The sequence below is a fragment of the Methylobacterium nodulans ORS 2060 genome (assembly GCF_000022085.1).
Taxonomy (GTDB): Bacteria; Pseudomonadota; Alphaproteobacteria; order Rhizobiales; family Beijerinckiaceae; genus Methylobacterium; species Methylobacterium nodulans.
The window spans coordinates 4,920,001-4,975,155 of sequence record NC_011894.1 but is presented as its reverse complement, the minus strand read 5'-3'; the positions used below and the strand labels follow the sequence as shown (position 1 = coordinate 4,975,155).

The 55,155-nt window shown below is 66.2% G+C and carries 54 protein-coding genes and 1 pseudogene (2 of these 55 cut by a window edge); 32 read left to right on the top strand and 23 right to left on the bottom strand.

Annotation, left to right across the window (positions count from 1 at the left end; genetic code table 11):
- Together MNOD_RS23050 and MNOD_RS23045 are read right to left on the bottom strand one after the other, a co-directional pair.
- Positions 1–228, bottom strand: the 5' portion of a protein-coding gene (locus tag MNOD_RS23050) for an ABC transporter permease (RefSeq protein WP_015931374.1). The gene continues 618 nt to the left of window position 1, outside the view; 228 of the gene's 846 nt are visible here — the first part of the coding sequence; the start codon lies at positions 226–228; the stop codon falls past the left edge of the window.
- Between the two features lie 80 nt (positions 229–308).
- The gene (locus MNOD_RS23045) at positions 309–1,382 is read right to left on the bottom strand and encodes an ABC transporter substrate-binding protein (RefSeq protein WP_015931373.1); all 1,074 of its coding nucleotides are present in this window, start codon (positions 1,380–1,382) and stop codon (positions 309–311) included.
- 156 nt (positions 1,383–1,538) lie between these two features.
- On the opposite strand from MNOD_RS23045, the gene MNOD_RS23040 reads away from it, so the two are divergent.
- The 3 genes from MNOD_RS23040 (at position 1,539) to MNOD_RS23030 (ending at position 4,436) form a co-directional block, all read left to right on the top strand.
- Positions 1,539–2,339, top strand: a complete 801-nt coding sequence (locus tag MNOD_RS23040) for a type 2 periplasmic-binding domain-containing protein (RefSeq protein WP_015931372.1) — start codon at positions 1,539–1,541, stop codon at positions 2,337–2,339.
- Positions 2,336–3,439: a cytochrome-c peroxidase gene (locus MNOD_RS23035; protein WP_015931371.1), complete on the top strand. Its 1,104-nt coding sequence runs from the start codon at positions 2,336–2,338 to the stop codon at positions 3,437–3,439. Before MNOD_RS23040 ends, MNOD_RS23035 begins: the two co-directional genes overlap by 4 nt.
- Before the next feature lie 289 nt (positions 3,440–3,728).
- Positions 3,729–4,436 (top strand): hypothetical protein, encoded by a 708-nt coding sequence (locus MNOD_RS23030; RefSeq protein WP_015931370.1) that lies wholly within the window; start codon positions 3,729–3,731, stop codon positions 4,434–4,436.
- On the opposite strand, the gene MNOD_RS49315 is transcribed toward MNOD_RS23030, so the two are convergent.
- Positions 4,356–5,111, bottom strand: coding sequence for a Hint domain-containing protein (locus tag MNOD_RS49315; RefSeq protein WP_244424553.1), 756 nt, complete (start codon positions 5,109–5,111; stop codon positions 4,356–4,358). The genes MNOD_RS23030 and MNOD_RS49315 overlap by 81 nt on opposite strands.
- A 1,895-nt stretch (positions 5,112–7,006) precedes the next feature.
- Here MNOD_RS49315 and MNOD_RS23020 point away from each other — a divergent pair.
- From MNOD_RS23020 to MNOD_RS22980, 9 genes are all read left to right on the top strand, one after another.
- Positions 7,007–7,552 carry a phage tail protein gene (locus MNOD_RS23020; RefSeq protein ID WP_015931368.1) on the top strand — a complete coding sequence of 182 codons (546 nt, stop codon included), beginning with the start codon at positions 7,007–7,009 and terminating at the stop codon, positions 7,550–7,552.
- Positions 7,553–7,565: 13 nt separating this feature from the next.
- Complete coding sequence (locus MNOD_RS23015) at positions 7,566–8,057, top strand: GNAT family N-acetyltransferase (protein ID WP_015931367.1); 492 nt, start codon at positions 7,566–7,568, stop codon at positions 8,055–8,057.
- A complete protein-coding gene (locus MNOD_RS23010) occupies positions 8,039–8,641 on the top strand; it encodes an aspartyl/asparaginyl beta-hydroxylase domain-containing protein (protein ID WP_015931366.1) in 603 nt (200 codons plus the stop codon). Before MNOD_RS23015 ends, MNOD_RS23010 begins: the two co-directional genes overlap by 19 nt.
- Positions 8,641–9,885, top strand: coding sequence for a sulfotransferase family protein (locus tag MNOD_RS23005; RefSeq protein WP_015931365.1), 1,245 nt, complete (start codon positions 8,641–8,643; stop codon positions 9,883–9,885). Before MNOD_RS23010 ends, MNOD_RS23005 begins: the two co-directional genes overlap by 1 nt.
- Complete coding sequence (locus tag MNOD_RS42405) at positions 9,882–12,677, top strand: FkbM family methyltransferase (RefSeq protein ID WP_015931364.1); 2,796 nt, start codon at positions 9,882–9,884, stop codon at positions 12,675–12,677. Before MNOD_RS23005 ends, MNOD_RS42405 begins: the two co-directional genes overlap by 4 nt.
- Before the next feature lie 330 nt (positions 12,678–13,007).
- On the top strand, positions 13,008–14,033 hold the full coding sequence (locus MNOD_RS22995; protein ID WP_015931363.1) for an NAD-dependent epimerase/dehydratase family protein: 1,026 nt from the start codon (positions 13,008–13,010) through the stop codon (positions 14,031–14,033).
- 109 nt (positions 14,034–14,142) lie between these two features.
- Positions 14,143–14,355, top strand: a complete 213-nt coding sequence (locus tag MNOD_RS22990) for a hypothetical protein (protein ID WP_015931362.1) — start codon at positions 14,143–14,145, stop codon at positions 14,353–14,355.
- Positions 14,356–14,893: 538 nt separating this feature from the next.
- A complete protein-coding gene (locus MNOD_RS22985) occupies positions 14,894–15,631 on the top strand; it encodes a 5-formyltetrahydrofolate cyclo-ligase (RefSeq protein ID WP_015931361.1) in 738 nt (245 codons plus the stop codon).
- 371 nt (positions 15,632–16,002) lie between these two features.
- On the top strand, positions 16,003–16,689 hold the full coding sequence (locus MNOD_RS22980; protein ID WP_015931360.1) for a helix-turn-helix domain-containing protein: 687 nt from the start codon (positions 16,003–16,005) through the stop codon (positions 16,687–16,689).
- A gap of 256 nt (positions 16,690–16,945) precedes the next feature.
- Here the strand turns inward: MNOD_RS22980 and atpC are convergent, their stop codons facing one another.
- From atpC to MNOD_RS22970, 3 genes and pseudogenes are all read right to left on the bottom strand, one after another.
- Entirely contained in the window at positions 16,946–17,347 is a 402-nt protein-coding gene (gene atpC / locus MNOD_RS22975) for an ATP synthase F1 subunit epsilon (RefSeq protein WP_015931358.1), read from the bottom strand.
- Positions 17,348–17,441: 94 nt separating this feature from the next.
- A pseudogene (locus MNOD_RS50330) lies at positions 17,442–17,546 on the bottom strand (enoyl-ACP reductase FabI); the annotation flags it as partial.
- Positions 17,547–17,715: 169 nt separating this feature from the next.
- Positions 17,716–18,813, bottom strand: coding sequence for an AraC family transcriptional regulator (locus MNOD_RS22970; RefSeq protein ID WP_015931357.1), 1,098 nt, complete (start codon positions 18,811–18,813; stop codon positions 17,716–17,718).
- 636 nt (positions 18,814–19,449) lie between these two features.
- Between MNOD_RS22970 and MNOD_RS22965 the strand changes: the two genes are divergently transcribed.
- The 3 genes from MNOD_RS22965 (at position 19,450) to MNOD_RS43845 (ending at position 21,598) form a co-directional block, all read left to right on the top strand.
- Positions 19,450–19,842 carry a hypothetical protein gene (locus tag MNOD_RS22965; RefSeq protein ID WP_157091537.1) on the top strand — a complete coding sequence of 131 codons (393 nt, stop codon included), beginning with the start codon at positions 19,450–19,452 and terminating at the stop codon, positions 19,840–19,842.
- Between the two features lie 543 nt (positions 19,843–20,385).
- Positions 20,386–21,243: an IS5-like element ISMno12 family transposase gene (locus MNOD_RS22960; protein WP_015927380.1), complete on the top strand. Its 858-nt coding sequence runs from the start codon at positions 20,386–20,388 to the stop codon at positions 21,241–21,243.
- 55 nt (positions 21,244–21,298) lie between these two features.
- Entirely contained in the window at positions 21,299–21,598 is a 300-nt protein-coding gene (locus MNOD_RS43845; RefSeq protein WP_015931355.1) for a hypothetical protein, read from the top strand.
- 242 nt (positions 21,599–21,840) lie between these two features.
- Here the strand turns inward: MNOD_RS43845 and MNOD_RS22955 are convergent, their stop codons facing one another.
- The 4 genes from MNOD_RS22955 to MNOD_RS47030 form a co-directional block, all read right to left on the bottom strand.
- The gene (locus tag MNOD_RS22955; RefSeq protein ID WP_015931354.1) at positions 21,841–23,055 is read right to left on the bottom strand and encodes an extracellular catalytic domain type 2 short-chain-length polyhydroxyalkanoate depolymerase; all 1,215 of its coding nucleotides are present in this window, start codon (positions 23,053–23,055) and stop codon (positions 21,841–21,843) included.
- Between the two features lie 522 nt (positions 23,056–23,577).
- Positions 23,578–24,189: a 5-formyltetrahydrofolate cyclo-ligase gene (locus tag MNOD_RS22950; RefSeq protein ID WP_015931353.1), complete on the bottom strand. Its 612-nt coding sequence runs from the start codon at positions 24,187–24,189 to the stop codon at positions 23,578–23,580.
- 74 nt (positions 24,190–24,263) lie between these two features.
- Positions 24,264–24,707, bottom strand: a complete 444-nt coding sequence (locus MNOD_RS22945; RefSeq protein WP_244424552.1) for a hypothetical protein — start codon at positions 24,705–24,707, stop codon at positions 24,264–24,266.
- Between the two features lie 82 nt (positions 24,708–24,789).
- The gene (locus MNOD_RS47030) at positions 24,790–24,966 is read right to left on the bottom strand and encodes a hypothetical protein (RefSeq protein WP_157091536.1); all 177 of its coding nucleotides are present in this window, start codon (positions 24,964–24,966) and stop codon (positions 24,790–24,792) included.
- A 48-nt stretch (positions 24,967–25,014) separates the two neighbouring features.
- On the opposite strand from MNOD_RS47030, the gene MNOD_RS22940 reads away from it, so the two are divergent.
- Together MNOD_RS22940 and MNOD_RS47025 are read left to right on the top strand one after the other, a co-directional pair.
- Positions 25,015–26,433: a phosphatase PAP2 family protein gene (locus tag MNOD_RS22940; RefSeq protein ID WP_015931351.1), complete on the top strand. Its 1,419-nt coding sequence runs from the start codon at positions 25,015–25,017 to the stop codon at positions 26,431–26,433.
- A 360-nt stretch (positions 26,434–26,793) separates the two neighbouring features.
- Entirely contained in the window at positions 26,794–27,066 is a 273-nt protein-coding gene (locus MNOD_RS47025; RefSeq protein WP_157091535.1) for a hypothetical protein, read from the top strand.
- 87 nt (positions 27,067–27,153) lie between these two features.
- Here MNOD_RS47025 and MNOD_RS41680 read toward each other — a convergent pair whose 3' ends face one another.
- Positions 27,154–27,438: an Hsp20/alpha crystallin family protein gene (locus MNOD_RS41680; RefSeq protein WP_050783384.1), complete on the bottom strand. Its 285-nt coding sequence runs from the start codon at positions 27,436–27,438 to the stop codon at positions 27,154–27,156.
- A 710-nt stretch (positions 27,439–28,148) separates the two neighbouring features.
- Between MNOD_RS41680 and MNOD_RS22930 the strand changes: the two genes are divergently transcribed.
- Together MNOD_RS22930 and MNOD_RS48215 are read left to right on the top strand one after the other, a co-directional pair.
- Positions 28,149–28,763, top strand: coding sequence for an Hsp20/alpha crystallin family protein (locus tag MNOD_RS22930; protein WP_015931350.1), 615 nt, complete (start codon positions 28,149–28,151; stop codon positions 28,761–28,763).
- A gap of 552 nt (positions 28,764–29,315) precedes the next feature.
- Entirely contained in the window at positions 29,316–29,483 is a 168-nt protein-coding gene (locus tag MNOD_RS48215; protein WP_015931349.1) for a hypothetical protein, read from the top strand.
- A gap of 977 nt (positions 29,484–30,460) precedes the next feature.
- On the opposite strand, the gene MNOD_RS50055 is transcribed toward MNOD_RS48215, so the two are convergent.
- Positions 30,461–30,595, bottom strand: a complete 135-nt coding sequence (locus tag MNOD_RS50055) for a hypothetical protein (RefSeq protein WP_015931348.1) — start codon at positions 30,593–30,595, stop codon at positions 30,461–30,463.
- Between the two features lie 279 nt (positions 30,596–30,874).
- Here MNOD_RS50055 and MNOD_RS22925 point away from each other — a divergent pair, with 279 nt between their 5' ends.
- Positions 30,875–31,093 (top strand): DUF6894 family protein, encoded by a 219-nt coding sequence (locus MNOD_RS22925; protein WP_043751894.1) that lies wholly within the window; start codon positions 30,875–30,877, stop codon positions 31,091–31,093.
- Positions 31,094–31,677: 584 nt separating this feature from the next.
- A complete protein-coding gene (locus MNOD_RS22920) occupies positions 31,678–31,974 on the top strand; it encodes a hypothetical protein (protein ID WP_157091534.1) in 297 nt (98 codons plus the stop codon).
- A 50-nt stretch (positions 31,975–32,024) separates the two neighbouring features.
- On the opposite strand, the gene MNOD_RS22915 is transcribed toward MNOD_RS22920, so the two are convergent.
- The gene (locus tag MNOD_RS22915; RefSeq protein ID WP_050783383.1) at positions 32,025–32,249 is read right to left on the bottom strand and encodes a hypothetical protein; all 225 of its coding nucleotides are present in this window, start codon (positions 32,247–32,249) and stop codon (positions 32,025–32,027) included.
- 1,280 nt (positions 32,250–33,529) lie between these two features.
- Between MNOD_RS22915 and MNOD_RS22905 the strand changes: the two genes are divergently transcribed.
- Both MNOD_RS22905 and MNOD_RS22895 read left to right on the top strand, forming a co-directional pair.
- Positions 33,530–33,742, top strand: a complete 213-nt coding sequence (locus MNOD_RS22905) for a hypothetical protein (RefSeq protein ID WP_015931342.1) — start codon at positions 33,530–33,532, stop codon at positions 33,740–33,742.
- A gap of 1,504 nt (positions 33,743–35,246) precedes the next feature.
- Positions 35,247–35,492 carry a DUF6894 family protein gene (locus tag MNOD_RS22895; RefSeq protein ID WP_015931340.1) on the top strand — a complete coding sequence of 82 codons (246 nt, stop codon included), beginning with the start codon at positions 35,247–35,249 and terminating at the stop codon, positions 35,490–35,492.
- Between the two features lie 45 nt (positions 35,493–35,537).
- Here MNOD_RS22895 and MNOD_RS22890 read toward each other — a convergent pair whose 3' ends face one another.
- The 3 genes from MNOD_RS22890 to MNOD_RS22880 all read right to left on the bottom strand — a co-directional run bounded on the left by MNOD_RS22890 (position 35,538) and on the right by MNOD_RS22880 (position 37,856).
- A complete protein-coding gene (locus tag MNOD_RS22890; protein ID WP_015931339.1) occupies positions 35,538–35,909 on the bottom strand; it encodes a hypothetical protein in 372 nt (123 codons plus the stop codon).
- A 77-nt stretch (positions 35,910–35,986) separates the two neighbouring features.
- A complete protein-coding gene (locus MNOD_RS22885) occupies positions 35,987–37,042 on the bottom strand; it encodes an AI-2E family transporter (protein WP_015931338.1) in 1,056 nt (351 codons plus the stop codon).
- Positions 37,043–37,352: 310 nt separating this feature from the next.
- On the bottom strand, positions 37,353–37,856 hold the full coding sequence (locus tag MNOD_RS22880; RefSeq protein ID WP_015931337.1) for a YciE/YciF ferroxidase family protein: 504 nt from the start codon (positions 37,854–37,856) through the stop codon (positions 37,353–37,355).
- Between the two features lie 166 nt (positions 37,857–38,022).
- On the opposite strand from MNOD_RS22880, the gene MNOD_RS22875 reads away from it, so the two are divergent.
- The gene (locus tag MNOD_RS22875) at positions 38,023–39,312 is read left to right on the top strand and encodes a lytic murein transglycosylase (RefSeq protein WP_015931336.1); all 1,290 of its coding nucleotides are present in this window, start codon (positions 38,023–38,025) and stop codon (positions 39,310–39,312) included.
- Between the two features lie 31 nt (positions 39,313–39,343).
- Here MNOD_RS22875 and MNOD_RS22870 read toward each other — a convergent pair whose 3' ends face one another.
- Together MNOD_RS22870 and MNOD_RS22865 are read right to left on the bottom strand one after the other, a co-directional pair.
- Positions 39,344–40,816 carry a protein adenylyltransferase SelO gene (locus MNOD_RS22870; protein WP_043751885.1) on the bottom strand — a complete coding sequence of 491 codons (1,473 nt, stop codon included), beginning with the start codon at positions 40,814–40,816 and terminating at the stop codon, positions 39,344–39,346.
- A 282-nt stretch (positions 40,817–41,098) separates the two neighbouring features.
- On the bottom strand, positions 41,099–41,791 hold the full coding sequence (locus MNOD_RS22865) for a GntR family transcriptional regulator (protein WP_015931334.1): 693 nt from the start codon (positions 41,789–41,791) through the stop codon (positions 41,099–41,101).
- A gap of 408 nt (positions 41,792–42,199) precedes the next feature.
- Here MNOD_RS22865 and MNOD_RS22860 point away from each other — a divergent pair, with 408 nt between their 5' ends.
- Both MNOD_RS22860 and frc read left to right on the top strand, forming a co-directional pair.
- Positions 42,200–42,631, top strand: coding sequence for a PAS domain-containing protein (locus MNOD_RS22860; protein ID WP_015931333.1), 432 nt, complete (start codon positions 42,200–42,202; stop codon positions 42,629–42,631).
- Between the two features lie 94 nt (positions 42,632–42,725).
- Complete coding sequence (frc, locus tag MNOD_RS22855) at positions 42,726–43,976, top strand: formyl-CoA transferase (RefSeq protein WP_015931332.1); 1,251 nt, start codon at positions 42,726–42,728, stop codon at positions 43,974–43,976.
- Positions 43,977–44,607: 631 nt separating this feature from the next.
- Here frc and MNOD_RS22850 read toward each other — a convergent pair.
- Positions 44,608–45,306, bottom strand: coding sequence for an alpha/beta hydrolase (locus tag MNOD_RS22850; RefSeq protein ID WP_015931331.1), 699 nt, complete (start codon positions 45,304–45,306; stop codon positions 44,608–44,610).
- A 226-nt stretch (positions 45,307–45,532) separates the two neighbouring features.
- Complete coding sequence (oxc, locus tag MNOD_RS22845; RefSeq protein ID WP_015931330.1) at positions 45,533–47,329, bottom strand: oxalyl-CoA decarboxylase; 1,797 nt, start codon at positions 47,327–47,329, stop codon at positions 45,533–45,535.
- 632 nt (positions 47,330–47,961) lie between these two features.
- On the opposite strand from oxc, the gene cysC reads away from it, so the two are divergent.
- From cysC to MNOD_RS22830, 3 genes are all read left to right on the top strand, one after another.
- On the top strand, positions 47,962–48,642 hold the full coding sequence (gene cysC, locus MNOD_RS22840; protein ID WP_015931329.1) for an adenylyl-sulfate kinase: 681 nt from the start codon (positions 47,962–47,964) through the stop codon (positions 48,640–48,642).
- A gap of 284 nt (positions 48,643–48,926) precedes the next feature.
- The gene (locus tag MNOD_RS22835; protein WP_015931328.1) at positions 48,927–49,253 is read left to right on the top strand and encodes a hypothetical protein; all 327 of its coding nucleotides are present in this window, start codon (positions 48,927–48,929) and stop codon (positions 49,251–49,253) included.
- Between the two features lie 199 nt (positions 49,254–49,452).
- Positions 49,453–49,692: a hypothetical protein gene (locus tag MNOD_RS22830; protein WP_244424551.1), complete on the top strand. Its 240-nt coding sequence runs from the start codon at positions 49,453–49,455 to the stop codon at positions 49,690–49,692.
- 307 nt (positions 49,693–49,999) lie between these two features.
- On the opposite strand, the gene MNOD_RS22825 is transcribed toward MNOD_RS22830, so the two are convergent.
- A complete protein-coding gene (locus MNOD_RS22825) occupies positions 50,000–50,434 on the bottom strand; it encodes a MerR family transcriptional regulator (protein WP_015931326.1) in 435 nt (144 codons plus the stop codon).
- 490 nt (positions 50,435–50,924) lie between these two features.
- Between MNOD_RS22825 and MNOD_RS22820 the strand changes: the two genes are divergently transcribed.
- Positions 50,925–51,647, top strand: a complete 723-nt coding sequence (locus MNOD_RS22820; RefSeq protein WP_043749258.1) for a sigma-70 family RNA polymerase sigma factor — start codon at positions 50,925–50,927, stop codon at positions 51,645–51,647.
- A 93-nt stretch (positions 51,648–51,740) separates the two neighbouring features.
- Here the strand turns inward: MNOD_RS22820 and MNOD_RS48210 are convergent, their stop codons facing one another.
- On the bottom strand, positions 51,741–51,908 hold the full coding sequence (locus MNOD_RS48210; protein WP_015931324.1) for a hypothetical protein: 168 nt from the start codon (positions 51,906–51,908) through the stop codon (positions 51,741–51,743).
- A 716-nt stretch (positions 51,909–52,624) separates the two neighbouring features.
- Complete coding sequence (locus MNOD_RS48205; RefSeq protein ID WP_015931323.1) at positions 52,625–52,801, bottom strand: hypothetical protein; 177 nt, start codon at positions 52,799–52,801, stop codon at positions 52,625–52,627.
- A 392-nt stretch (positions 52,802–53,193) separates the two neighbouring features.
- Between MNOD_RS48205 and MNOD_RS22815 the strand changes: the two genes are divergently transcribed.
- Together MNOD_RS22815 and MNOD_RS22810 are read left to right on the top strand one after the other, a co-directional pair.
- Entirely contained in the window at positions 53,194–53,688 is a 495-nt protein-coding gene (locus MNOD_RS22815; RefSeq protein WP_015931322.1) for a hypothetical protein, read from the top strand.
- A gap of 216 nt (positions 53,689–53,904) precedes the next feature.
- A protein-coding gene (locus MNOD_RS22810; RefSeq protein WP_015931321.1) for a cytochrome P450 crosses the window boundary here: on the top strand, positions 53,905–55,155 show its 5' portion. The gene runs 57 nt beyond the window's last position; only the first 1,251 of its 1,308 coding nucleotides appear in the window; its start codon is at positions 53,905–53,907; its stop codon lies off the right edge, out of view.

Sequence of the window (55,155 nt, the reverse complement as noted above, 5' to 3'; positions counted from 1 at the left end):
CAGCATCTTCCAGAAGGCGGCCGCGACCAGCTGCGGCGCCGGCAGGAAGACGGGATCGATCCAGCGGAAGGTGGCGGATGCCTCCCACAGCACCAGGATCGTGAGCGGCAGGACGAGGCCCGTGAGGCCGAAGCCGCGGCGCCGGACCTTCGGAGCCCGGACGGCCCGCACCGCCGAGGCCGTGTCCGCAAAGCCCGCGCCGGCAATCGTATTCGCGGTGTCGCTCATGATGGAAGTCGGGTCCCGTTGGATTCGGAGACGACGGCAAGGCTCCGGCCATCGACGAGGCGACGCCGGAGCCGATGCGCTCAGTTGTAGATCGAGTATTGACCGCCGGCGAAGAAGCGTCCGTCGATGAAGGCATTGATCTGCTCGTCGGAGAGCTTGCGCTCCGACAGGATGTCGTCGCCGTGGGCGATGTACCAGGCCTGGAAGATCTTGATGGCGTTGCGGGCGCGCTCGGCATTCGGCTCGCCGGCCATGAACTCCCACTCGCCGACATGCGTGATCTGGAACTTGGCGACCTCGACGGGCACGCGGGTCTCGCGGGCGATGATCTCGGCCGCCTCGTCCACGTTGTCGGCGGTCCATTCGCGGGTGCGCTCGCGGGCGGCGAGGAACGCCTTCACCACCTCGGGATACTTGTTCACGAAGTCGCGGCGGGCGAAGTAGGTCACCCGACCGGCATTGTTGACGTAGATGCCGTCGTCCGGCGAGCGGCCGACCACCTTCAGCTTGCCCGAGAGCCAAGCGCCAGCGAAGGCGCCGGCCGCGAGATGGGCGGTGGTGGCGTCGGTTGCGCCCGACAGCACCGAGGAGATCGCGACGGCGGGGTTGTCGATCGACGTGTAGCGCACGCGCCCCTGCTTCTCGCGGGAGTCGAAGGGCAGCCCGGCCTTCTCCAGGATCTCGAAGGGCGACGACCAGTAGCAGCTGATGCGGCTCGACCCGAATTTCTTGCCGTCGAGATCCGCCACCGTCTTGATGGCGTCGTTGTTCGCGCGGGCGAGGATCGGTGCGCGGTAGCGGTTCGAGGGTTCGGACGCCCAGATCACCACGCCGTCGAGCCCGTTCGCGCGGTGCACCGTCGCCGGATAGATCATGCGCTGGGCGATCGCGATCGCGCCGCCGCCGACCGCCGCGGCCTCGGCGCCGAGCAGCTCGGCCGCGCCGGAGGCGATCAGGTTCACCTGCGTCGTGCCGATCTTGTCGAATTCGTCTTTGAAAAAGCCCTTCTTGCGCGCCACCACGGTCCATGGCGTGAGCTGAAGATTGATCGAGGGCAGCGTCTCTGCGCGTGAGGGTGTCGCAACGCCGAGAACACTGAACGCGATGGCGCCGAGCGCAGCGAGCGCCGACACGACGTGGTGATGGTGGCCCATGGGGTTGTCTCCTGAGAGCGCTGCCGCGAACGCCCTATTCGAGATCAGACTATAAATTCCATATTTTTAGTATACTACTGCCAAGGCGGCTGCAAGCGCCTTCTGCCAGATGGCGATGTAGGCCGCTCCAGCCGGAGAGGAGGCGCGAGAAACCCCATGACGAGCATCGCCCGTTGCCTGATCGGCACCCTCCTGGCGTGTCTGACGCCGAGCGCCGTGTCGGCGGCAGGGCCGGCGGGAGCCCAGGCCAGTGCCGACGGGAAACGCCTCACCCTCGGCGCCGCCTATGTTCCGCCACCGGACGCGCCGGACGGGCGGATCTACTACGAGGAGGGGTTCGAGCCCGACCTCGCCCGTCTTCTCGGCGAGACGCTCGGCATACCGGTGCGTCTCGTCGTGGTCCTGGACGGCGCCGCGGCATCCGAGACCGGCTCGGTCGACGGCGTCTTCGTTCGCCTGAAGCCGGACGATTCGCGCCTTGCCTCCGGCGACGCCGTGCCGCTCGGCTATCGCTCGGGCCTCAGCGTCGCCATGCGTTCCGACACCACGATCCGGCGCTGGGAGGACCTCGCAGGCCGCACGGTCTGCGCCTCGGAGGCGAATGTCTCCGGCCAGCGCATCGCCCGCAGCTTCGGCGCCAAGGTCGCCGTCGTGCGGGCACCTGCCCCTGCCCTGATGCGGGTGCGTTCCGGCGAATGCGACGCCGCCATTCACGACAGGGTGCTCCTCGACGAGCTGTTCACCTCCCGCGCCTGGACCAAGTTCTCGGCCACCCTGCCGCCGGTCGAGCCGACGGTGCTTGCGATCGTTCCGGCGCCCACCGGCACCGGTGCGGCCTTGCGACGGGCAGCTTCAGCCGTGTCGGGCTCAGGAGCCTGGCGCGAGCGCCGGGTGCGCTGGGCGTCGACCGTCGCGTTCGAGGTCTACCGCGATCAGGTCGCCGGAGATTGCCATTGAGGTGCACCTGCAGCCTCCGGTGGGCCGCATTCAGCCTCGCCGCTGCGATCATGGTCGGCGTGCTGCCATCCGGCGGGCAGGGGCCGGAGGTCGCCGCCGACCTGCGCCGGGCCTATTCCGGACCTCCGGAGAACTGGCCCGCGCCCTGGATCGAGGCCGGGGTGGCGTTCGTGGAACTCGGTGCGCGGGTCCTGCCCCCGGTGCCCGACCGCACCGGGCAGCGGCGCGCCGCGCTCGGCGCGCGGCTGTTTCATGATCCGGTCCTCTCCGCCGACCAGCACCTCGCCTGCGCCGGCTGTCACGACCCGGCGCATGGCTGGAGCATTCCGGCGCCGAAGGCGCGAGGCCATCGGGATCGGCTCGGCCGCCGCAATCCGCCCGGCCTTCAAACCGCTGCGGCGCGCAGCCAATGGGGCTGGGACGGCCGGCGACAATCCCTCGTCTGGCAGGTGCTGGCGCCGCTCACCGATCCGGACGAGATGGGGAATCCCTCGCTCGAACCGATCCTCGGGCGGCTCGCGGCCGATGCCGGCTATGCGGCGAGGTTCACCGATGCCTTCCCGGCCGCAGGCCTCTCGGCGGACACGCTCTCGGCCGCGCTTCTCGCCTACCTGGCCGGGCTCGACAGGCCGACCCGCTTCGACCGCTTCGCCGCCGGGGACCTTGCGGCCTTGTCCGACCGGGCAATCGCGGGCCTCCACCTGTTCCGCACCAAGGCGCGTTGCGCCAACTGCCATTTCGGCCCGCTGCTCACGGATGAGCGCTTCCACAACCTGAAGCTCTCGTCCTTCGGCGAGCCCGCGCAGGATCTCGGCCGTTTCGAGGTCACTGGCCGGCCGGAGGATGCCGGCCGCTTCCGCACGCCGAGCCTGCGCCACCTGCGCGACACCGCGCCTTACGGCCATGCCGGGCTGTTCGCGACGCTGGCGGGAGTCGTCAATCTCTACGACCGGGGCGGTGGCGAGGTCTGGGCCCGCAACGCCGCCGAGGCCGCCCGCCCGCTCCACGCGGACGCCGCGCGGCTCTCGCCGCTGATACGGCCGCTCGGTCTGACCCGCGACGAGAAGGCGGCCTTGGTCGCCTTCCTCAGGACGCTCTGACCAGCGTGAGCCATCTCGCACCGGAGAAGGGCGCCTGAACGCCCGGCACCTGCGCGAGCCGCGAACGTCAGGGCAAATTCCTGGCGCGTAAGCCATCCCACGGCTGTGGGAGGTTGGCTCTCGTCGTCCTGCCGCCGTCACGCCTCGATCTTGTTCGGACGTCCGCCAGCGACGGGCATCATAAGACGTTCGGGCTGTCTAACCCAAAGAAACCGAATTGACCTATTCGGTGCGAGACCGTACTATGCCGCACGAAAGATATATGGCGCATGCATAATCCCTTCTAAAAATGCGAACTCATCGTATTTACGAAATAAAAAAAAATCTATATTTTAAATATGAGAACTGGCTCAAAACACATTACAACGAGATAAACATTGAGTTTGATCTAATAAGGGAATCAGGACTTGTCGACGTCAATTACTATTTTATGGAGGGGCAGGACGTCCTGAAGGCGGGGGTCGATCCTGTCGAGCATTTCTGCCGGTACGGCTGGCGCGAAGGACGCCGTCCTAACCTGTGCTTCGACCCATGCTGGTATCGTGGCCGCTATCTTGCGGGCAGGCCCGACGTCAACCCCCTTGCCCACTACATCGCTATTGGCGAAGCGGCTGGCTTCCGACCGATCGCCTATTTCAATCCGGCCTGGTATCGGCAGATCTACGCGATCCCGCCCGATTGCGGTTGCCTGAAACATTATCTCGATCATCGCCGCTCGCAGCGATTCGCGCCGAACGCACTGTTTGACATCCGGTTCTATCTTGATCGGCACGGGCATGAGATCGGGGCCAACCGCGATCCTTTCGCGCATCTTCTTCGGCTCGGCGCCACCCGCGACCTCGATCCCTCGCGGGTCTTCGACTCGGCAGCCTACCGCGCCCAGTTCATGGGCGCGGTGGACGCCGAGCCGATCGACCTATCGGGCCACGAGCGGAAGGTTCCGCTCGTGCACTTCCTCGACGCGCTGGTCCGCCCGCTCCCCGTCGCGTGCTGGTAGGGCCTCCGCTTCCGCCTCGCAGGCGACGGCGCGTGCCTCGATCTGCGCCCGGGCGGCGTCCAGGGCAGGACCTGCGATGGCGAAGGGCGCGCACGCCGCCTCGTAATTCAGCGGCATGAACGTCGGATGCAGGGTCGTCACCCCGCCCTGATCGGCGAAGTCGGACCGGCGACCGGACTCCAGGTAGCTCTCGCAGGGGAGACCTTCGGCCAGCACGATGTCATGCAGGTCGAGCTCGACATGCATGTACTCCACCTCCGCGCAGGGCACGGTGCGGATCGTCTGCCCGTTCACGAGGCAGCCGATCGGGATCAGGTGACCGTCGAAGAACACGCCGTGGCCCGGCGACAGCACCATGTCGCGCTGCGGGATCCCGGGCGCCACGGCTTCGGCCTGGATCCAGACCGGCCGCACCAGATCGGCTTGCGGATGGGTGTCGATCCGGACACGGCGGCGCCCGATCCAGATGATCGGCCGCGGCGCGCCGTCCGCCGTGGTGACGAGATCGCCGACCGCGAGATCCTCGATGAGCCGCTCGCCCTGCGGGGTAAGCAGACGGGTCCCGACAACGAAGCAATCGACGGTTCCGGTGGCTCCGGTGGCGCCCGTTGGACCAATCGGTCCGGTGGCGCCGGTCGCGCCCGTGGCGCCAGCCGGACCGGTCGCCCCGGTCACACCCGCAGCACCGGTCGGGCCTGTAGCACCAGTCGCACCCGCGGCGCCTGTCGCGCCAGCCGGACCGGTCGCTCCGGTTGCTCCCTCTGCGCCGGCCGGGCCCGTCGCCCCAGTAGCACCCACAGCGCCGGTCGCACCTGTAGCGCCAGCCGCGCCGGTCGCACCTGTAGCGCCAGCTGAACCGGTTGCCCCGGTCGCACCCGCAGCACCGGTCGGGCCGGTCACACCCGCAGCGCCCGTCGGGCCTGTAGCACCAGTCGCACCCGCGGCGCCTGTCGCGCCAGCCGGACCGGTCGCTCCGGTTGCTCCCTCTGCACCGGTCGCGCCGGTTGCTCCATCTGCGCCGGTCGCACCTGTGGCGCCAGCCGAACCGGTTGCCCCGGTCGCACCCGCAGCACCGGTCGGGCCGGTCACACCCGCAGCGCCCGTCGGGCCTGTAGCACCAGTCGCACCCGCGGCGCCTGTCGCACCAGCCGGACCGGTCGCTCCGGTTGCTCCATCTGCCCCGGCCGGGCCCGTCGCGCCGGTTGCACCCGCAGCGCCCGTTGCCCCGGTCGCGCCAGCCGGACCGGTCGCTCCGGTTGCTCCATCTGCCCCGGCCGGGCCCGTCGCCCCAGTAGCACCCACAGCGCCGGTCGCACCTGTAGCGCCAGCCGCGCCGGTCGCACCTGTAGCGCCAGCTGAACCGGTTGCCCCGGTCGCACCCGCAGCACCGGTCGGGCCGGTCACACCCGCAGCGCCCGTCGGGCCTGTAGCACCAGTCGCACCCGCGGCGCCTGTCGCGCCAGCCGGACCCGTGACGCCGGTTGCACCGGTCGCTCCGGTTGCTCCATCTGCACCGGTCGCGCCGGTTGCTCCGTCTGCGCCGGTCGCACCCGTGGCGCCAGCCGGACCCGTCGCCCCGGTCGCGCCGGCAGCACCGGTTGCACCCGTGGCGCCGGTCGCCCCGGCCGCTCCGTCTGCGCCAGTCGCACCCGTAGCGCCAGCTGGACCGGTTGCCCCGGTAGCACCCGCAGCACCGGTCGCCCCAGCCGGGCCAGCCGGACCTGTCGGGCCAGGGGATCCCGTCACGTCCACGCCATTGTACAGAATGGTGGAGTACTTGTTTGCGACGGCATTGGCGATGTCGGTGCCCGCGTTCTGGGTGAACGCCGTCGTAATGGCGTCCGTCCCGTTCGAGTTATTGACGCTCGCACTCGTCAAAGCGGTCGCTGGTGGAGATCCACTCACCGCTTCCAGAACCGCCGTTAACTGGTAGCTAGAGCCGACGGGCAACGTCGTCGTGAGCGAGAAAAAGGCGGTTGTGGCGTTATCCGGATCCGTTGGACGGTAAACATATTGTGTAGTTCCGAGATAATTACCTGCCGAAAACCCGCCGCTGGTCGTATTGTAGAGATAAACAACTCCTGGCGCGGTATATCCGCTGACGAGTGGAACAGAAAATGAACCTGTGACGGTAATCGTTCCGTTGGCCACGGCATGACTCCTGGACGCAGAGTTGCGCAGTCGACGGGCCGACAGGCACAAGGTGTAGCGGCAGCGAGATCAATTCGCGCGCAATGCCCGTCCAGGCTGCCCGTAGGGTACCTGCAGTACTACCGACTTGACTTTGCTTTGAGAACCCGTCGCCTCTCCTTGCGGATCGAGAATTTTGAATCGATGCAAAAAAGTCACATCATTCCGTGCACATGAGTTTCAGGCTCTCATCTCGGCAGGATTTGGCGTTGGATTCATGCTGCACCGCGCTACGCCTTGGTCAGGCGCGGCAGCGATTTCCGGTGGACAGGATGCAGCAATTTGGCTAAATGAAGGCGGCGCATCGTTGTTTGGCAGAATCATCAAATATATTTGTCATGGCTGAACTCGTGACAAGTACATGAGTCGAGGGGGTCCATATGTCTGAGCCGTTCATTGGTGAAATCATCCTCTTCGCCGGAAACTTCGCACCGCGGGGATGGGCGTTCTGCAACGGACAAATCCTCAGCATCGCACAGAACACCGCGCTGTTTTCGATTCTCGGGACGACCTATGGCGGCAACGGACAAACAACCTTTGCCCTGCCGGATCTGCGCGGGCGCGTGCCGGTCAGCGCCGGCCAAGGACCCGGCCTGTCGCCCTATTCGCTTGGCCAGATCACGGGTTCGGAGACTGTCACGCTGATCGCGTCGCAGATGCCGGCCCACACGCATTCCGTTGCGGCGGACGCTGCTGCCGGGACCGTCGACTCGCCGAATGGCGCGAACCTGGCAAAGCCTATCACAGCCGTACGGCCGGCCACTGCCGTGAACGGATACACCTCCGGCAATCCGACCGAGCCCGTGACGCTTGCTCCTGCGACGATCGGAGTCGCCGGCGGCTCGCAGCCGCACAACAACCTCCAGCCAACACTGGCGCTGAACTACATCATCGCGCTCGAGGGTATCTACCCGTCCCGGAATTGACGGCTGCCCCGCAATGGATCGGCCGGACGGGCCGGCGGATATTCTGCTCCGGCGGTCCGAGGGTCCCGACGACGCGCCGTTCCTGCTTACGCTGTTCGCCGTGGCGCAGGGCGGGCCGCTCGCCGCGCTCGACCCGCCGTTGCGCGACCTGCTGCTGCGCCAGAGCTTCGCGGGGCAGACCGCGACCTACCGGGCGCGGCACCCGCAGGGGCGGTTCGAGATCGTGGAGTGCAGCGGCAGGCCGGTCGGGCGGATCGTCACCGACCGGGATGTCGCAGCGCTCACGATCGTCGATCTCGCGCTCCTGCCGGAATGGCGCGGGCGCGGGCTCGGCACCCGCCTTCTCGAAGACATTCTGGCAGAGGCCCGCGCCGCCGGCCTGCCGGTCCGCTTGAGCGTGGCGGCGCAGAATGCGGGAGCGCGCCGCCTCTATGCCCGCCTCGGCTTTCGGGCCGTGGCCTCCTCCGACCTCGCCCTCGACCTCGCATGGACGCCCGCTCCCTGACCCCCTTTCCCGACCGGATGCGTCTGCCCCTGCGCTTCGACGCCGAGGCCATGGCGGCCGAGTGCGCAGCGTTGGGCCGGGAGCCCTGGATCCGCCACTTCGTCACGCGGAACTACGACGGCGACTGGGACGTGATCCCGCTGCGCGCGCCAGCCCACGCCACCCACCCGGCGATGATGATCCACGCCGATCCCGCCTGCCGGGACTTCGCCGACACGCCCTTCCTCGCCGCCTGCCCGGCAATTCGGGCGGCTCTCTCGCGCCTCCCTTGCCCGCTCGAAGCCGTGCGGCTGATGCGGCTGGGGCCGGGCTCGGTGATCCGGGAACACAGGGACCACGACCTCTCCTTCGAGGATGGGGCGGTGCGCCTCCATGTGCCGCTCGTCACCAACCCGGGCGTGGATTTCCGGCTCAACGGGCTCCGGGTGGTGATGGAGCCGGGCTCTGCGTGGTACCTGCGCCTGTCCGACCCGCACAGCGTGCGCAACGAGGGAAGCGAGGCCCGTGTGCACCTCGTCATCGACGCGCGGGTCGATTCCTGGCTTGCGGCACTCTTTGCCGCCGCCCGGGCCGAGGCGGCGTGATGGCCGGAGGCGATTTCGCGGATTTCGTCCGCCATGTGGGGGAGGCTTCCGCCCTCGCGGCCGAGCTGCGGCCGATCCTCGACCGCGACGCCTTCGTGGCAGCGGCAGTCGCCGCGGCCGCACGCCATGGCTTCACTGTGGCGCCCTCCGAGGTCGAGGCGGCGATGGCGGGCAACCGCCACGGCTGGCTGATGCAGACCGCGCCGCTCGCGCGGTCGGGCGAGCCCGGCCCGATCGAGGCCCTCTCTCCGCGCGCGCTCGCCGGCTGGACGCCGTTCCGCACCGGCTGGGCGGACGGGACGCTCACCCTCGACTGGTGTCACCTGGGCGAGCGCCGCTTCACCGATCCCTTCTTCTTCCAGACCATTGCGATGGCGATCGGCCATCCCTTCAACGCCGCCTTCCAGCAGCGCACCCGCGCCGATGCCCTCGCGGACCGCCCGCCCGGCCTGCCGGTCGCGGGCTTCATCTTCCACATGGCCCGCTGCGGCTCGACGCTCTGCGCCCAGACCCTGGCGGCGGATGCGGGTTCGCGCGTGCTCTCGGAGCCGGGGCCCCTGCGGGGCGCCCTTGAGGCGGAAAGCTTCGGGAGGGTGGAGCCGGCGCGGGCCGATGCATGGCTCGCGGGCATTCTCAACGCGCTCGCCGGGCCGCGCTGTCCCGAGGAGAGGCGGGTCGTCGTCAAGTTCATGGCGGCCGACGTGCTGGCGCTCGACCGCATCCAGCGCGTCTTTCCTGCCGTGCCCTGGCTCTTCCTCTATCGGGACCCATTGGAGATCCTGGCCTCGCAGCGCCGCCGGGGCGGCGCCGACACCCAGCCGGGCCAGATCCCGCCCGAGGCGCTCGGGCTCACCCCCGCGGAGGTCCACACCCTGCCGCCCGAACTCTACCAGCTGCACGTGATGGCAGCCCTCGGCCGAGCCGCCCTCGACGGCCTCTCCCGCGCACCCGGCCGCGGCCTCGTGCTGCGCTACGACGACCTGCCGGAGGCGCTCTTCGACCGGGTGCCCGCGCATTTCGGCCTCCGTCCCGGCCCGGCGATCCTTGCCGCGATGCGGGCGGCGGCGGGCCGGGACGCCAAGGCACCGGACACCGCGTTCCGGCCGGACGGCGACGCCAAGCGCCGGGAGGCGGCACCCTGGCGCGAGGCGGTGGAGACGATCGCCGGGCCAGTCATCGCAGCTCTCGACGCCGCGCGGGCCGCCGCTGCAGAAGGGGAAGCAACGCAAGGCAATTCTCCGTGACCCCGGCCGGACAGACCATCTGCCTCTCCATGATCGTGCGGAACGAGGCGCCGGTGATCCGGCGCAGCCTCGCCTCCGTGCGGCCGCTGATCGATCACTGGATCGTCGTCGATACGGGCTCGACCGACGGCACGCAGGACCTCGTGCGCGAGGCGATGGCGGGCCTGCCCGGCAGGCTGATCGAGCGCCCCTGGCGGGATTTCGGGCACAACCGGAGCGAGGCGCTCGCCTTCGCGCGCCCGCACGGCGACTATACGCTGATCATCGACGCCGACGACGAGATCCTGCCTGCGCCCGGCTTTGCGATGCCGGCGCTCGATGCGGATTCCTACGCCCTCGACATCCAGGATGGGCCGATCGCCTATCAGCGCACGCAAGTCGTGCGCGCCGCCTTGCCCTGGCGCTATGCCGGGGTGCTGCACGAGTTCCTGACCTGCCCGGAGGCGTCGAGCAGCGGCCACCTGCCCCTCGTCATGCGCCGCAACCACGACGGCGCACGTCGCCGCGACCCCGGCACCTACCGGCGCGACGCGGAAATCCTCGAACGGGCGCTCGCCACCGAGGCGGATCCGTTTCTGATCGCCCGCTACACCTTCTACCTCGCTCAGAGCTACCGCGATTGCGGCGCGCGGGAGGAGGCCGTCGTGGCCTATCTGCGGCGGGCGGAGCTCGGGTTCTGGGACCAGGAGGTGTTTTTCAGCCTCTATCAGGCCGGCCAGCTGATGGAGGCGCTCGGCCGCGATCCCGAGACGATCCTTGAGACATATCGGCGGGCGAGCGCGGCCTGCCCGTCCCGCGCCGAGGCGGCGCATGCGGCGAGCCGGTTCTGCCGGCTGCGCGAGCGCTTCGCGCAGGGTTGCGCCTTGGCTGAACCGGCGCTCGGCATCGAGCCCCCGCCCGGCGGCCTCTTCGTCGAGGGGTGGATCTACGCCTATGGCCTGCTCGACGAATATGCCGTCAACGCCTATTGGGCCGGCCGCTACCGTGACTGTCTGGATGCCTGCCTCAAGCTCCTGGCTGAAGAGCGACTGCCCGAAGGCTACCGTGCCCGGATTACCGCCAATGCGCGTTTCGCCTTCGACAAGCTCGCGGGCGCGTCGCCTCGTCCGGCCGAGCCCGCCCCGCTCGCGCCGCTGACCATCGGGCGCGCGAGCGTCCGCTCGGACTGGACTCCAGCGCGCCCACAGGCCGGCACCGAACTGATGGTGGAGGGCCTGCGCAGCCGCATGGGCGACGCCCTCGACGCGGTGCAGCTCTGCATCAACCTCTTCGACGAGGCGCGGCTCGACGGCCGCCCGCTGGTGCTGTGGATTCATCACGATATCGACCAGCAGGCCGTGCAGTGGCTGCGTGACCGCGCGAAGATGGGGCGGGTCGATCGGTTCGTCTTCGTGTCCGAGTGGCAGCAGGCGCGGTTCGTCGCGGCCTTCGCGCTGCCGCCGGAGCGCTGCATCGTCCTGCGCAACGCCACCGAGATGCCCGCCGCGGATCGGGTCTGGACGATGCGCAGACCGCTGCGGCTCGCCTATACCAGCACGCCCTTCCGCGGCCTCTCGGTCCTCCTCGATGCCTGGGACAGGCTGCGGCCGGCGGATGCCGAGCTGCACATCTGGTCATCCCATCGGCTCTACGGCCCCGCCTTCGACGACGCGCCCTATCAGGCCCTGTTCGCCCGGGCGACAGCGCTGCCGAATGTCCATTACCACGGCATCGTGCCGAATCCGGACCTGCGGGCGGCGCTGCGCGGGATCGACATGCTCGCCTATCCGAGCACCTTCGCCGAGACCTCCTGCCTCTCGGCCATCGAGGCGCTGGCGGCAGGCTGCCGGGTGGTCTGCCCGGATCTCGGGGCGCTCCCGGAGACCGTCGGCCGGTTCGGAAGAATCTATCCTTTCGAGCCGGATCCGGACGCGCATGCGGACCGGTTCGCGGCCGTGCTGCGTGACGAGATCGCGAATCCGTGGGGCGGACAGCCGTCCCTCGCCGCCGCGCAGCAGCAGGAAGCGCGGATGGCCTATGACTGGCCCGTCCGCACGGCCGAGTGGCGGCGTCTCCTCGACGACATCGCCCGCGAACGGGCTCTCGTCCCGGGCAGCCTGGCGCCTACCCCGCGCGCCGGCGTGTTCGAGGCGCTCGCGCGCCTGCGGGATCGCGGCTTTTCGCCCTCCGGCATCATCGATGCGGGCGCCTATGATGGTCACTTCGCGCGGGGCCTGCGCCGGATTTTTTCCGAGGCCCACATCCTGATGGTGGATGCCCTTGCCGAGAAGGGACCGGTCCTCGAAGCGGTCTGCCGCGAGATCGGCAATGCCAGCCACGCGATCGCTCTTCTGGGCGACCGGGAGACGGAGGCGGCCTCGTTCTTCGTCGTCGACACGGAGGCCCGTCCGGACCTCGTCAAGACCGGGTCCTCGAAGTTCCGGGAGAACGCCGACTTCCCCATGGAGGAGCGGCGCGTGCCTCAGCGCCGGCTCGCGGACGTCCTGGCAGATCACGGCCGCCCTTTCGGCTTGATCAAGCTCGATGTGCAGGGGGCCGAGGTCGAGGTGCTGCGCGGGCTGGGCGACCGGCTCGCGGAGGTGGAGGTCATCCTGATGGAGCTTTCGCTCCTGGACTACAACCGGGGCGCCCCGCTGGTTGCCGCGGTGCTGAGCGATCTCACCGCCATGGGATTCGTGCTCTTCGACATCGTTGAGGAGCACCGCTACCGGGACGGATCGCTGTTGCAGATCGACGGCCTTCTCGTGCGTGCGGAGTCCCGGTTCCGTCCTGGCCCGCCCTTCTGGACGTGATGCCGGACACAGGGGGCGCCGGGTGGTCGGCCCGGTGCCTCCCAAGGCCAATGCCGATCGGGACGTCTAAAGGCGATCTGGACCTTCATCGCCTGAGCCCGGTCGCTCGCCACGAGGAACGCCGTTTCGGCTTCGTTCAACGGCATCGTGTGAGACGAGCGCTCAACCGGGCCGACGGGCGGCGATAGCGCTGTGCAACTCTCCGGGGATTGCCCCGGTTGTGGGTTCGGCGTCGGCTGACTACCCGGCACGGCGGACAGGCCCCTTAATCACGGTCAATGTCCAATCGCGCGGAGGTGCTAGAGTAGCATCGATCTGCCGAGGCTGCCGATGACCTCCATCGATCTGGTCACGGGCGGATGCGGCTTCATCGGCCGCCATCTCGTCGAAAGGCTGCTCGCCGCCGGGCGCGCCGTGCGCGTGCTCGATTGCGGCGATCCTCGCGGGCTTCCGGCCTCTGTCGACTACCGCCGCGGCTCCATTCTGGACGAAACCTGCCTTTCGGCTGCGATGCGCGGTATCGACCGCATCTATCATCTGGCCGGCATCGCGCATCTGTGGGCCGCTGACAGGGATGCCTTCGCCCGCGTCAACGCGCTGGGCACGGAGCGCGTCGTGGCTGCTGCTCCCGACGCCTCCCGGGTGGTCCATTGCTCGACCGAGGCCGTGCTGCTCACCGATTCTCGGGAGGACGGCCCGGTGCGCGGCGACGACCTCCCGCCTCTCGAGCGGATGTCTGGTCCCTACACGCGGTCGAAATGCCTGGCCGAGCGGGCCGCGCTCGCCGCAGCGCAGGCGGGACGCAGCATCGTCATCGCGAGCCCCACCGTCCCCATCGGCCCGTGCGACTGGAACATGACGCCACCCGCGGCGATGCTGTCTCTGTTCCTGAGCGGGCAGGCGCCTGTTTTCCTCGACTGCACGCTCAACCTCGTCGACGTCCGCGATGTCGCGGAGGGGATCCGCCTCGCGGGCGAGCACGGTCGTCCCGGACAGCGATATGTCCTTGGTGGCGAGAACGTACGGCTGCGGCTGCTCCTGTCCAGGCTGGAGCGCCTGTCGGGCCGGCCGATGCCGTCCTTCGCGCTGCCGGGGGGCGTCGCGATGATGCTCGCGACCGTCTCCGAGTGGATCGCCGACCACCTCTCGCGAAACAGCCCGCCGGCGACGCGAGAGGGCGTGCGCCTCGCGCTGCGATCCGCCCCGATCGACGATGGCAAGGCTCGGACGGAACTCGGATACAGGTCGAGGCCGATCGACGAGGCCCTGTCCCTGGCAGTGGCTTGGCTCACCGGCGGGACGGCCCAGCGCCCCGATCCGATCCTGGTCGGACGCAAGACCGGCTCTGCTTCTTGATCGGCACCGACGAGCCGTGCATGTCCGTCAATTGATACCTCGTATGCGCCATTCAACAGCATCACGATTTCTGCTAGATTAAGGGTAAGCGATCGGATGGAGATCAGTCATGGTCGAGAGGTCCTCGCTGCCTGCAGACACCCCTCCGCTCGCACCGGGCAAAGGCGCGCTCCTCACGCTCGCCGGCATGGCCGTGGGTGGTCCGGGATATTACTGGTCTTACACCCACCACTCGGCTGTCGGGACGCTGGTGGGGGTGATTGGGATTTCGCTCTGCATCCTGGGCACCGCCAAGTCGGAAGGTCCGGTGCATCCATGGTGACAGCGGTCAGGTCAGGCCCGATCATTCGCGGAGACCGAGATATCCCGGCGTTGATCTCCGGGACCGCGGCGCAATCCTGAACGCAGGACAGGTTCCGCCCATCCACAGGACAATTGCGGGAGAGGGCAGCAGGCGGCTCGGAGGGTAGCCACCCGGACCGGCCGTCCTTCAGGGCGCGGCATCGCGCAGTCCTCCTCCGCCATGGGTGAGTTCATGGGCAGCGGCTGGCCGAGTTGCTGCTCACTGGCCGCTACAGACCGTCGACCTCACCCGGCTCGGGTGGCAACGGCTCGTCGACGGTCAGCCGCTCCCGGAAACCGGGATCATCTGATCCCCCCTTGCCCCGCCATCGAGGGCGAATGGCAGGGACCGGGATTCCAGCGCTTCAACCCGTTTTCGTCGCAGCGCAGGATGCGATGAGATAGTCTGCCGGTCGCGCACGGGCGGCACCCTTGCCGGCGGCCGTCTGATCGATGCCAGGGCGCTGTTCACGCTCGACGACCGCGTGTGCGGCCTCTGAACAGGGGAGAGTCGAGCGATGGGTGGTTCCGGCTGCGAATCGGACAAGAGGTTGGAGTCAGCCGCGGGGGAGCACTCCGAATTCGGCGAGTACAGCTCACCACCCTGCTTCATGCATGAACTTGACCAGAATTATCTTGGCCTGTCCGGTGAAGGGAAATCGTCGAGTCCTGCAGCACCTCCGAGCCCGGGACTCGATTGGCCGAGTGTGCGGCAGTGGCGGAAGGAGACACGTGTCCGTCTCATCGATCAGCGCATGCGCATCCCATCCCAGATGCGTGCGGACTGGAGCGAAAGAATCAGCCAGGGTTTGAAGACGGCGCTCGCCGCCAGCCGGGACAAGCTGATCGGCTTCTATTGGCCGTTCAAGGGTGAATACGATGCAAGGCCGCTCCTGATGTCTCTGCGCGATCAGGGGACCCGGCTCGCCCTGCCGGTCGTGGTCGAAAAGGCGCATCCACTCCAGTTTCGGGAGTGGTGGCCCGGAATGCCCATGAGCCGCGGAGTGTGGAACATTCCCATCCCCTCGGAGGGTGAGGCTGTGATCCCCGAGGTGCTGATTGCGCCATTGGTCGGCTTTGATCCAGCCGGTTATCGGCTCGGCTATGGCGGCGGGTTCTATGACCGGACCATTGCGGCCATGCCGACGAAACCGCTGGCCATCGGCGTTGGCTTCGAGCTTGCTCGTGTCGCCACGATCTACCCACAGGCGCATGACATGCCAATGGACGTCATCGTAACTGAAGGACGTCGCTGAACCGGAACGCGGCGACAGGCATCGCGTAACCCACGATTTCGGGCGCCGCTTCCGCGGCGTACCGCGAGGCTGGCGCTGGGCCTTCCTCAGGGGCGCGGCCGAGACCGCCCGCACCGAGTGCCCGCGAAGGCGTTCGATTGTGCTGAGCACAATCAAGAGGATACGCCGTGTGGCTTTTCGATATGCTTGACTATTTGACGCGTCCGGGATAGGTACTGTAGCGGTGCGCTGATGGATAAAGGCGAAGAAGCGACACTCCGAAGACCATGAATGCAGGCGACGGTTGAATCGCCCGTCAGGGTCGGGGGCGCAGGTTGTCTGCGTCGGCAAAGGCGCGGGCTTCCTTGTCCGGCCTTGCGAGGAGGACGCTCATGGCGATCGCCGCGTCACACTCCCAGCTGCTGCCTGCCCCAGGCGGCCCGGTTGCCGGCCGCAGGCACGATCTGCCGATGCTGACGACGTCGTCGGAGCTCGTCAGCACACTCTCCACCTACGGACGCAGGCAGGAAATCTACGGAGAGGGCGAAGAGGCGGCTTGCGTATACCAGGTCATCTGCGGCGCAGTCCGCAGCTACAATGTCCTGAGCGACGGCCGCAGGCAGATCAGTGCTTTCCATCTTCTGGGCGATATCTTCGGCCTGGAGGTGCATGCGGTCTATGGTCAATCGGCCGAGGCGATCATCGAGACGACGGTGATGGTCTATCCGCGACGCCAGTTCGAGGCGGCCGCGCATCACGACGTCCAGTTGGCTTGCGAATTATGGTCCATCGCGCTGCGTCAGCTGGAGCACCGGCAGGCCCATGTTCTTCTGCTCGGGCGCCGGTCGGCCCTGGAGCGCGTTGCCGCGTTCCTGGCGGAGATCGAGCGGCGGTCCGGTGAGGCGGGATGGTTCGACCTGCCCATGACGCGCCGCGACATCGCCGATTATCTCGGGCTGACCATCGAGACGGTGTCGCGTGCGGTGAGCCAGTTGGAGGCTGACGGTGCGCTCCTTCGGGCGGGCGCCCGGCGGATCCGGCTCTGCCATGCTGCGATCCGCCAGCTCCTGCGTGACTGACCGGCAGCGCACGGGTCGGGGCCGCGTCGGAGGGTCGCTGCACGAGTCTCTCGTGCTGTCGCGACATGGCATCAACTATGATTGCTATGGCTTTGCCTTCATCAATTCCTGGATCCTGGCAAAGGTCATGTTGATTGCCGAGAGTCTGGATACCCATCCCCACTGGCGAGGCCGGCCATAGCGATGCACGACAGCGACCAGAGCAGGCTCGCCGAGGCGCCCGACGACCCGCCGCAGCAGGCCGCAGAGGACAGCCTCACAGCCTGAGGTTGGCCTTGAACTCTTCCAGCCGGCCGATCGAGACCTCGCACTGCGCCCGCCTCTCCGGATTCGCGGTGCCGTCCCGTTCCATCTGGAAGTAAAGGATTTCCTCGTCGATCTGGTCGCGGGTCAGCTCCTCGACCGGCAGGACGCGCTCGGCCAGGATGGTCACCCGGGTTCCGGTCACCTCGACGAGGCCACCGCGCACGACGGCGCGGCGCCCGGTGCCCGCAGCGTCGGTGGCGAAGACGAGACCGGCATGGAGCATCGTCACCAGGGGAGCATGGCCCGGAAGCACCGTCATGTCCCCCTCGACGCCCGGCAGCAGCACGGACCGCACCTCGCCCGCAAAGACGATGCGCTCGGGGGAGACGAGTTCGGCGAAGAGACCGGCCATGCCTGATGCTCCGGATGCGGCCTGGAGTCTGTCCAGGAGAAGTGGGGACCGGTTCTCCGTCCGGACAGACAATACATCAAAGACTGAGAGTCGGTCAGGCCATGATGCTGAGGCCGCCGTCCATGGAGACGGTCATGCCCGTGAGGCGGGCGGCGTAGGGCGTCGTCAGGAACGCTGCGGTGAGACCGACATCGTCGATCGCATCGGCGAGCAGTCGCGCTACTCCGCTTCTTCGGTCCGAAGCGCGGATTCAGCGACAAGGAAATCGACTACTTCGTGAACGTCGATTTCCGCGAGCACGTGGACCTGGTCGCGCTATAAAAATTCCGAAGATCGGACGATCAGACGTCGTGCGTCTTCGTCAGGATCTAAGATTTTTCCTGTGCCTGATTTTCCTTCCGCCAAGCGCTCGGCGTTGTGCCGGTCCAGCGCCGGAAGGCGTGCGTGAATGCGGCCGGCTCCGAGAATTCCAGTGTGGCCGAGATCTGCGCCAGGCTCAGGGTGGTGTCGGCCAACAACTGCTTCGCGATGCCAAGCCGCGTCTCGTTGGCAACCAGCCTGAAGCTCGTGCCTTCGGACTTCAGCCGGCGGCTCAGCGTGCGGCGATGGATCGCCATCATGCGCGCGACCTGCTGCGCGCTGAGCGGCTTCTGGGTCATCGTGGCGCGCAGGCGGCGCCGAAGCTCGTCTGTCACGTCGGCCGGAATGACGGCCTCAAGCTGCTGGATGCGCCGCTCCACCACCTTCCGCGCGACCGGATTCGCGCCCTCGATGGGGTGCTTCAGGAGCCGGGCCGGGAAAACCAGGGCCGCGATCTCCTCCTCGAACCGGATGTGGGCATGGAAGAAGTCTCTGTAGGGGGTCGTGTCGGGGGGCTGCGAGCGCGGCAGCAGCACCTCGTCGGGAGCCCAATCCGCGCCGCAGAAGGCCCGGAGGACGTTGGTCATGGCCGCAAGGGCTCTCTCGCAGTGAAGGGCCACGCCTTCTGCATCGGGCTGATAGAGAGAGTAGCTGACGATCGCCAAGGTGCTGTCGATCGACACTCCGACCACCGCTCCGCGGTTCATGAGGCCGTGGTGAGCCTCCAGCGCGCGCAGGGCATCGCCGATCGTCTCCGAGTTTCGCATCAGCACCCCGAGGAGGCCGAGCGAAGCGAGGGTGGTGCGCTGACCGACGAGAAGTCCGAAGTGGGGGCATTGGCTGCAATGGGCACCAAGAGCCGTCAGGCGGCCGAGCGACGCGAATGAGATCACTTCGGTGCCGTCGAGGAACAACGTACTGATTCCGTCCTGCTCGAACAGCCGGTTTGGATCGATGCCAAAATCTATGAGGACGCTGCAGATCGCCTGAACTGCGTTGATGTGCAAGAAATCAATGGGGGGTCCGTGCGCGAGCTCGCGCAGCTCTTCGGCGCCTGCCGTGGCGCTCAGAGATCGATTGCAACCCGACAAGACAAAGGAGGACATGTGTCTGCCTCCAGTGTTATTGATCTGCGCCGCTGCTTAGATCATGATTTCTCCACATTTGCAACTCAAGTTTTTCATTTGAGTACATAGATATTATTCATTGTTCGTTTTCGAGGGTGCAAATTCCTATCGAGTGAAGGTAAATTGCCTGCAATCAGTATCCGGTTCTGCAAGTTGGCGATCTAAGCCGGGACCGTCCAACCAGGCTTGATGGAACCGTGGCAGGCGGTTGGAAACGTCGCTCTTCCTGATCATCGCCATCCGGCGTTAGGGGACGCTGGCGCTGGATGAGGGCCCTCTCGGCCTCAATCCTCTCCGGTGCCGGGTTGCCGTTCTACGGCTCGATCACCGATCTCCGTTTCGAATCGCGCCAGCGCGCAATCATAGCAGGCGCATCGGAGTGGAGGCGGGCGCAAGCGTTCTCGCGACCGTCGCGCTGCTCCATTGCTCGGGACACAACTTCACCGCCCCGTGTGAGCTACATCGGACCTCGCGCGTGATACAGCTCCGGTGCTGCGACATGGAACAAACGCACGCGTCCGAATCGTTATTAAATGCGTGCCGGGTCGGGTCAAGCAGGGCGCAAGTTGTGGGCCAGTGTACCTGTCCCTCGGGCAGGCCCTGCGGATCGGGTGAGTGCTGCGCTTGCCTTCGACGGCTGCCAGCCACGATCTATATTGGAAATACAGGGTAGCAGAGATGCGTGAGAACAAGGAGATGATTTGGGAAGAGAAGATTGAGGAAATCACCAAACTCATCGCGACGCAGCTCTTCGGAGAAGGGCCTCACACCAATCAGCAATTGGGCGACGCTTATGAGGAGGCGATCGATGCCATTGATCGCTGGGGGAGCGAATGTATCAAACAGCGCAAGAAGCTTGAGGGTAGCGATACCCTGCAAAATCTTCTAGAAGATCAGCAGGGGCTTGCCGATCAGATAATTGAAGAAGCCTATATCAGAATGATCGAAGAAGAAAGAAACAGACTCAAGGACGCAAATGATAAGGTTTTTAACGATGCCGAAAAATAAAATACAGCATCCGTCATGTTTTGGTTGCTGAAAGAAATTTCTGCCGGCGTGCCCGGGCTCCTGGTCATGGCACGCCGGGAACATGATGCTGTCGCTCCTCGGATTTCTTGAATTTCGAACACCCAGACCCGACAGGGTCCGGTATCCGGTTTCCGGTCGTTTTCCTTACCTGCCGATACCTGCCGATCGGGAGAACTTATCGCCTGGCACGATCTTGCTGCCATTGTAGAAGTCTGCTCCCGCGTGACGAGTGGACATTCCCAGCGCGGCTGTCGAAGGTCCATTCGTGACGCAGGGCCGAATCGGAGCGAGTTGTCTTGCCCGTATGCAGAACAATGTTCGCAATCTGCTTCTGGACTGCATTCAACCCGAGGGTTTCCCCTCAAAGTACTTTAATAAAACCTGAATCTCTCCGCTGGCGGCAGCCAGATGGTTTCTCGTGCCGTACCGGCGGAAGCGGAGCGGTTCAGGGTTGATTCATCGGCGCCGTTCTTAGAGTCCGTTGGGAAAGGGTGGCCAAGAGAAAATGCGGGATGATAGAGCATGTCTGCTCGTCTCGAATGGATGAATGGCCCCTCCTTGGTCTGGACCGCTGCAAATCGGCCGCGCTATGATCGTCGCAGCCAGAGATACCCGAGTGATATGACGAACGACGAGTGGCTCACCCTGGAGCCACTGCTTCCTGTCGCGGAGGGGATCGGGCGGCCCCGGACCTATCCTATTCGGGACATCATGAACGGCATCCGCTACGTGCAGCGGTACGGCATTCCCTGGGATGCCATGCCAAAGGATCTGCCGCCCGCCAGTCTCTGCTACGATTACTGGCGGTTGCTCACCGATGGCGGCCACATGGACCGGATCAACCATCATCTCGTGATGAGGGATCGTGAGAAGTCCGGGAAAGAAGCCAGTCCAACGCTGGCGATTGTGGATGCCCAGGCGGTGAAGTGTGACGCCCCGCAAGGCGAGCGCGGGTACGATGCGGCGAAACAAGTGCTGGGGCGCAAGCGGCATCTGGCGGTCGACAGCGACGGACGCCTGCTTGCGGTGATGATCACTCCGGCCAACGTTCAGGATCAAGAGGGCGGGATCCCGCTCGTCAAGCGCTTGGTTCGTCTCTGTCCCTGGATCAAGACAATCGTGGTGGACGGTGGGTACAAGGCCCGTTTCATTGAGGCGGTTCAGGCTGGCACGAGCCGTGTCGTGGAAGTGGTCGTACGGCCGCAATTTGGGAAGGGCTTTGTGCTTCTGCCGAAACGATGGCGGATTGAGCAAAGCATCGGCGCTCTCACGGTGTCGCGCCGTCTCAAGCTGGATTACGATACGCTGCTTCACATCTCGGCGGCGGCTATGCTTTTCGCCTCTATAACTCGGCTTCTCGCGTCAATCACTATGAAATGACCCTTTCCCAACGGACTCTTAGATCGGCGTGTGAATGCAGCATTCGGGGAAGATCATGAGGAAGTTGGTTCTCTCGGCTGTCGCCGCTACCTTCGCGGGCTCCCTGCTCGTTGCCCCAGCAGCCGAGGCGCGTCCCGGCTATCGTGGGGGGTATCACGGTGGCTATGCGTACCGTGGCGGCTATCGTCACCACGGATATCGCCGCGGCCCGGGAGTCGGCGGCGCCCTTGCTGCCGGCGCAGCCCTGGGGATCATCGGCGGCGCGATCGCCGCCTCTCAGGCGCCCCGCTACTACTACCCGGCTCCGGCGTATGGGTACTATGGCCCTGGGCCTTACTACTACGACGGCTACTGACATCTTCGACAAGTCTTCACGAAGGGACGCCAAAGGCGTCCCTTCTGCAACTGTGTATCAGAATGGCCGGCCGCGGCTGTTTCGATCTCAGCTCGGTGGAGAGAGGCAGCACTAGAGCCGTGCCCGACCGGTCGGCGGCTCTCAAGCGTTGATGTGACGCGCTCCCTTGCGCCGAACCGGTGTCCACTTCAGCGGTGAGCGCTCCAAGGGCTGCCGAGATTCTTCATCCTGACAGCGCCACCTCAATTCGTGGATGGCGTGGTCAACTCGGCAATAATGCCTTCAAGCACCTGAATCTGCGGTGCCTCTTTGGTGAGATAGCGGCCCTTGTTGGACGAGGTGTCGAGATAGCCCCACCAGTCCCAGCAGCCGTTGGGATTGGGTTCGATCCAGGCGGCATCGAGCGAGGCGTCGAGGGCCGGCGAGCGGCACACCGCACCGGGGACGAGCTCGCCTGGCGCGATCGCCGGGTAGACGATGATGGCTTTGTAGCGCTCTGCCCAATTGTTGTAGCCCGCCTTCAGCGCGAATGTCCTGGCGTCCTGCTTGCAGCCGTGGAGCGCCACATGCACCCGGCAGGCACTCCCGGCCGGGCGGCAGGAGGGCGGGACGTAGATGTATCCCGTGCGCGCCATGTCGAGGTTCCGCCTGCGGCCGCTGCTGGCCGGCCATCCGAATAAAAAGAAGTTGTAGTAGTCGTTCGCCACGGATGTGCCGCTGGACTTGATCCGATTGATAATATGCTGCTGATCGAAAGTCCACAGCTCTGATTCAGGAACATCCGCAGCCCGCTGGGCGGGATCGTAGGGAGAGCTTTGACCGAAGAGCGCGTGCAGCATTTTGCCCGCATTGTCTTCGGTGCCGCAGCGCCGGATGAAGCTCGACTCGGTGCCGTCGAAGGTGCATGCGTCGTTGCCGGAGCCGGGCGCGATGATGCCGTGACCAGCCCGGTCGCTTCCGTCCTCGGCATTGCCTCGGTCCACCTCGGGGGTGGTGCCAACGAAGGCGGCGAGGAAGGCTGCGTTCGCCTCGCCCGACCGCGACGTCACCGTCTCGTCCGCTGGGCTTTGAAACACCCAGGACTGCCTCAACGAACGAGGTTTGCCGGACACGAGGCTGTCGATCGCGCCGTCGGCGGCCAATTGGCGTGCGGTGTCGATCGTCGGAGCGAGCGCGCTCCGGCCACACATGCAATCGTTGACGGCGCGCGATACGCTCCCTTCGGCGCACCCCCATTGCGGCCCGGCGACGGTGCCCACGGCAGTGACCGAGCCGGAGTGAGCCACGGCGTACTGGACTGCCATGGCGGCCCCCGACGATAAGCCCGAGATGCTGACCTGGTTTGCGTCTCCGCCCCGCTTCAGCCCACGGCCGTCGTCTGCCATGGCGGCGGTCGCCGATATGCACAAGGCGGCGGCAAGGTGGGAGAGGCGCAAGCGGTTCGAAGGTGGCGTCATGGGACAATCCGTTTTCGCCGTAGGGTCCTGGTGATTGCTCCGACCGGATCCGATCCTCGTACTCAGCTCTGCAATGTCAGAGCGTACCCGCAATTGCCACGACGAACTGGCCGACGCGCAATCCAATCAGACCCGCACCCCATCGAGCACAGGGCAGTTTTCGCGAATTTTACTTTATGGAATCTTCTTCTTTCGGGAGGCCATGGGTTTGCTGAGAGCAACGCCGTACGGACTTACAAAGTGTGTTCACGCTTGCCATCCCCGAGTCCTCTGGGACAGGGCGTCCCGCAGAGGCGAGCCATAACATGAATGACGCAGTTTGACATCGCTCCCCTTGCGCTCGGCCGCTCCAAGAGCGCTGGCGCTTTCGGATGCGTGTTCCGGTATTCTGGACGGGCGGATCCGGTCGTGCACTGTCGTGGTTGTGAAAAGCAGCCGTTCCATTGATCCGGACAGACGGGCCACGCGTGCGACGGGATCGCCCGTACGCTGGCCCGAGGCGCCCACGCGTCGGAGTTTTCATCACCGTTCGGTGATGATCGTCTCCAGGGGAATATCGTGCGGCTGCGGGTAGATCGTCTCCAGACGCCCGAACTCGAAGCCGACGCCGATGGTGCGCGGCCTGGCCGGCATCGCGGCGATCGTGCGATCGTAGAAGCCGCCGCCATAGCCGAGCCGGTAACTCCGCTCGTCAAAGCCGACCAAGGGGACGACCAGCAGGTCGGGAAAAACCGCCGCGCCGGATTCCGGCATCGGGATCTTCCAGACCCCTTGCGTCATCAAGCTGCCCGGTGACCACTCGCGAAACACGAGCGGCTGCCCCCGTTCCACGATCACCGGCAGCGCAAGCCGTGTGCCCCGGTCCTGCATCGATGAGAGAAGGGTTCGCGGGTCGTACTCGCCGCGAAACGGCCAGTAGAAGCCAATCAGCCTGCCGGCGTAGGGCTCCAGCGCGGCACCAAGCGCTCGGTCGATTCTCTGGCTCCAGGCCGCGCGATCCTGGGCGGAGATGCCGAGGCGCCGCTCGATCAGCCTGGCGCGCGTCTCCTTGCGCCAGTCGCGGACCCTCGGCCAATCCGCATCGGCATTCGGCAGCCCCGTGTCGGCGCCAGAGATCTTGGACACGTCACTCATGGACCCGCTCCCGCTCGTCCTGTGCTGATCCCTCACAATGCCGACCGACCGTACCGATGCACCGCACGGCCGGCCTACTGCCCCCCGAAGGGACGCAGCGGGCGTCCAGCCTCCGAACGGTGCACCATCACGGCACTGCCGGCGGCATCGTCGATGGCGGCCAGGCGAGGCCCGACGGCAGCATGGAGGGACATCTCGCTGCGATCCAGAACCAAGTTCACGCGCTCGCACCACTCGGCGTCCGGGCTGTCGGCCGCCTCCGCTTCCCTGAGGGCCTCGGCGACGATGACGCGCACCTCCTCCCGGAGATGCCGCGTCAGAGGCGGCCGCGTCTCGGCAGCATAGGCTTCAGCGATGATCCCAGCCCACTCGTCCGCAGATCGACCCGGATGTGTGCTCATGTGCGGATACCTCGCCATCCTGAGCGGAAGCTCCCACCTCGCCGACAGGCGCAGCTCCAACACCAGCGCCACATCAAGCTTCACGGGCTTGGCGCTGTCGGCGTGCGGCGGGCTCATGGTAGCATCCATGCGAAATATGTACACACACGGCGGGTCGTCTGTTTGAGTGATCCCGTTTGTATACGGAATGGTACGTCGCTCAATTCTTGAGATCGCGGCCGAAGCCGGGATCGATCAGCTCCAGCGCGAGCAGGTGCTTCCAGTCGATCCGCGCCCGGACCGCTTCAGCAACCTGATTGCCGTTTCTTGCCTCGCGGCCGGTTCCGGCCTGTAGACCGGCGGCTTCCGGACGGCTCAGGTTCTGGACATCCGGCAACGCCCATCGTCTTTTGGCGCGGGCAGTGACAGAACGAGGCTTAAGACCATGCGCAAGGCGATGATCTACGGGGTCGCGGTTCTTTGCACCCTGATTCCCCTCCAGGCCGAAGCGCAATCCGGCACGAACATCACCGCCCTGCAGGGATTGGCGCCGGTCAGCGTGCTGCCTCAAGCCGCCGAAGGCCGGGCGGCGCTGAGCGCCAACCTGACCGTGACCGGCGACATCCAGTCCGGCACCCTCAAGCTGCCCCTCCTGCTGCCATTCGCCGAACAGCAGCAGCTTGCGCTCCGCGACTGTTTCATCACCGACGGCAATGCGACGGAACTGGCCGACGGGCTCGGCAGCAGGCTCGGCGACATCTACCAGGCTAAGGCCCGCTATACGGACTACAAGACCTTCACGAACGTCGCCCAGTCGGTCGCAGATCTTCTCGGATACACCAACAACGTCGCCAAATCCGACTCGAATTCAGGAAAGTTCTTCTTCGGAAACGGCACGATCAACGGCAAGACGCCGGTCTCGGAGACCGCGACGGCCATCTTCACGGCGCGCGGCGGCATACCTGACGTGTTCGGCAAAGCATATGACCGTCCGGCCGGCAGCCAGGGCGCCGATGCCTACGGCAACTCGCGGCCGTTTCAGACCCTGCCGTACCTCTATGCGTACAGGGGCACCGATTACTTTGGCCGGGCGTCCCACAGCCTGGACTGGCTCCGGGGGCCGAATCAGGATCTGACGGACAGCCCCTCCTACCCGAGCGGTCACACCACATACGGTTACACCGAGGCCCTGGTCCTCGCGATCCTGGTGCCGGACCGCTATCAGCAGATGATCGCGCGCGCCGCCGAGTACGGCAACAATCGGATCATTGTCGGCGCGCATTACGCCATGGACGTCCTCGGTGGGCGGACCGTGGCTCTGCACGCGGTCGCGCACCTGTTGGCCAACGATCCGGCCTATGTGGGCCAGGTCCGCAAGAACCCGGCCGTGATCAACGAGATGAGCCGGGCCACGAATGCAGCGGTCGCCATCACCGACTACCGGGCAGCCCTGGATGCGGCCCGGGCCGACCTGACCGCCTTCCTCCAGGCCGGGTGTGGCGACACGGTCGCAGCCTGTGCGGCAACCGATACGGGCCGGTTCCGGGACGCTGCCGCCAACGAGGCCCTGTACAGCGCCACCCAAACCTACGGCCTGCCGGTGGTGCACCCGCAGACCGCGAACAGGGTCGAGGAGGTTGGCCAACTCGCCCCCGAGGCGGGCTACCTGCTGACGGCAGCCTTCCCATCGCTGAGCCTGGCGGAGGCCAATGCCATTCTCACCGAGACACAGGGGCCGGGCGGCGGCTTCCTGGACGATGGCTCGGCCTTCGGCGTCTATTCCCGCCTGAATCTCTATGCTGCTGCGGGCCGGGCGGCGGCGCTGGAGGCCAGGAAGCAGGCGCTCAGACAATCCGCTCGCTGACGCATGGCGCAATCCATCCGAGGACAATCCATCCAGGGACCTGGGGGCGGGCTTAGCTATAGCAGCCGTCCGCACCCTCGCTTGTGAAGCGTTCGGAAACGACCTCTCTCCGAACATATGGGCCGAGCCGTGCGCGGCAGCTCAGACGCTCGCATCCCCTGTGCGGAAACCCGGTCTCGATATCGATTGTCCGGAAATCGCCCGGACACGGCTCCGCAAGGCGCACTTCCCGTATGTCGCCCCAGGTACGACCGGCGCCCTTGATGACCTAGCCATAGTTTTGTCAAGTTCTGCTAATCGAATCGAAACGGCTGGCATAGGATTAACATATGACGTAATTAACATTTGTAGGAGATGATCATGAGAGTAAGTTCGACGACTGATCGCCTCGATGCAATGACGCACCTCGCAATCGGCCTGATTATGCGTCTTGGGAAAGCCCGAGTGATCAGGGGGCACGAAGCGTTGAATTTGCTCAAGGTTACGAGCGAAATTCTGCAAGGAGATCTTGGAAGCTTCTACTCCTGCCGAGCCAATGTCAGCCAAACAAGCGCCAAAGGGATGCTCCCCACAGCAAATCAACAAGATAAAACATACCCCGCCCAGAGCGAAAGCGGTCAGAGTTCGATCTAAACTGTGCGAGCTTTCTGCCGGAGCGGACAAAAGACCATCTTTCATTTCTTATCCGCTTTCGGCGATGATCGAAAGCTGGGCAGGGCGCTACAAGTGACTGCGTCTGTTGCCTTGCCGCCATTCAGCACCGGCACGCGGCGGTGCCATGACGGCAAGTTGCGGGCCCTCAGGGCGCGCCTTCGCGTCCTTCGCCGCCGTCCAGGCGGCGACCCAGCGTTGCGCGAGGGCAGCAGGATGCATGCCGAAGCTCAGGGGGAGCGCGCGCCGGCCGCTGACCATCAGCGCATCGTCCTCGATCATCGCCGCAACCTGATCCGGGTCGACGCCCGGCAGGGCGACCAGGATGAGCACCGCGTCCTCCGTCTTCAGCATGTCGACGGGCGGTTCCCAAACGGGCTCACGCCTGGCTCCAGGTTGCGGCGGGCGAAAGAGCTCGCGATGCATCCTGTCTGCTCGTGCGAGCCGCGTTGATGGCCTCGGACAGCATCCAGCTCGCCGGGGATCCCGATAGGGCGTGCGGCACTCCCAAGCCGCTGGCATTCATGACAATGCGGCGGGGCGCCGGAGGTGCCATGACTTTCGGCCTGCAGGCGACCGGGCCGGCCGAGCTCCCGTGCCGAGCTCCTGCGGTAGCTTCGCTGTGCGGCTCAGGTTGATAAAGGCTGTTGTTGAATTGGCTGCGCCAATTATCGTCCGACTTCCGACGATCCATGCCGCCAGCATATGGGGAGCAGAATCCAAGCAGAGACATCGCACGGCTCGGGCGAAGCGCCTGCGGACAAAGTCCGGCGAGCGACCCATGGCTGCGGCCTCATGAGACCAGGGAGGGGGTGCAAAGCTCTTGCATGCTTCGCCGAAGCGTCTCACGGTTCGGCGCTGAGAATGATGCGGAATCGAAGAGATCCAAGCCGGATGGCAGGGTGGAGCCGCGCCGCCCGGCTTGGGACAGGCGAATGCCACTCGAATCCTGCCAAGGAAACCTCGCGCGTCGTTTCCAGCCTCAGATCCGCCCGCATGGACCGGAGCCGCCACCGGGTCGGGCAAGCACCGGCTCCTGTCTTCCTCATCAGAGGACCGTGACTATGGCACGCAACCCTCTCACCCCGTTCCGCTCCGGCAGCCTGCTCGGAGGTGGTGATCCCTTCCTGTCTCTCCATCGTGAGATGAACCGGCTCTTTGACGACGTCTTCCGCGACGTCGGCCTGCCAGCGAGCGGCGGCCAGGCCACGGGAGGGGGGCATTTCATCAATGCGCACATGAACGTGTCGGAGACGGACAAGGAGATCCGTATCACGGCGGAACTGCCGGGTGTCACGGACAAGGACATCGATGTCAGCCTCGATGATGACGTGCTGACGATCCGCGGCGAGAAGAGGTTCGAGCAGAGCAAGGGCGGCGAGAAGGAGAACTTCCACTTCGTCGAGCGCTCCTACGGCACCTTCCAGCGCTCGCTGCGGCTGCCCTTCCCGGTCGACGCCGAGCAGGTCAAAGCCAGCTTCGAGAATGGCGTGCTCATGATCACGCTGCCCAAGACCGCTCAGCAGGAGCGCTCCCGCCGCATCCAGGTCCAGAGCGCCGGAGGATCCCAGAGCAGCGGAGGGGCCGGTGGCCAGGGCAGCGATCAGGTGAGCCAGGGCATGAGCGAGGCCGGCCAGGGACAAGCCCCGCAAGGCGGCCAGAGCGGGGCCGGGGCCTAAGCCGGGTGGCGGGGCGCAGCCGCGCCACCCGCTTGGATTTCTTCGATTCCGCATCCTTCGCCGAATCGCGGGACGCTCCGGCGAAGGATGCTGAGAGCCGCGCCCGTTTCGGTTGAAACGGCCACGGCTCCCAGATCTTTGATTTTTCACGCTCTTTTACGCCGAACCGGCATCCGCTTCGGCGGGGAGCGCTCCAGCGCGCTTTCGAGCCGTACCGCCTGCGCTGATGCGACACCGTCCGAATCCAGGGCTGATGGTGAGAGAGCCCAGGCGCTCGGGGGTGAGGGGCGGTCCCAAGCGTCGCAGCAGGCGGCCACGCTGGCATCGGAGCCATCGAGGATACGGTACGTGAAATTGTTCAGCATCATCCCTCTGGATGATGCTACCTGTGCTTGAATCAGAATGTTGACGATGGAACCGCTGCCATTCGGCGTTTACCTGCAATAAACGCTTTGAGCGGGTATCCGTTGGCTGCATGATCCGCCCGGATCAGGTCGGTCGCGCAGATGGCGCGCGAGCCTGTATCTCTTCGGCGATACTTAGGAGGCTTGCATGCGCAAGCTGAGCTTGTTTGTTGCAGCCGCCATGCTTGCAACGACAGCCTTCTGGGCGACGATGCTGACCAATCCGCCCAAGTCGGAAGCCGCGGCAGTTCCGGCCGCTTCCGAGTTGGATCTGGCGACCGCAGACCACTGTATCTCTTTCAGCATGTGCCAATAGCTCGGGTATTTGGAGCGCCCGGAAGGCCCTTGAACTCGCGTCCTGGCTGGGCGCTTCGCCCATAAACCACGACAGCGTAGCCGAGAGAAAACCCCGCCGCGGAAGCCGATCAGGCAGTGATCTGCCCAACCGCCGGATGCCATCCGAAGGATTTCGGGCAGGTTCGGTTGCTCGAGCTATGTGCAGCAGCGCAGACAGAAGGGGTTCTACGCGGTTCTACGTTGTTCACAGGGCACACGGATACGCCGAGGAGCCGGGGGGAATCATGACCGATGTGGCTCGCAGAGTGGCTCGCAGACCCCAGAGTGGCAGTCGCCCGCTCCCCGGGAGCGGCAATGTCGTCTACCTCTCCCCTCGCCATCAGCCCCGGACCGCCCGCCGGGTCGCAAGTCCCCTGCGAGCGCGTCTGCTCGACATCGTGGTGCTGCTGGCACTTGCGAGCGGAGCGTGCTCCTCAGTTGCACTGACTGGACCACTTGCGGCGAAAATGAAGGACGAAGCTTTCACACAGATCACGCACACGACCGATCAGATCTTCTGTGCTGCAACGGTGGCAGGCAGCACGGCTTTATGCCGTCACTGAGGTGCACCGCCTCTCTCGGGCCGTGGGCCACCTTCCAACCGGCGCCGCGCCGACTGGGCCGGCTTCGACCTCCGCCACACGTCCATGCACGGATCATGGCTCGCCATGGCCGAAATCGCGTTAAGTGCGCTCGGACGGCAATGCCTGACCCGGCGCATTGCGCAACCCAGCATGCTGTGCCATGGGGCCGCGCACTGGGAGGATCAGCGCAACGCCGCGCAGGCCAAGGTGACTTCAGGCCAAGTGACTTGGCACCCACCATCAGTACGACGCTTCCGTTGTGGCATCGTTGCTGGAGCGATATCGCGCATCCAGTGCCTTCGTCGGCAACCCGTTTCACAGGGCACGATTCAGTGGCCTGTGAGACATGACTGCAAGGACAGCATCGATCCTGTCATTGAATCTTTTTCTCACTTTGCAGGGCGATCAGCTTTCGGAGCATTTTTGTAACGTGAGCACGAATCTTCTCGCTTTGTTCAGAAGAATTCTCATTAATATGGTCTGCCTCAATCCCCGAAAACGCAAGCATCGCTTCAGCCTCCAAGACCGACAGTGAATACGCTCACCCGATCGCCGCTTGATTGCATATCATCGATTTGCGGCGGCGCAGCCCATTGGCCAAGCGCCCTACCTACTAGTAGCATATCACCCACCCGAAAGAATAACAACTACATGAAACTTAATGTGTTACGGATGATTGCACACAAAGAAAGCAAGTCACATTCGGCTGAGTCGGGGAGGGTCTGTGGTTGACTACGTAGGCAGGGAGTTTCAGGCTGGTCTCGTGATCCGGACCGTGAGGGGCTACGTGGCACAGCGCTTCTACTTCGACCTCACCGATGGACTCACCACCATTCGCGACGACGAGGGCGTCGAGGCCGACGACTTGACCGACGCGCTGAAGCAAGCCGAGGCCGCGCTCGAGGAGATGAGCGCCAATGGCGAGCTGGCCGACTTCGACCCGGGCTGGAGACTCGTCATTCGCACAGGGACCGAGACCGTCCTGGTGACCATCCCCATCGCCTGACGGCGCAGCACGGCGCACGCGCGCGTCAGGTCCCGGGAGAGACCGCGATGATCGTCCTCTTGCTGAGACTGCTGAGGACATTCTCCCACCTGTAAGGCAGCGCGAACCGGCTTGCCCACGAGACGGCGTTCCCTGCGGCGGCGCAGCGGTGGGCCGGGGCGGCGACAAGGCTTCATCAAGATTCCTTGCCCCGGCATTCACTGCATTTCTTTGCCTACGGTTCAATATCGCCCGTTATCACATCTTTACGACTTCAGGGCCGGGAGGCAGAACCCGAGACGACCGGGACACGGCCCGGATCGACGGAGACCAGACCTGGAGACAGCCTCGTCCGCTCGGCTCAGCCGGCGGCGAGGCTGCTTCATTGGAGGACGGCCGGCCGAAGCCGCCACGAGAGGAGGGCCACGCATCCGCACGCTCCGGCACCTGGACCGCGCAGGAGGGGGCCGAACTGCCGATTGTCTCAATTCGAGATCGAGGGGTGCAGGATGGATGCCGAGGAAGCATGCTCTGCTTGCGACCCGGCGGCCGCTGTCCATCTCTCGCGACCGAGATCCTGCATCAGCGCTCGAAGGCGTGAATTCATGGCACCTTCTTCAAGCAAACCGATCGGTCGCGCCAAGCCGGAATGCCGCTGCGGCCAGCTTCGAGATCTGGAGCAAAGAATACGAGATTTGTCCGAGAGAGTTGAGCGACAGAGGGAGCAGTTGCTGGAGGGCGACAGGCAGCTTGCCAAGCTGACGGCCGAACTTGAAAGGACCCAAGTGTCCTTGACGATGGCGCTCACGGATGCGGGGAAACAGTTCCTTCGGGCCAATGCGGCCGAGGAGCGGATCGCTGCGTTGGAGGCGGAGATCCGCCGCCAACTCCACCTGCACTGACGGATCCGCCCTCGGTGCCTGAGCGCCGCTGCAGCTCCGCCGGGCCGGCGCTACGTCTCGGCAGTGTAGGCCGCGAGCCAGGCAGGCGTGAGGATCAGTCCGTCCGCGGTGGTGATCCAGGGTGCCAAGCCGGGCATCTTGAGGACTTTCCTCGCCTCGCGAAGCGCGGCCCGCAATGTGGAGAACGCGACGGGTTCAACAGCCTTCGATGATCGGGGGCCGACGCACCAGACAGTCAGGTCGGCAGGCTCGTCAAGATTGGTGATCTGCACCATCTCCCTCCCTGTCGGGACGCTTTAGCTTGGTCATTTTCCCGACAATGGAGTTTTGACGGTGCCCGCCTTCTGTCGTCATTAACCTTTGTCGAACGGGATCAACGCGTTCCGCAGCTTCGCAGTCCCGGACCATGTTCGTCCGGAGGCCGTTCCCGGGCCGACCGGACCAGCTGAACGATCACAGGGTGAAGCCGAGAACGACCATCGCGGCACGAACCAAGGCGGCGGCGGCCGTCCACCGCCTGGCCAGTCTGGCCGGCGGCACAGGGTTGTCGTTTGCCGGGACCGGAAGCCTGTGCGGCCAACGGCGCCACTTCCACACCGCGGACGGGGCGGATGCGATCTGTGCCGGAGACACCGCGGCGGAGTGATGGCGACACGACATGGGCGGCCTCTCGGGGCAGGGCGGCCATGCGACTATAGAGTGCCCTCTGCAGCAGCGGCAACGTGGTCGCGGCATCGCCACGATGCCAAGACGGAGTATCTAGTGAGACATTCAACTGCACATCCGGTTCCGGGGAGCAGCGCCAATACACCCGAAAGAGGCATGGAGCGGCAGAGCCGGCATGGGCCAAGCTTTACGGGCGAAGCGAAAGCTTGAGCACGGCAGGGAAAGGTCGGCGCAGGGCTGCTCCCGGACAGAAAAAAGGCCGCTCTTGCGAGCGGCCCGAAGTCTAGGGAGGAAACGCCCAAGGAGGGCAGGCAAGACCGCGACGCCATCGCGGCCGTGCATGGCGCTGGTATCTCACGCTGCACTGCACAACACAATCGTGCTGGAGCGTAGGGCAGCCATGCGCCACAAGCACAACTGTCGCGGCTCACCCATTGCGCAGCCGGAGAGCTATGCAAAGAGGGCGCAGTGGCGGGCAGGGGGCTTGGCAGGGCGGTTGACCACAGGGCGGAAGCCGTCAGCCTCTCTGTCGCCCGGGACGGCACGGCCAAACCCGTCACCAGACCCGGGCGAGCCCGAGGCTGCGCGGCGGGCTCCTTGCGCGGGTGATTGGGGTGGCCGACAGCCCGCGATCCGCCTCGTGGCACGCGTAAGCGGGCCGCATTGGGCCGGCTCCCCGCTCAACCTACCGCGCGGGCGCCGGCCGGACTCGACCAGCCGCTGCCCGATCTGCCGCCGCTGCGTGATCCAGCGCTGGTCCGGCACGTTTACATGTGTCGGTAGCCCGCAAGAGTGCGATGACGGCCAACAATTGAGACTGGCCCGTCCTTTGAACTCGGGGTCATCTTCCGTTGGCTGCAGGCGGACCGATGTCGATGGAGGCCTGGCAATGAAGGGCATGGATAGGATGCGGCGGCCCGGTCGGATCGTCGAGATGGGCACCTACGGACTGGCCCGCTACGCGACGATGAGCAACGGCGACACCATCTGGTGGGGCTCGGAGGAAGACATGCCCGACCAGGTTGCTCTGGCCGTCGCCGTGATCGAGGCTGATGCGGAGCGCAATCGAGAAACCGTCGCGGGAAAGCGCGAGGCTGCCTGATCCGCCGGCGCGCGCAGGCGACAGCCTCCGGGCAGGCGGAGCGCGCCCGCGCGCCTCACCGCAGCGTCTTCACCCGCTCGTTCAGGATATCCATGCCGGTCGCCACCGCGTCCTGAGCGAATGCGAAGGGGCCAGCCGTCACGGCTAGGGCAGAATCCGGTCACGGTGGACCGGCTTCCGCTCCTGGCCTTTGAGCTTGCCGCATTGTCTGCGCCGAACCGGCATCCACTGCGTCGGACAAGGCTCTCGAGCGCTCCCCGCCGAAGTGGAGGCCGGTTCGGCGTCAGGGAGCGCGTCACATCAAGGCTTGAGAGCCGCTTGCCTCGGCAGGCACGACGACGAACGCGGCGCTCACCCGCGGCTCGTTGCTGCTGAACCGATTGGCGCCGCTCTCGGCGATCAGCTTCGCTCATTCCGTCAACGCCGTGGTTGGCGGTCGCCCCAGCCCTCATGGCGGGCATGGGCGGCCGCCGCGGCGGGCGATTGGCGCAGGCCTGCCTGAGAACTGCTCCTGCCATCTCGCGTTGGTTCCGGACAGGAGGCTGCAATGCAGATTGCTCGCGCGGCGGCCCTTGGGGTCGCTCTCGTTTTGACCGCTCCCGTCGCCGCTGAGGATCAGACGGCCCGCACCGGCACCGGAGGTGGTCCGCTCTCGACCCAGCGCGCACCGAATACGACTGCGGTGGGCCAAACCAAGCCGCCCAGCCGAGACGCAAGTCCGGCGACGACGGGCAGCATCGAGCGCCGCACGCCGCAGCAGCGGCAAGACAGCATCATCACGAAGGGCATCTGCGCCGGCTGTTGAGCGGATGAGCGCTCCCTCGCAGGGACCGGCCTCCAGCCAAGCCCTTCGGGAAGCCGACGAAAGCTCTTGCCGGAGTGCGGGGGGGGGGGGGGGGGGCGCCTGGTGCTGCACGATCCCGATCCGCGCCGATGACGCAGCGACTCGCAACCCGTCAGCTTGGCTCCAAGAGACAGACCAGTTTGTCAAAACTGTAGAAGGCACCTCCAAACTGCCACCGCTGCTTTGCCGGAGATGCACATAAACAAGCCGGATTGTCGCACGAATTGCGCACTCAGGATCCAATCCGCACACAAATGCAAGCTAATTTTTCTTACTTGATTTTGTTTCGCCTTGAGATGCAATCAGTTTCCTGATTATTTTTGTTATGTGGTCACGAATGTTTCTACTGTTTTGAGCAGGCTTCTTCTCTATGTAATGAGGCTCAACGTTTGATGCCGTCATATTCATTTTAATCTCCAGGGGAGTCGAACGAACATACTTATGCAAACGCCGTTTGGCCCCATACCGTCGAGCTAGGGCATGGCCTCTTTTGGTGACCTATCCTACCTATTAATAGCATACCGCCAATCCAAAAGAGTAACAAGTAAGCGAAGCTGGTCATCCCATAATTCGTTGTGCGCGAGGAGAACAAGTCGCAATTGAGCGGGTCAGAGAGTGGCTGTGGTTGACTGCGCAGGCCGGCAGCTACAGGCTGACCCCGTGATCCGCGCCGGCAGGGGGGGCTACGCGGTGCAACGCTTCCACTTCGACCTCACCGATGGACACACCATCATCCCCGACGACGAGGGCGTGGAGGCGGACGACTTCACCGATGTGCTGACGCAAGCCGAAGCTGCTCTGCGAGAGATGCGCACCGACGGCGAACTGGAGAGCCTCGGACGGGATTGGAAGCTCGTCATTCGTACCGGTGCGGACACGGTCCTGATCACGATCCCGGTTGTGTAGGGTCGGCGGATCGATGCGGCGCGGTTTCGGAGTTCGGGTCCCGGCTCAGGCGGCCGGCCGGCTGCGGGCGCCTCGGATCTCGGCGAGGGAACGGCCGAGGGCCTGCAACAGCGACAGGCCGGCGAAAGCGCCGAGGTCGATGAGGAAGAGACGCGCGACGACCACGGGCGCATACGCGCCCGTGCCGCCCTGCAGCAGGAAGGCGGCCCCGAAAAGGGCGAACTCGTAGGCCGCGAAGGCTGCGGCGAATGCCAGGGCGGCCGCGGCCACACATGCGAGGAACAGCGCCGATCCGATGGCCGGGCCCCAGCCGAGGATGGCCGGGTCCAGCGGACAGCCGTGCGCACCGATGCCGATGGCCTGGTTCGCGAGCCAGGCGAGCAGCAGGAGACCAAAGCCGTCGCGGCGGGGCAGCATCGCGCCCTGTCTACCCGCCGCGGCCGCGGGATGCATCCCCGTGCCGCAACCGGGCCTTCCTCCGCGGCGGCGGCCGGTCAGATCAGACGCTGCAGCGAGAGCTCGTTCTTGAGGTAGGCGTAGAAGATCGGTGCCGCGACGAGGCCGGGGATTCCGAACAGCGCCTCCATGATCAGCATGGCGACCAGGATCTCCCAGGCGCGCGCGTGGATCTGTCCGCCCATGACCCGGGCGTTCAGGAAATATTCCAGCTTGTGGATGACCACCAGGAAGGCGAGCGAGGCGACGGCCAGCGCGGGCGAGACGCTCAGGCTCACCAGCACGATGACGGTATTCGAGATCAGATTGCCGATCACGGGCAGAAGCCCCGTGACGAAGGTCACCACCACCATGGTCTTGGTGAACGGAAGCGGGATGCCGAGCCAGGGCACGGCCACCAGCAGGTAGAGAGCGGTGAGCGCGGTGTTCAGGGCCGAGATGCGGACCTGAGCGAACACCACGTTGCGAAAGGCCGCCGCGAGCAGGCGAAGGCGGTTCGTCAGCGCGTGAACGAGCGGCCCCCGCTCGCCGGTGCCGGTCTCGCGGCTGACCGCCACCATGCCGCCGATCACGAGGCCGAACACGATGTGGAACAGGGCGTGCCAGACATCCTGGCCGATGGAGCGCAGCTGGCCGGCATGCTCGCGCAGCCACGTCACGCTCGCCGTCTTGAGCTCGGTCGATTCCTCCGGGAGGAAGCTGAGCGCCCAGGAGGGCAGGGAGGAGCGCGCCGTGTCGATCACCTCGGCCATCTTGCGCAGGAGCAGGGAGAGGTTGTCCGAGCCGCCCGACAGCAGCGCGATGAGGCTGAGAGTTCCCGCTCCGACCGCGGTGACGACGATCGCTGCCAGGAGAGTCACCACGATGACCTTGGCCGTGTGGTGATGCACCAGGGTGATGGAGCGGCGGGGAGCCAGAAGGTGCACGAGCTCGTAGACCAGCAATCCCGCCAGCAGGGATGTGAGCAGGTGGAACCACAGCGTACCCAGCAGGGCGAGGCCGGTCAGGAGCTGGGTTGCGACCTCCAGCCGGGACAGACGGGTCGGGGCGGCTGTGACCGAGGCTGGCTGGTATGGCTTGACGGGATCGAGCATGAGGCCGGCTCAGGCGCTGCAATCTGGCGAAACCGACTGCCGTTTCGGCGTCCGGTCAGGTCTCGCATCTCTGATGCCCGGAGCGCCAGACTGAAAATGATCCACGGGCGCTGCCCGGACGTCGCCCTGCTCATCGACAAGACGGCGGGCGGAAGGGGCGGGGGAGAGCATTGCCGCCAGCATGTATGGCTGCGGGAGCTTCCTTGCCCCCGCAGCCGCCGCTCCAAAGCGCGATCAAGCACGGCGCGCCCGGCCGGAACGGGACCCTCCGCCCGCGGCGGCCGTGAACCTCGGGCGGTCCGGCCCCGGGTCAGGCAGCCTTCTGATTGACCTTGCTTTCCGCCATGGCGGTCAACTTCTTGTCGGTGGCTTTCTCCTCGTCCAGATTCTGCTGCAGCACTTTCGCGCAATCATTGCGGCCAAGCCGTTTCGCCCAGGCGATCAGGGTGCCGTAGCGCGTGATCTCGTAATGCTCGACAGCCTGGGCTTCGGCGAGCAAGGCGGCATCGAGAACCTCCTTGTCCGCGATCTCGCCCGCCGTCGCGTTCGCCTCCTTGATGATGCCGTCGATGGCGGGACAATCGACCGCCTTCGGCTGCTGCCCATGCATCTGGAACACCTGCTCCAAGCGCTTGATCTGGTTCTCGGTCTCGCGCAGATGGGTCTCGAAGCCCTGTTTGAGCTGCGGATCCGTCGCCTTCCCGATCATCTTCGGCAACGCCTTCGTGATCTGATTCTCGGCGTAGTAGATGTCTTGCAACGTATGAACGAACAGGTCGTCCAGCGTCCGGATATCCTTGGTGAACAGACCCATGCTGTCCTCCTTTTATCTTGTTCAACTCGACTCCAAGGCCAAGCTGCAGCGGGCCTTGAGCCTTCGAGACGAGAATGAGGCATTCCGGGCGGAGGTTCCGAACGGCAGCCGGAATCGGATGGCCGCGCAGGACCGTCGGAGGCGGCCCGCTCATGAGGAGCCTCGGATGCTCATGCGACATTCCGACCCGAGACGCCGGATCCGGCGCCGCTTCGCGCGGGCAGCCCTGATTCTCGGACTGGTCTGGCCTGGCCTGCCGGCGCACGGCCAGACGGCTGCTCCGCCCGACACCGCAACCGCCGTCTCTCCGGACGAGCAGGCGGCCTTCGACCGCTGCAAGCAGGATCTCGCCGCGGAGGCCCGGGCGCGGGGCGTCGCTCAGGCGGTGGTCGCGAGCAGCCTTCAGGACCTGTCGCCCGACCCGCAGGTTCTGACCGCGTCCCGCCAGCAGGCCGAGTTCGAGAAGCCGCTCTGGGACTACATCGATGCGGCCGTCACCGAGACGGCAATCGTCGATGGGCGCGCCAAGCTCGGCGAGTGGGAGCCGGTCCTCGCCGCGATCGAGACGGCCTACGGCGTCGACCGCTTCGTCCTGGCGGCGATCTGGGGCATCGAATCGGGATACGGTGCCGTCCTCGACAAGCCGACGAAGGTCAGGCCGGTGATCCGCTCGCTGGCGACGCTGGCCTGCGGCGGCGAGCGCGCGCCCTACTGGCGCGACGAGCTCCTCGCGGCGCTGCAGATCGCCGATCGGGGCGGCATCCCGCTGGATCAACTGACGGGCTCCTGGGCCGGCGCGATGGGCCACACGCAGTTCATGCCGACCACCTATCTGCGCCATGCGGTCGATTTCGACGGGGATGGCCGGCGCGACATCTGGCATTCGGTTCCCGATGCGCTCGCCTCGACGGCGAACGACCTCAAGGCGATGGGCTGGCGCGCCGGGGAGGGCTGGGGCTACGAGGTCGTCCTGCCCGAGGGGTTCGACTACGCGCTGGCCGACGAGGTCACCGAGCGCCCGCTCGCGGCATGGCAGGCCCTGGGCGTGCGCGTGGCGGGCGGGCAGCCGCCCGCGCCGACCCCGACGCCGGCCCGGCTCCTGGTTCCGGCCGGTGCGCGGGGGCCCGCCTTCCTGCTCTTGCCCAACTTCCAGGTGATCCTGCGCTACAACACCGCTTTGTCCTACGCGCTCGCGGTCGCGCATCTCTCCGATCGCCTGCGGGGGGCCGGTTCTCTCGTCCAGCCCTGGCCGCGGGGCGACCATATGCTGAGCCAGGACGAGCGCAGGGACCTGCAGGCCCGCTTGTCGGAGCGCGGCTTCGATGCCGGCGGCATCGACGGCAAGATCGGCCCGAAGACACGCCGGGCCATCCGGGTCTACCAGGCCGCCGCGGGGCTGATCCCGGACGGCTATGCCGACGCGATCCTCCTCGACCGCGTCAGGGCCGGGCGCTGATCCTGCCGGCGGTCGCGTCGGCGCGGCGGCCTCAGGTTCCGCAGAAGGTCCGGTGGACGCGCTCGTGCTCCTCGGGCGGCGCGGCGTAGCGGGCGAAGTCCGGCTGATCCTCGTAGGGCCCAGCCAGCACGGTCAGGAGCTCGGCGAAGGGCGCGAAGTCGTCGCGCTCCACCGCCGCCTCGATCACCGCCTCGATCCGGTGGTTGCGCGGGATATAGGCCGGATTGGCGCGGTCCATGGCCCGACGGCGCTCGTCCGCCGTCTGCGGCTCTGTGGCGAGGCGCTGGCGCCAGCGCGCCGCCCAGGCGTCGTAGACGGTCGGATCGATGAAGAGGTCGCGCACCGGGCCGTCCCGCGCGGGATCCGCCGCCGCAGCCCCGAGGCGCCGGAAGGTGAGCGTGAAGTCCGCACGATTCGCGGCCATGGCGGTCAGAAGGTCGCCCGCCAGCACCACATCGTCGTCGCGGGCCGTGAACAGGCCGAGCTTGCGCCGCAGCCCCGCCTGATAGGCGGCCTGGAAGAGCGGCGCGAAACCCGCAAGGCGCTCCTCGGCCACCCGGATGGCCTCCTCGGTCTCGGCGGCGAGGAGCGGCAGCAGGGTCTCGGCGAGCCGCACGAGGTTCCAGTGCGCGATCATCGGCTGGTTGCCATAGGCGTAGCGCCCGTGCTCGTCGATGGCGCTGAACACGGCGGCGGGGTCGTAGGCGTCCAGGAAGGCGCAGGGGCCGTAATCGATGGTCTCGCCGACCACCGACATGTTGTCGGTGTTCATCACCCCGTGGATGAAGCCGACGCAGAGCCATTGCGCGACGAGCGCGGCCTGTCGGGCGATCACCGCGGAGAGGAGGGCGGCGTAGGGATGCTCCTCTGCGGCGATCTCCGGATAGTGCCGGGCGATGACGTGGTCGGCGAGGCGCTTCACGCCCTCGGCGTCGCCCCGGATCGCGAAGTACTGGAAGGTGCCGACCCGGATGTGGCTGGAGGCGACCCGGGTGAGGATCGCGCCGGGGAGCAGCCGCTCGCGCACCACGCGGTCCCCCGTGGCGACGGCGGCGAGGGCCCGCGTCGTCGGGATGCCGAGGGCCGCCATCGCCTCGCTCACGATGTACTCGCGCAGGACCGGGCCCAGCGCGGCGCGCCCGTCGCCCCGGCGCGAGAACGGCGTCGGGCCGGACCCCTTCAGCTGGATGTCGCGGCGGATGCCGTCACGACCGACCACCTCGCCGAGGAGGATCGCCCGGCCGTCGCCGAGTTGCGGCACGAGATGGCCGAACTGATGGCCCGCATAGGCGGTTGCGATCGGCTCCGCGCCCGCGGGGACGCGGTTGCCGGCGAGAACCGCGAGGCCCTCCGGGCTGGCGAGCCAGTCCGGATCGAGCTGCAGCATCCGCGCGAGGTCCCGGTTCAGCCGGATCAGCCGCGGGGCCGGGACCGGGGTCGGGTCGATCCGGGCGAAGAAGCGCTCCGGCATGCGCGCGTAGCTGTTGTCGAACGGAATGGTCATCGCGGAGCGGGCCTTGGCGGAGGGGTGTCGGAGCATTCTTCAAGTCCATGTGGGGACCGGTTCGCCGCAGACCATGGGGAGACGATCGGGATCCGACCCGCCATGCAGGGATGATACGGCTTCCGGTTGATCCGTTCGGAGACAAGCGGGCGCGGGAATCCCTGTCCCGTGCGGGAGAGGGGTTCCCGCGCGGACTCGCCTCGGAAGGAATCAACCGAAAACCGTATGACACGATGGGGGCGGCATGCGTCCGGAGCAGGTCCTGCGCAGGATCGTCGCCGCTCACCGTAGCGCGTCGCCGTAGCACTCGACATGGGCCGCGAGCCCGAGGCCGTGGGCGCGGACGAGCTGCTCGGCATCCTCGCAGGCGCGGTCGCGCAACGCGCGCAGGATCGCGCGATGCTCGGCATTCGACCTGTCCGCCCGGCCATCCGTCCGGATCGCCGCCCGGCGGATGCCGCGCACATGCATCATCAGCGTGCCGGACATCTCATCGAAAATCCTGCACTGGGCGAGCGCGATGATCGCCTGGTGGAAGCGGATGTTCGCGTCGGAATACGCATCGATGTGCTCCGACGGGGAGCGTTCGAGAAAATCGGAGAAGAGGGTTTCGAGCGATGCGATCTGCTCGTCCGTGGCGCGCTGGCAGGCGAGGCGGGCGGCCATGCCTTCGAGGGCCGCCCAGGCATGGATCATCCCGATGATCTGGCGCTTGGTCTTCCGGACCACGAAGACGCCCCGTCGCGCCTCCGAGCGGACGAAGCCTTCCTGCTCCAGCACCGTGAAGGCCTCCCGCACCGGCGTGCGGCTCACCCCGAGGTCGCGGGCCAGCCGGCGCTCGTCGAGACGGATCTCGCCCGGGCTCCCGTAGATGTCGATCTCGCCGATCGCCGCCTTCAGCGCCTCGTAGACCTGCGTGCGCAGATTCGCCGCGGTGGCGATCGGCGTCACGGTGAATTCGATGGACCTGATCATGTGCGCACCTGACTCGTTCCTCGCCGCGGGCCGGGATCAGGCCCGCCCCTCCGCCGGGTCCGGACCTCACCCGGAATCGAAGGGACCGCGGGCCGATCGTGAGGCTGATCGCCCTCCGATCCGGCCTCTCGCCGCTGGCCCCTTGTGCCCGGCGGATCCTCTGCTTGACATCGCCTGGATCCTGGCATACCACATGCCAACACAACAAGACAAAATACTCACCCGGCCAGCGACTGATGAGGTGCCTGTGTCGGGAATGAGTTTAGGAGGGCCATGCCGAATGACGGGAGCCGCATCTGCACCGAGTTGATCATCCGGACGGATTTTCGGCTGATCGCATGGGAATGGTAATTGATCATGTGGCCGTGCGGGACGGAAGTTCTGCTGGTTATGTAATGGATGCGGACGATGACGGTGGCCATTGATCACGAGCAAGTTGTGAATGCTGTCGGGGATGCGGTCGTCGTGGCCGACGCGGAGGGACGCATCACCGTCTGGAATCCCGCCGCGGAGCGCATCTTCGGGTTCACGAAGGCCGAGGCGATCGGCCGGTCCCTCGACCTGATCACGCCGGAACGCCAGCGCCAGCGGCACTGGGACGGCTACGTCAAGACGATGCAGACCGGCGTGACCAAGTACGGCACCACGCTCCTGCGGGTGCCGGCGCTGCACAAGGACGGGCGGACGATCTCGATCGCGTTCACCGTCGGACTTCTCCACGGAGCGGATGGCCGCGTGACCGGCATCGTGGCCGCCATCCGGGATGAGACGAGCCGCTGGGCCGAGGAAAAGGCCCTGCGCAACAAGATCAGCGAACTCGAAGCATCGCGCTTGGGGTGAGCTGACCCGTGGAGCACGCGCCGTGTCGACCGGCCCGTGTCACCGTTCGAAGGCGGATGAGGCCGCCGATCATCAAAGCGGAGGAGTGTCCTAGATGAGCAAGCCCCTCGAAGGCATCAAGATCATCGATTTCACCCACGTCCAGGCAGGCCCGGCCTGCACCCAGCTGCTGGCGTGGTTCGGCGCGGACGTGATCAAGGTCGAGCGCCCGGGCGCCGGCGACGTCACCCGCACGCAGCTGCGTCACGTCGACGACGCGGATGCGCTCTACTTCACGATGCTGAACAGCAACAAGCGCTCGCTCACCCTCGACACCAAGACCCCGCAGGGCAAGGAAGTTCTCGAGAAGCTGATCCGCGAATCCGACGTCCTCGTGGAGAATTTCGGCCCCGGCGCCCTCGACCGCATGGGCTTCTCCTGGGCGCGCATCAACGAACTCAACCCCGGCATGATCGTGGCCTCGGTGAAGGGCTTCAGCGAAGGCCACCACTACGAGGACCTCAAGGTCTACGAGAACGTGGCGCAGTGCGCGGGCGGCGCGGCCTCGACCACCGGCTTCTGGGACGGCCCGCCGACCGTCAGCGGCGCGGCGCTCGGTGACTCCAACACCGGCATGCACCTCGCCATCGGCATCCTCACGGCGCTCCACCAGCGCAACAAGACCGGCAAGGGCCAGAAGGTCGCCGTCTCGATGCAGGATGCGGTGCTCAACCTCTGCCGGGTCAAGCTGCGCGACCAGCAGCGTCTCGACGCGATCGGCTACCTGGAGGAGTATCCGCAATACCCGCACGGCACCTTCACGGACGTGGTGCCCCGCGGCGGCAATGCGGGCGGCGGCGGCCAGCCGGGCTGGGTGCTGAAGTGCAAGGGCTGGGAAACCGATCCCAACGCCTACATCTACTTCACCATCCAGGGCCATGCCTGGGCCCCGATCTGCCGGGCTCTCGGCAAGGAGGAGTGGATCGACGATCCGGCCTACAACACGCCCCGCGCCCGCCAGGACAAGATCTTCGATATCTTCGCCGTCATCGAGGGCTGGCTCGCCGACAAGACCAAGTACGAGGCGGTGGATATCCTCCGCAAGTACGACATCCCGTGCGCGCCGGTGTTGTCCATGAAGGAGATCGCCGAGGACAAGTCACTGCGCGCGAGCGGCTCGATCGTCGAGGTGCCGCATCCGCAGCTCGGCAAGTACCTGACGGTCGGCAGCCCGATCAAGTTCTCGGACCTCACGATCGACGTGATGCCGTCGCCGCTGCTCGGCGAGCACACCGACGAGGTGCTGCGCGGCCTCGGCTACACCGAACAGCAGATCGAGATGCTGCACCAGGAGCGGGCGGTCTGATAAGGCCCCCCGCGGCCAACACGACGACGGCGCGTCTTCGACGCGCCGTTTTTTCGTTCCCGGAGCGATCGTCCGGACCCGCTCGCGGCTGGGTGCTCTCCCGACGGTCTGCCGCGATGCCGAGCCGCGCGGTCGCGCTGTTCCAGCAGCGTCAGATCCGGGCGGGTGATCAAAGCTCTGCAGGTCGCGAGCGGAACGAGGATGCCCGAGCCGGTGCGCGTGCCGCTTCCCAAGGGCGCCCTGATCGGGGCCTCAATAGAACCTGACCTGCGTGGAAGCCGCCATGCTCCTCATGCTGAGGTGCGAGCGCAGCGAGCCTCGAAGCACCCCGGACCGGTGCTCCCATCCACCGGAGCCTGGGACCACCGTTCAGGGGTGCTTCGAGGGCCGGCTGCCGCCGGCCACCTCAGCATGAGGAGCATGGCGGTTTCCACGGGAGAGAGCGCTCATTCAGCCGGTTTCATCCGCCAGGGTCGGCCCGGCTGGTGGTGAACCGATACCAGCCGGGCCTCGAAGGCCCGTTGATTCCGTTCCTGAATTCGCGATGGGTCGACGGCCCGATGCGTCGGAATCCTCAGCCATGCGGACGCGGGCTCCAGCTGGTCCGGGTTCGAGGTGTCCTGAATCTGCGTCAGCCTGCGGGCTCGGCCAGGAAGAACTCGACGGCCTGCGCGACCACCGCCGGATCATAGGCGTGGGGGCCGTCGTACTCGACATAGGTGAGATCGTAGCCGGCGCGTCGCAGCAGGGCCGCGTGGGTCCGCGCACTGCGGTCGATCGGGATCTGCTCGTCGCGCATGCCGTGGGACAGGAAGATCCGCGGCGCGCCCTGCTGGACCTGTACCGACAGGAATCCCGCCGACGAGACGATCAGGTGGGTCGCGAGGTGCCCGTTCGTGAGCCCGAGGGACAGCGTGTAGCTGCCGCCATCCGAGTGGCCCGCGAAGGCGAGACGGGTGGGGTCGAGGAGGAAGCGGCCCGCGACCGCCGCGAGCGCCGCATCGAGCCGCTCGCGGTCGGGCCCGTTTCCCGCGATGACGATGTCCCAGGTCGGGAACAGCGATTGGGGCGCGAGCAGCAGGAAGCCCCGCGCCTCGGCATGCGCCTCGAGCATCGGCAGGATCTTGGCGGCGCTGCCGCCGCCGCCGTGGAACAGCACCACGAGCGGCGTCGGCCGGCGCGGCGCGACACCTTGCGGCACGACCAGGAGAGCGTCGCGCTCCGGGAACAGGCCGAGGGCGTGACGACCGGGCGGCAGGGGCTCGCGCGTCGGCAGGCGGTGCGCGAAGGCGAGGCAGCCCGCGAGGGCGGAATCGATCACGGGGCTCATCCGATCGGCAGGCGGCGCCGGGCGGGGAGCGCCGAAGCCGCGACGAGAAAGCCCGCCGGCGACGGCCGCCGACGGGGGAGGGCGGCGGGACTGATGTGCCCACTGCGGGATCGAGGGGATCGAGCGGCACCCGGCCCGGTCGGATCCGACACCGCTCTCGATGCCGGATCGTGCCGGATGGTCCGACGAGCGGGTCTGCGCCCCGTCGGACCGGGCTCCGGCCGCCTCACTTCTTCTTGCGGACGGAGCTCTGCGGGTTGAGGCTGCCGATATTGCCGCTCTCGGTGCCGGCCTGCGGGTCGATCACCGCGTTGATGAGCGTCGGCCGGCCCGAATCCATCGCCTCGTTCACCGCGCGGCTGAGCTCGTCGGGCGTGGTCGCGTGGACGCCGACGCCGCCGAAGGCCTCCATCATCCGGTCGTAGCGCGAGTCCTTGACGAACACGGTCGTGCCGGGATCGCGTCCGGTCGGGTCGGTGTCGGTGCCCCGATAGATGCCGTTGTTGTTGAAGATGACGACGCAGACCGGCAGGTTGTAGCGGCAGATGGTCTCGATCTCCATGCCGGAGAAGCCGAAGGCGCTGTCGCCCTCGACGGCGAGCACCGGCTTGCCGGTCTCGATCGCCGCGGCGATCGCGAAGCCCATGCCGATCCCCATCACGCCCCAGGTGCCGACATCGAGGCGCTTGCGCGGCTGGTACATGTCGATGACGGAGCGGGCGAGGTCGAGCGTGTTGGCGCCCTCGTTGACGAGGATCGCGTCCGGCCGCTCCTTGATGACGGTGCGCAGGGCCCCGAGCGCGCTGTGGAAGTCCATCGGCGCGGTGTTCTTGCGCAGCTTGGCGGCCATCTTGGAGAGATTGGCCTCCTTGCGCTCGGCGATCGTCGCCGTCCAGTCGGAGGGCGGGGCCGGCCAGTTCTCGCCCATGCCGTCGAGCAGGGCGGAGACGCAGGAGCCGATATCGCCCACGAGCGGCGCGGCGATCTCGACGTTGCTGTCCATCTCCCGCGGCTCGATGTCGATCTGGATGAACTTCTTGGAGCCCGGCTCGCCCCAGGTCTTGCCCTTGCCGTGCGACAGGAGCCAGTTGAGGCGCGCGCCCACCAGCAGCACCACATCGGCGTCCTTGAGGACGAGGGAGCGCGCTGCACCGGCCGACAGCGGATGCGTGTCGGGCAGGAGGCCCTTGGCCATGCTCATCGGCACGTACGGGATGCCGCTCCTCTCGACGAGGGCGCGGATCGCGTCATCGGCCTGGGCGTAGGCGGCGCCCTTGCCGAGGATGATCAGGGGCCGCTTGGCGCCCTTGAGGAGGCCGAGGGCCCGCTGCACGGCGGCCGGCGCCGGGAGCTGGGCGGGAGCCGGGTCGATGACCTTCACCAGCGACTTGGCGCCGGCCTCCGCATCCATGACCTGCGAGAAGAGCTTCGCCGGCAGATCGAGATAGACGCCGCCCGGACGCCCCGAGACGGCGGCCCGGATCGCGCGCGCCACGCCGATGCCGATATCGGCCGCGTGCAGGACCCGGAAGGCCGCCTTGCACAGGGGCTTGGCGATGGCGAGCTGGTCCATCTCCTCGTAGTCGCCCTGCTGCAGGTCGACGATCTCGCGCTCCGACGAGCCGCTGATCAGGATCATCGGGAAGCAGTTGGTGGTGGCATTGGCGAGCGCCGTGAGGCCGTTCAGGAAGCCCGGTGCGGAGACGGTGAGGCAGATGCCCGGCTTCTTGGTGAGGAAGCCCGCAATGGCAGCCGCGTTGCCGGCATTCTGCTCGTGGCGGAAGGAGATGACCCGCATGCCCTCGGCCTGGGCGAGGCGGCCGAGATCCGTGATCGGGATCCCGGGCACGCCGTAGATCGTGTTGATGCCGTTGAGCTTGAGGGCGTCGATGACGAGATGGAAGCCGTCGGTCAGCTCTCCGTGCCCCTCGGCCTGCCCGCCCTGTGCCGTCACGCTCGACGCGACGGCGCCCGGATCGATGTCGGTGGCCGGCTTGGCCTGCGTCTTGACGATGGTTTCCATCGATATTCCCCTGGTCTTCTCTGCTTGGTTTCTGTCGGGCTGGGCTTGGGTCGGCCCGGCGATGTGTCTCTGGCTTGCGCAAGGCGCGCGTTGGGGCGAGGCGCGGCGCTGGGTCCTCTGGCGCCGTCTCATCGCTCGGAAGATCTGTCGGGCGGTGCCTCACCGAGGCGCCGAACCGGTCGCGGCTGGACCGCCGCCGGTCTCACTCGGGCGATGGGGCGTCGAGGCAGGTCATGAGCGTTCCTCCTGAGGCTGATCGTTGATCGCCCATCCACCGGCCCCCATCCGAGGAGCCGTTGCGGGCGTGCCCGATTTTGTATCGGGTCGACTGTATACCAGAGACAGTGTGCCTCCGCGCCGGTCGGTTTGTCAACGAGGATCCCTGTCCCGAGTGAGGCGCTCCGCGGCGGCCTGTGGGCGGCCGATGCCGGCTTCCGATCGTTTGTGCGAGGATCGTGGCAGGATGAGCAGTCGAACTGCATCTCCGCCGGCTGCGGCACGGATCGACAAGATCCGCCGCGCCATGGCGTAGCTCGACCACCATGGCGAGCAGAAACACTTCTTTACCAAGAAGCTTCCGGCTGTGGCAACGATACACTACCGGCGAGCGGGAAGCGGACTAGGCTGACTGCATGAATCCTGCCGATCTCTCGGCCCCCGGGGCCGACACCATTCATCCCCATCCTCTGACGCTATCGGCCCGGGCGCGTGCCGGCCTGATGCGGCAGCGGGCCTGCATCGTATGGCTGACCGGGCTGTCGGGGGCGGGCAAGTCCACCCTGGCCAATCTGGTCGAGACCCGCCTCGCGGCGGAGGACCGCCATGCCTACATCCTCGATGGCGACAACCTGCGCAGCGGCCTCAACCGAGATCTCGGCTTCTCGGATGCCGATCGCATCGAGAACATGCGCCGCACCGTCGAGGTGGCGCGGCTGATGGCGGATGCGGGGCTGATCGTGATCGTTTCGCTGATCTCGCCCTTCCGGCGCGAGCGTGCGCAGGCGCGGAAAGCGGCTGGGGCGGTGCCCTTCATCGAGGTTCACGTGGACGCGCCGCTGGCGGAGTGCGAGCGGCGGGATCCCAAGGGGCTGTACCGGCGGGCGCGCCGCGGGGAGATCGCCCATTTCACCGGGATCGACTCGCCCTACGAGGCGCCCGACGCGCCAGACCTGCGCCTGGATACGAGCGTGCTCACGCCCGAGCAGGCGGCCGAGCGCCTCATCGGCTACCTTCAGGAGCACGTCCTCGGCCTACCCGACGTCGTCAGCTACAGGCTGATGGCGCATCAGGCGACGGAGGGCGAGCGCGGCTGACATCCGCCGCGCCAGAGCGGTGTCCGAGGAGGCGGGCACCGGTTTGCCGCGGACCATGCACGTGGTCAAACGCCTGGAGCGGCCTCCGCTCCGTCGTGAACGGATCCGCTCGTGCGCCCGCGCCGGACGGAGGGCCGCCGGGCGCGGGGCGGCGGGGCACCCGGGCCGCGCGGCCGAAATGAGGTGAGATCCCAGGAGGCAGAGCCCGGATGTCGGACCTGCCTCCTCTCCAGGATCCAACTCGGCCGATGCACGTTGGGCGTTCGTTTGGAGCGGAGGCCGGCATGTCGTGCGATCGTCCGCGGTTGAGGCTACCGGTCTGTGCCGCGGTCGCTCTTCTCTCGGCCGTGTCAGGCGCATCGGATGCGCAGGAGCGCCCGTCCAGCCTCGACATGACCTGCCGGCAAGCGGCGAGGCTCGTCTCCGCGCGCGGCGCGCTGGTGCTCGGCACAGGCGGCTTCACCTATGATCGCTTCGTGCGGGACCGCAGCTTCTGCGAGCCGACGGAGGTGACCGCCAACGGGTTCGCGCCCACGCGGGACAATCCTGAATGTCTCGTGGGCTATCGCTGCATCGAGCCGGGCCGCGACTGGTTCGGAGACGACGAGTAGCCGGGGCGGTGCCACGAGGGACGTGACGCGAGTTCGACCGAGGTCAGCCCAAGCCGTACAGCCTGAGCCATGGGCTCGGTGGAGGGAGCGGGCGAGCAGGTGGAGATCATCCTGAATTTCCACTTGTTCGCGGCAGCCAATGGGCACGGAATAGTTGCTCCATTCGCTCCCAAAGGGAGTATTGATCATGTGCCGTCAAATGAAGACGCGCGCAGAGATCGAGGCGCTGACCTTGGCCCAGGCGCGCGGCATACCCGGATGTGAGAATATCTTCAGCATCGAGATCGCGCGCCGTCGGCCGGCGCGCACATATCCGGCATTTTGCATATCCATCAATGATGAAGCAACGGAAGAGCATTGCGAGGTTGTGCGAAAGGTTGCTGTCGTGATACGCAAGCTCTACAATACATACGAGGTCTGGGACGAGTGGCTTCAGTAGATGAACAGCCTGCGTTCTTCCTGAGCAACGCTTGTCATTGCCGAAGCGCTCGGCTGGGAGCAGGAGGCTCCAGGCGTGGCCTTCGTCGCTCATGGCGCTGCCAAGCCCGTGGCGGCAGTCGAGCGGGGAGCGTCGCAGGCCGTATTGTATATATTGACCTCCTATTCTCGATCCGAAACGGCAAGGATGATGGTGATGCGAGACAGGAGGATTGCCTCGGTCAGGGTGGCGACAGAGACTTCATGAACCATCGATATTGGCCATACGCCCTTGGTCTACTTTGAAGATTCCTGCGCGACCCGCTGCATCAGCAGCCTGGGCCGTTGGCATCAGGTCGCATGAGCGCATCGAGGATCGGACAATCGGGACGGTCGTCGCCCGGACAGGCGCTGAGCATCCCGCTGAGCGCTCGATCAAGCCGCTCCAGATCCGCGAGCTTCGCGCGCACCTCGGTGAGGTGATGCCGCACGATGGTCTGGACCTCGCTGCAGGTGACCGCCTGCCGGTCCACCAAGCCCAGCATGGCGCCGATGCTCTCGAGCGGAAAGCCGAGCTCCCGGCAGCGACGCACGAAAGTCAGGCGACGGATTGCCTCCGCATCATAGCGGCGGTGTCCGGCCGGCGAGCGGGAGGGCAGCGGAACCAAGCCGATCCGCTCGTAATAGCGGATGGTTTCCAGGTGAACACCCGTGCGGGCCGCCAGCGCGCCAATGGTCAGGCCGTGCACGGATGATTCTGGCATGCCGACGCTTGTCCCGTAACCGCTCCAGGGTCAAGACTGCCTCAAGTTCGCATCGAACGCCATCGCTCGGTTGTCTTTCGTCTGCCTTCGCTTGCGCTGCTTCCGAATGCCGATGATGCGCCATCGGCACACCCTCTGTGGATGAGGATGGCATCATTCGGCAGTTCTCGAGGCGCGAATTGAACCGAATCTTTCAGGTTACAATGATCATGAGCCGATTGTGCGTATCTCTTGCGGCCCTGCATGGTCGGAATCAGCGCATGATCGAAATATAAAAAATGTGTATTGTTCAAAGATGAAGAGGGCTTGAGACGGCGCCGATGAGGGCTGGACGGCGGCATGGCCAAGCTATAACACTCCAGAAATGAAGTATATGCGACCGCCTCGGATTCATATTTAGGCTTCGTTCAGGATGCTTTTGCCAAAAGAAAGCGCACCCTCGAAGCGTGAATCTGCGGCTTCTCATGTGTGAGCGAGCGCAAGAGGCATCATGATTCCTGAAGGCAGGAAGCCGGCTATGCCGGACCAGGGGCCGGCTGCGGCCTTGCCCGTCGATCTGCGCCCTCGTCTGCCCCGGTTCGTGCACGACCACCTCGGCACGCAGCTGCGGGCCGCCTATGCGGCCTTCATCGCCGAGCAGCAGCCGCAGGTGTTGCTCGATTTGATCGCTCGCCTGGAGGTGGCTCTGGCCGAACCGCCGGCGGCCGCGTCCACGTTCCGCGACGACCTGCTGGCAGCTCTACCGGCGTTGCGGGCCTTTGCAGTGTCGCTGACCGCCAACCTGGCCCAAGCTGACGACCTGGTGCAGGAGACGCTGCTGCGGGCCTGGCAGAACCAGCACCGTTTCGAGGCCGGCACGAATCTCAAGGCGTGGCTGTTCACGATCCTGCGCAACCAGTTCTACAGCCATGCCCGCAAGCGCCGGCGCGAGGTCGAGGACAGCGATGGCAGCGCCGCCGGGCAGCTGATCGCCCGACCGGATCAGGAGGACGGTCTCGAGCTGCGCGAGGTCTGGGCGCGGCTGAACGAGCTGCCGCCCGTTCAGCGCGAGGCGCTGTTGCTGATCGCCACCCAGGGCCTGACCTACGAGGCTGCGGCCGATCTGATGGGCTGCCAAGTTGGCACCGTGAAGAGCCGGGTCAATCGCGCCCGCGCCGCCCTGGCCCGGGCTCTGGGCTACGACGGGAGGCTGGGCCGTACCGCCGCTCCGTGACGCCGCGGAGCCTGGGCCCGTGAAGGTCGTGGGGTCGAACTCGAACATCCGGCTGCGAAAGGGATAGCGCCCAACGCCCGGGGTGCCAGACCTCTACTGACTGCCGCCGCTGCTGCCACCGCCGGCCGTGTTGGACCGCGGCTTGTTGTTCTCCTCGGCGTTGCTCGCCGCTCCCGACGAACTCCCGGCCGGGCGGCCCTGCGCCAGCACCGGACCGGCCAGCACGATCAGAGCTGCGGTAAGGGCTGCGACTTTCCTCATGACGATCTCCCATCTTCTGCCACGCCATGCGCCGGCGGGCTTAAGACAGGAGCAACGTTCTCGAAGGCCGAATCGTTCTGCGGCTTGAAGAACCGTGGTACGGTGCCTGGGAGTCGCTTTGGCGCGAGGGGGCCGGAGACCGCCGTCAGCCCGCCCGGCGCGCTGCGGCGGATTGCCCTTCTTCGGGCCGAAGCAATGTAGCCCCAAAGCGTTCTGGCGGCGCCATTGTGTCGGGGGTACGTTCAAGCAGTCGTACCGAACGAACTCAGATCCCTAATCTTAATCCGGCTTGCGTCAACAACAATGGAGCACCGTGGGCCGCAGCAGACCCGCGCGGAAGGTTGCACGCCGTGTTGGAGAGCAAAATATCGTAACGTGTCTTGCGGGTGGCGAGAATGATAACTGTCATGTCGTCGGTGATATCTGCCGGGGCCGCAACTGTTGCGGTTTCGGCTTTAAACCTTGTACATCGCAGGATGTCTGAAGACCTGCATGATACAAGATTCATGCTCTACACGGGCTGCGCGATTGCGGTGCTCGGAATGTTGGGTGCCTATCTGACCTTGCCCGGCTGAGGTTGGCGCCCGTCGACGAGCCGGCGAGCATCCGGGGCAGGCGGCAGGCTGGCGAGGCCGCAACTCCAACCAGGGCGAAGCTGTTCACGGTACCATAAAAGGCGGCCGAAGCCGCCTTTGAACAAAGCTTGCGCGAACGCCTCACACGAAGATGGCTTCGACCTCGACACCGCCCCCATACGCGTCGACCGGGACGTGCGCGAAGTCCATGTAGCCAGCTTCGTGAGCCATGGCCTCCAGCGCCTGTTCGCGTGACCCAGCCTCTCCCACCCACAGGATCGCGCCGGTCCGGACCTGTTTTACCTGAAACAAGCGCATCGTTCCTCCCATGTCGTTGTTGTGCAATACGGAAGTTGGGGGTGTGGCTGACCCGGTTCACACGCTCCAGGCAACGGCCCCCCAATCATCGACTATGACTGTGTCTCCACCGCACCACAAGCCATTCCGATCGGGAGTGGCCATTGCAAGTGCCGGCCCCCGCCGCCGACGAGGAGTCCGGACGTCTCGTGAACGCGCATCCGGACCGGTTCTGTCTTGATCAGACCCGGCAAAAGGATTGCAGATTGCCAAATCAACTTGCGCACAAGGTCAATAATGCCAAGCTAATCTGTGAAAGAATTTGACAGATTATTTCTATTTCAACTAGTCTGTCACTGTCCGCATTTGCCGACAGTGGTCGTAACAAGCACATCAATGAGGAGAAGCGCGCGATGCTGCAGAAGCTTGCGGCTGCTGCCGCTCTTACAACCGCGTTGTCGTCCGTTGCGTTTGCCATGCCAATGGCAGGGTCGCTGATCGGGCACGTCGATAGTCAGGACGTCCAGCCAATGGGCGCTCCGGGAGATATGAGGATTACCAAAACTGCGTCGGGAACGAATGCTGGTCCTGGCACTCCGCTCGATGGAGCCCGCGTGCAATGGAGCGACGTCACCGTCCTCAAGGGCGGCCAGGGTCCGGTGACGGGAACCATTACCTTCATCACCCCCACGGGCACGACGAGCAGCCCCTACAAGGGAACCGTCACGACGGATCCCATGGGCAGGGTCACGGCAACCGGCACGTTCAGGACGACCAAGGGAAGCGGCGACTTCGCTGGGCTCAAGGGCAGGGGAACCTTCTCGGTAGCCTTCAGCTCGCCAACGGACTTCACCGGCCAGTGGCAGGGAGACTTCAAGACGCCCGGGCAGAGAACATCGCGCCGGTGAGGAGGTCCGGCTGCCGTCGGACGCTCGCCCCCGGAACGGCGAGCCGTCGGCAGGTGGCCGAGGTCGCGCGCCGCGGCGGATCCGACTTGCCGAGCCACCGGTCGCTTCACGCCCGCCATGCGCCGCGAGGCACCGGACCTCATTCACCGGACCTCATGGCGTCATCCGACGCGGCGAGCCTGCTCCGTGGAATGAGCGCGAGAAGGATGAGGCGAGATGGAACGACAGGTGCGCAGAAGTGACGACGATCCGCGGACGGCCGAGCAGCCGGATGCCATCCCGATCCTGTCCGTCGCAGAACTGGAAGCCGACCCGCACGGCGTGTTCCGTCACTACCGGCCCCGCATGCCCTTCGTCGCCCATGAGGCGGGCGGCTTCCTCGTTCTCCGCTCGCGGAATGTCGAGCAGCTCATGCGCGACCCCCGTGCTCGAGCGACGGAGACCGCGTATCCGGAGATGCGCGGCATTCACGACGGGGCGCTGTTCGACCTGTTCGAGCATGGCATGCTCACGGCCAATGGCACGGTCCACCGTCGGCGCCGCTCGCCTTTCACACGCACCTTCGCCGCCCGCCTGATCGAGGACCTGCGGCCCCGCATCCGCGCCACGGCGGAGGCTCTCGTCGGGAGCTGGATGGACGAGGGCGAGGTCGATCTCGTCGAGCATTACACGGCGCTGATTCCGGCCAGGACGATCGCCGGCCTTCTGGGCCTGCCGCAAGCGGATATCCCCCACTTCACACGGCTCGCCTACGAGGTCTCCCGCGTGCTGAGCTTCGCGTTCGGGCCGGAGGACATCCCGGACCTTCAGGCTGCGGCCGGGGAGCTGAAGGATTACGTCGCTCGCCTCATCGAGGAGCGGCGTCGGGCACCCGGCGACGACTTCCTGTCCCGCTATCGGGCGGAGGCCGAGGAGGCGAGCGACCTCTCGCCCCTGGAGATCATCGCCCAGATCGTGCAGTTGATCATCGGGGGAACCGATACGACGCGCGTGGCAGGGGCCATGCAGGTGGCGCTTCTCCTGCAGCACCGCGAGCAATGGGAGGCGGTCTGCCGTGATCCCGCCCTGATCCCGCGGGCGGTGACGGAAGCCCTCCGTTTCGAGCCGAGCGCCGCCTCTTCCGCACGCCTCACGCAGGAGGACATCGCACTCGATGGACATGTGCTGCCGGCCGGGGCGGTGATCATTCTCTCGACCATGTCGGCGATGCGCGACGAGCAGGTCTATGCGCGGCCCGACGTCTTCGACATTCACCGCACGGATCACCCACGCCTGCATCCGGTGTTCGGCGGCGGGGCGCATCGCTGCATCGGTGAGGCTTTGGCACGGGCGGAGCTGGAGGAGGGGCTGGCTGTCCTGGCGCGCCACCTTCCGCAGCTGCGCTTGACCGGTGCGATGCCAAAGCTGCAGGGACACAGCGGGATCCGGCGGATCGATCGGATGTGCGTGACCTCTGGCACTCCTCGA

What these genes read in the sequence shown, in the direction of transcription:
- MNOD_RS23045 (WP_015931373.1), bottom strand. Translation starts at nt 1,382, where the DNA reads ATGGGCCACCATCACCACGTCGTGTCGGCGCTCGCTGCGCTCGGCGCC.
- MNOD_RS23040 (WP_015931372.1), top strand. Translation starts at nt 1,539, where the DNA reads ATGACGAGCATCGCCCGTTGCCTGATCGGCACCCTCCTGGCGTGTCTG.
- MNOD_RS23030 (WP_015931370.1), top strand. Translation starts at nt 3,729, where the DNA reads ATGCGAACTCATCGTATTTACGAAATAAAAAAAAATCTATATTTTAAA.
- MNOD_RS23020 (WP_015931368.1), top strand. Translation starts at nt 7,007, where the DNA reads ATGTCTGAGCCGTTCATTGGTGAAATCATCCTCTTCGCCGGAAACTTC.
- MNOD_RS23015 (WP_015931367.1), top strand. Translation starts at nt 7,566, where the DNA reads ATGGATCGGCCGGACGGGCCGGCGGATATTCTGCTCCGGCGGTCCGAG.
- MNOD_RS23010 (WP_015931366.1), top strand. Translation starts at nt 8,039, where the DNA reads ATGGACGCCCGCTCCCTGACCCCCTTTCCCGACCGGATGCGTCTGCCC.
- MNOD_RS23005 (WP_015931365.1), top strand. Translation starts at nt 8,641, where the DNA reads ATGGCCGGAGGCGATTTCGCGGATTTCGTCCGCCATGTGGGGGAGGCT.
- MNOD_RS22995 (WP_015931363.1), top strand. Translation starts at nt 13,008, where the DNA reads ATGACCTCCATCGATCTGGTCACGGGCGGATGCGGCTTCATCGGCCGC.
- MNOD_RS22990 (WP_015931362.1), top strand. Translation starts at nt 14,143, where the DNA reads ATGGTCGAGAGGTCCTCGCTGCCTGCAGACACCCCTCCGCTCGCACCG.
- MNOD_RS22985 (WP_015931361.1), top strand. Translation starts at nt 14,894, where the DNA reads ATGGGTGGTTCCGGCTGCGAATCGGACAAGAGGTTGGAGTCAGCCGCG.
- MNOD_RS22980 (WP_015931360.1), top strand. Translation starts at nt 16,003, where the DNA reads ATGGCGATCGCCGCGTCACACTCCCAGCTGCTGCCTGCCCCAGGCGGC.
- atpC (WP_015931358.1), bottom strand. Translation starts at nt 17,347, where the DNA reads ATGGCCGGTCTCTTCGCCGAACTCGTCTCCCCCGAGCGCATCGTCTTT.
- MNOD_RS22970 (WP_015931357.1), bottom strand. Translation starts at nt 18,813, where the DNA reads ATGTCCTCCTTTGTCTTGTCGGGTTGCAATCGATCTCTGAGCGCCACG.
- MNOD_RS22960 (WP_015927380.1), top strand. Translation starts at nt 20,386, where the DNA reads ATGTCTGCTCGTCTCGAATGGATGAATGGCCCCTCCTTGGTCTGGACC.
- MNOD_RS43845 (WP_015931355.1), top strand. Translation starts at nt 21,299, where the DNA reads ATGAGGAAGTTGGTTCTCTCGGCTGTCGCCGCTACCTTCGCGGGCTCC.
- MNOD_RS22955 (WP_015931354.1), bottom strand. Translation starts at nt 23,055, where the DNA reads ATGACGCCACCTTCGAACCGCTTGCGCCTCTCCCACCTTGCCGCCGCC.
- MNOD_RS22950 (WP_015931353.1), bottom strand. Translation starts at nt 24,189, where the DNA reads ATGAGTGACGTGTCCAAGATCTCTGGCGCCGACACGGGGCTGCCGAAT.
- MNOD_RS22945 (WP_244424552.1), bottom strand. Translation starts at nt 24,707, where the DNA reads ATGAGCCCGCCGCACGCCGACAGCGCCAAGCCCGTGAAGCTTGATGTG.
- MNOD_RS22940 (WP_015931351.1), top strand. Translation starts at nt 25,015, where the DNA reads ATGCGCAAGGCGATGATCTACGGGGTCGCGGTTCTTTGCACCCTGATT.
- MNOD_RS47025 (WP_157091535.1), top strand. Translation starts at nt 26,794, where the DNA reads ATGAGAGTAAGTTCGACGACTGATCGCCTCGATGCAATGACGCACCTC.
- MNOD_RS41680 (WP_050783384.1), bottom strand. Translation starts at nt 27,438, where the DNA reads ATGCTGAAGACGGAGGACGCGGTGCTCATCCTGGTCGCCCTGCCGGGC.
- MNOD_RS22930 (WP_015931350.1), top strand. Translation starts at nt 28,149, where the DNA reads ATGGCACGCAACCCTCTCACCCCGTTCCGCTCCGGCAGCCTGCTCGGA.
- MNOD_RS48215 (WP_015931349.1), top strand. Translation starts at nt 29,316, where the DNA reads ATGCGCAAGCTGAGCTTGTTTGTTGCAGCCGCCATGCTTGCAACGACA.
- MNOD_RS50055 (WP_015931348.1), bottom strand. Translation starts at nt 30,595, where the DNA reads ATGCTTGCGTTTTCGGGGATTGAGGCAGACCATATTAATGAGAATTCT.
- MNOD_RS22920 (WP_157091534.1), top strand. Translation starts at nt 31,678, where the DNA reads ATGGCACCTTCTTCAAGCAAACCGATCGGTCGCGCCAAGCCGGAATGC.
- MNOD_RS22915 (WP_050783383.1), bottom strand. Translation starts at nt 32,249, where the DNA reads ATGGTGCAGATCACCAATCTTGACGAGCCTGCCGACCTGACTGTCTGG.
- MNOD_RS22905 (WP_015931342.1), top strand. Translation starts at nt 33,530, where the DNA reads ATGAAGGGCATGGATAGGATGCGGCGGCCCGGTCGGATCGTCGAGATG.
- MNOD_RS22890 (WP_015931339.1), bottom strand. Translation starts at nt 35,909, where the DNA reads ATGCTGCCCCGCCGCGACGGCTTTGGTCTCCTGCTGCTCGCCTGGCTC.
- MNOD_RS22885 (WP_015931338.1), bottom strand. Translation starts at nt 37,042, where the DNA reads ATGCTCGATCCCGTCAAGCCATACCAGCCAGCCTCGGTCACAGCCGCC.
- MNOD_RS22880 (WP_015931337.1), bottom strand. Translation starts at nt 37,856, where the DNA reads ATGGGTCTGTTCACCAAGGATATCCGGACGCTGGACGACCTGTTCGTT.
- MNOD_RS22875 (WP_015931336.1), top strand. Translation starts at nt 38,023, where the DNA reads ATGCTCATGCGACATTCCGACCCGAGACGCCGGATCCGGCGCCGCTTC.
- MNOD_RS22870 (WP_043751885.1), bottom strand. Translation starts at nt 40,816, where the DNA reads ATGACCATTCCGTTCGACAACAGCTACGCGCGCATGCCGGAGCGCTTC.
- MNOD_RS22865 (WP_015931334.1), bottom strand. Translation starts at nt 41,791, where the DNA reads ATGATCAGGTCCATCGAATTCACCGTGACGCCGATCGCCACCGCGGCG.
- MNOD_RS22860 (WP_015931333.1), top strand. Translation starts at nt 42,200, where the DNA reads ATGACGGTGGCCATTGATCACGAGCAAGTTGTGAATGCTGTCGGGGAT.
- frc (WP_015931332.1), top strand. Translation starts at nt 42,726, where the DNA reads ATGAGCAAGCCCCTCGAAGGCATCAAGATCATCGATTTCACCCACGTC.
- MNOD_RS22850 (WP_015931331.1), bottom strand. Translation starts at nt 45,306, where the DNA reads ATGAGCCCCGTGATCGATTCCGCCCTCGCGGGCTGCCTCGCCTTCGCG.
- oxc (WP_015931330.1), bottom strand. Translation starts at nt 47,329, where the DNA reads ATGGAAACCATCGTCAAGACGCAGGCCAAGCCGGCCACCGACATCGAT.
- cysC (WP_015931329.1), top strand. Translation starts at nt 47,962, where the DNA reads ATGAATCCTGCCGATCTCTCGGCCCCCGGGGCCGACACCATTCATCCC.
- MNOD_RS22835 (WP_015931328.1), top strand. Translation starts at nt 48,927, where the DNA reads ATGTCGTGCGATCGTCCGCGGTTGAGGCTACCGGTCTGTGCCGCGGTC.
- MNOD_RS22830 (WP_244424551.1), top strand. Translation starts at nt 49,453, where the DNA reads ATGAAGACGCGCGCAGAGATCGAGGCGCTGACCTTGGCCCAGGCGCGC.
- MNOD_RS22825 (WP_015931326.1), bottom strand. Translation starts at nt 50,434, where the DNA reads ATGCCAGAATCATCCGTGCACGGCCTGACCATTGGCGCGCTGGCGGCC.
- MNOD_RS22820 (WP_043749258.1), top strand. Translation starts at nt 50,925, where the DNA reads ATGATTCCTGAAGGCAGGAAGCCGGCTATGCCGGACCAGGGGCCGGCT.
- MNOD_RS48210 (WP_015931324.1), bottom strand. Translation starts at nt 51,908, where the DNA reads ATGAGGAAAGTCGCAGCCCTTACCGCAGCTCTGATCGTGCTGGCCGGT.
- MNOD_RS48205 (WP_015931323.1), bottom strand. Translation starts at nt 52,801, where the DNA reads ATGCGCTTGTTTCAGGTAAAACAGGTCCGGACCGGCGCGATCCTGTGG.
- MNOD_RS22815 (WP_015931322.1), top strand. Translation starts at nt 53,194, where the DNA reads ATGCTGCAGAAGCTTGCGGCTGCTGCCGCTCTTACAACCGCGTTGTCG.